This is a genomic window from Bacillus sp. REN10, from assembly GCF_016820555.1.
Lineage (GTDB): Bacteria > Bacillota > Bacilli > Bacillales > Domibacillaceae > Bacillus_CE.
Map to the genome: position 1 here is coordinate 1 of NZ_JADHDW010000001.1, position 57,671 is coordinate 57,671.

52 protein-coding genes, 13 tRNA genes, 1 riboswitch and 1 other annotated feature (1 of these 67 running past the window's edge) are annotated in these 57,671 nt (G+C 42.2%); of the genes, 49 read left to right on the forward strand and 16 right to left on the reverse strand.

Annotated features, from left to right (window positions below; translation table 11 throughout):
- The first annotated feature begins 89 nt into the window (after positions 1 to 89).
- The 18 genes from IRB43_RS00005 to IRB43_RS00090 all read left to right on the forward strand — a co-directional run bounded on the left by IRB43_RS00005 (position 90) and on the right by IRB43_RS00090 (position 9,430).
- Positions 90 to 166, forward strand: a tRNA-Pro gene (locus IRB43_RS00005).
- 13 nt (positions 167 to 179) lie between these two features.
- Positions 180 to 255, forward strand: a tRNA-Ala gene (locus tag IRB43_RS00010).
- A 19-nt stretch (positions 256 to 274) separates the two neighbouring features.
- Positions 275 to 348, forward strand: a tRNA-Met gene (locus IRB43_RS00015).
- Positions 349 to 355: 7 nt separating this feature from the next.
- Positions 356 to 432 (forward strand) — tRNA-Ile (locus IRB43_RS00020).
- Positions 433 to 447: 15 nt separating this feature from the next.
- Positions 448 to 540, forward strand: a tRNA-Ser gene (locus tag IRB43_RS00025).
- 22 nt (positions 541 to 562) lie between these two features.
- Positions 563 to 636: transfer RNA gene (locus IRB43_RS00030), tRNA-Met, on the forward strand.
- A gap of 5 nt (positions 637 to 641) precedes the next feature.
- A tRNA-Asp gene (locus IRB43_RS00035) sits at positions 642 to 718 on the forward strand.
- Between the two features lie 18 nt (positions 719 to 736).
- Positions 737 to 812 (forward strand) — tRNA-Phe (locus IRB43_RS00040).
- Between the two features lie 9 nt (positions 813 to 821).
- Positions 822 to 895 (forward strand) — tRNA-Gly (locus tag IRB43_RS00045).
- Between the two features lie 12 nt (positions 896 to 907).
- Positions 908 to 981, forward strand: a tRNA-Ile gene (locus tag IRB43_RS00050).
- Between the two features lie 6 nt (positions 982 to 987).
- Positions 988 to 1,062: transfer RNA gene (locus IRB43_RS00055), tRNA-Asn, on the forward strand.
- Between the two features lie 7 nt (positions 1,063 to 1,069).
- Positions 1,070 to 1,160: transfer RNA gene (locus tag IRB43_RS00060), tRNA-Ser, on the forward strand.
- Positions 1,161 to 1,164: 4 nt separating this feature from the next.
- Positions 1,165 to 1,236, forward strand: a tRNA-Glu gene (locus IRB43_RS00065).
- A gap of 265 nt (positions 1,237 to 1,501) precedes the next feature.
- A complete protein-coding gene (gene glgB, locus IRB43_RS00070; protein ID WP_203361398.1) occupies positions 1,502 to 3,358 on the forward strand; it encodes a 1,4-alpha-glucan branching enzyme in 1,857 nt (618 codons plus the stop codon).
- 18 nt (positions 3,359 to 3,376) lie between these two features.
- Entirely contained in the window at positions 3,377 to 4,525 is a 1,149-nt protein-coding gene (locus tag IRB43_RS00075; protein WP_203361399.1) for a glucose-1-phosphate adenylyltransferase, read from the forward strand.
- Between the two features lie 24 nt (positions 4,526 to 4,549).
- Positions 4,550 to 5,578 (forward strand): GlgC family sugar phosphate nucleotidyltransferase, encoded by a 1,029-nt coding sequence (locus tag IRB43_RS00080; protein ID WP_203361400.1) that lies wholly within the window; start codon positions 4,550 to 4,552, stop codon positions 5,576 to 5,578.
- Entirely contained in the window at positions 5,575 to 7,023 is a 1,449-nt protein-coding gene (glgA, locus tag IRB43_RS00085) for a glycogen synthase GlgA (RefSeq protein ID WP_203361401.1), read from the forward strand. The genes IRB43_RS00080 and glgA overlap by 4 nt, the downstream gene beginning before the upstream one ends.
- Positions 7,013 to 9,430 (forward strand): glycogen/starch/alpha-glucan phosphorylase, encoded by a 2,418-nt coding sequence (locus IRB43_RS00090; RefSeq protein ID WP_203361402.1) that lies wholly within the window; start codon positions 7,013 to 7,015, stop codon positions 9,428 to 9,430. The genes glgA and IRB43_RS00090 overlap by 11 nt, the downstream gene beginning before the upstream one ends.
- 82 nt (positions 9,431 to 9,512) lie before the next feature.
- Here the strand turns inward: IRB43_RS00090 and IRB43_RS00095 are convergent, their stop codons facing one another.
- On the reverse strand, positions 9,513 to 10,436 hold the full coding sequence (locus IRB43_RS00095; RefSeq protein WP_203361403.1) for a 1,4-dihydroxy-2-naphthoate polyprenyltransferase: 924 nt from the start codon (positions 10,434 to 10,436) through the stop codon (positions 9,513 to 9,515).
- Between the two features lie 308 nt (positions 10,437 to 10,744).
- On the opposite strand from IRB43_RS00095, the gene IRB43_RS00100 reads away from it, so the two are divergent.
- The 6 genes from IRB43_RS00100 (at position 10,745) to menC (ending at position 18,501) form a co-directional block, all read left to right on the forward strand.
- The gene (locus IRB43_RS00100; protein ID WP_238941723.1) at positions 10,745 to 12,154 is read left to right on the forward strand and encodes an isochorismate synthase; all 1,410 of its coding nucleotides are present in this window, start codon (positions 10,745 to 10,747) and stop codon (positions 12,152 to 12,154) included.
- Positions 12,147 to 13,913, forward strand: coding sequence for a 2-succinyl-5-enolpyruvyl-6-hydroxy-3-cyclohexene-1-carboxylic-acid synthase (menD, locus tag IRB43_RS00105; RefSeq protein ID WP_203361404.1), 1,767 nt, complete (start codon positions 12,147 to 12,149; stop codon positions 13,911 to 13,913). Before IRB43_RS00100 ends, menD begins: the two co-directional genes overlap by 8 nt.
- Positions 13,901 to 14,710: a 2-succinyl-6-hydroxy-2,4-cyclohexadiene-1-carboxylate synthase gene (gene menH / locus IRB43_RS00110; RefSeq protein ID WP_203361405.1), complete on the forward strand. Its 810-nt coding sequence runs from the start codon at positions 13,901 to 13,903 to the stop codon at positions 14,708 to 14,710. The genes menD and menH overlap by 13 nt, the downstream gene beginning before the upstream one ends.
- Before the next feature lie 14 nt (positions 14,711 to 14,724).
- Entirely contained in the window at positions 14,725 to 15,543 is an 819-nt protein-coding gene (gene menB / locus IRB43_RS00115; RefSeq protein WP_203361406.1) for a 1,4-dihydroxy-2-naphthoyl-CoA synthase, read from the forward strand.
- Between the two features lie 409 nt (positions 15,544 to 15,952).
- Positions 15,953 to 17,398: an o-succinylbenzoate--CoA ligase gene (locus IRB43_RS00120; RefSeq protein WP_203361407.1), complete on the forward strand. Its 1,446-nt coding sequence runs from the start codon at positions 15,953 to 15,955 to the stop codon at positions 17,396 to 17,398.
- Entirely contained in the window at positions 17,395 to 18,501 is a 1,107-nt protein-coding gene (menC, locus tag IRB43_RS00125; protein WP_203361408.1) for an o-succinylbenzoate synthase, read from the forward strand. The genes IRB43_RS00120 and menC overlap by 4 nt, the downstream gene beginning before the upstream one ends.
- Positions 18,502 to 18,505: 4 nt before the next feature.
- Here menC and yidD read toward each other — a convergent pair whose 3' ends face one another.
- Together yidD and ytzI are read right to left on the reverse strand one after the other, a co-directional pair.
- Positions 18,506 to 18,745 carry a membrane protein insertion efficiency factor YidD gene (gene yidD / locus IRB43_RS00130; protein ID WP_203361964.1) on the reverse strand — a complete coding sequence of 80 codons (240 nt, stop codon included), beginning with the start codon at positions 18,743 to 18,745 and terminating at the stop codon, positions 18,506 to 18,508.
- 6 nt (positions 18,746 to 18,751) lie between these two features.
- A complete protein-coding gene (gene ytzI / locus IRB43_RS00135; protein WP_203361409.1) occupies positions 18,752 to 18,910 on the reverse strand; it encodes a YtzI protein in 159 nt (52 codons plus the stop codon).
- A gap of 154 nt (positions 18,911 to 19,064) precedes the next feature.
- Between ytzI and IRB43_RS00140 the strand changes: the two genes are divergently transcribed.
- On the forward strand, positions 19,065 to 19,505 hold the full coding sequence (locus tag IRB43_RS00140; protein WP_203361410.1) for a Dps family protein: 441 nt from the start codon (positions 19,065 to 19,067) through the stop codon (positions 19,503 to 19,505).
- Between the two features lie 33 nt (positions 19,506 to 19,538).
- The gene (locus tag IRB43_RS00145) at positions 19,539 to 19,721 is read left to right on the forward strand and encodes a putative motility protein (RefSeq protein ID WP_203361411.1); all 183 of its coding nucleotides are present in this window, start codon (positions 19,539 to 19,541) and stop codon (positions 19,719 to 19,721) included.
- Positions 19,722 to 19,781: 60 nt separating this feature from the next.
- On the opposite strand, the gene IRB43_RS00150 is transcribed toward IRB43_RS00145, so the two are convergent.
- A complete protein-coding gene (locus IRB43_RS00150; RefSeq protein ID WP_203361412.1) occupies positions 19,782 to 20,030 on the reverse strand; it encodes a DUF6154 family protein in 249 nt (82 codons plus the stop codon).
- Between the two features lie 212 nt (positions 20,031 to 20,242).
- Between IRB43_RS00150 and IRB43_RS00155 the strand changes: the two genes are divergently transcribed.
- The 4 genes from IRB43_RS00155 to IRB43_RS00170 all read left to right on the forward strand — a co-directional run bounded on the left by IRB43_RS00155 (position 20,243) and on the right by IRB43_RS00170 (position 22,107).
- Positions 20,243 to 20,503, forward strand: coding sequence for a type 1 periplasmic-binding domain-containing protein (locus IRB43_RS00155; RefSeq protein WP_203361965.1), 261 nt, complete (start codon positions 20,243 to 20,245; stop codon positions 20,501 to 20,503).
- A gap of 87 nt (positions 20,504 to 20,590) precedes the next feature.
- Positions 20,591 to 21,061 carry an RNA deprotection pyrophosphohydrolase gene (gene ytkD / locus IRB43_RS00160; RefSeq protein WP_203361413.1) on the forward strand — a complete coding sequence of 157 codons (471 nt, stop codon included), beginning with the start codon at positions 20,591 to 20,593 and terminating at the stop codon, positions 21,059 to 21,061.
- Positions 21,058 to 21,837 (forward strand): alpha/beta hydrolase family protein, encoded by a 780-nt coding sequence (locus IRB43_RS00165; RefSeq protein ID WP_203361414.1) that lies wholly within the window; start codon positions 21,058 to 21,060, stop codon positions 21,835 to 21,837. Before ytkD ends, IRB43_RS00165 begins: the two co-directional genes overlap by 4 nt.
- Before the next feature lie 27 nt (positions 21,838 to 21,864).
- Positions 21,865 to 22,107 (forward strand): DUF2584 domain-containing protein, encoded by a 243-nt coding sequence (locus IRB43_RS00170; RefSeq protein ID WP_203361415.1) that lies wholly within the window; start codon positions 21,865 to 21,867, stop codon positions 22,105 to 22,107.
- A gap of 40 nt (positions 22,108 to 22,147) precedes the next feature.
- Here the strand turns inward: IRB43_RS00170 and pckA are convergent, their stop codons facing one another.
- Positions 22,148 to 23,734, reverse strand: a complete 1,587-nt coding sequence (gene pckA, locus IRB43_RS00175; protein WP_203361416.1) for a phosphoenolpyruvate carboxykinase (ATP) — start codon at positions 23,732 to 23,734, stop codon at positions 22,148 to 22,150.
- 321 nt (positions 23,735 to 24,055) lie between these two features.
- Positions 24,056 to 24,181, forward strand: a riboswitch (SAM riboswitch).
- 140 nt (positions 24,182 to 24,321) lie between these two features.
- On the opposite strand from pckA, the gene metK reads away from it, so the two are divergent.
- A complete protein-coding gene (gene metK, locus IRB43_RS00180; RefSeq protein WP_203361417.1) occupies positions 24,322 to 25,521 on the forward strand; it encodes a methionine adenosyltransferase in 1,200 nt (399 codons plus the stop codon).
- Between the two features lie 34 nt (positions 25,522 to 25,555).
- Here metK and IRB43_RS00185 read toward each other — a convergent pair whose 3' ends face one another.
- Entirely contained in the window at positions 25,556 to 26,071 is a 516-nt protein-coding gene (locus IRB43_RS00185) for a gamma carbonic anhydrase (protein ID WP_203361418.1), read from the reverse strand.
- Between the two features lie 131 nt (positions 26,072 to 26,202).
- Here IRB43_RS00185 and IRB43_RS00190 point away from each other — a divergent pair, with 131 nt between their 5' ends.
- From IRB43_RS00190 to IRB43_RS00200, 3 genes are all read left to right on the forward strand, one after another.
- The gene (locus tag IRB43_RS00190) at positions 26,203 to 27,012 is read left to right on the forward strand and encodes an alpha/beta fold hydrolase (RefSeq protein WP_203361419.1); all 810 of its coding nucleotides are present in this window, start codon (positions 26,203 to 26,205) and stop codon (positions 27,010 to 27,012) included.
- A 9-nt stretch (positions 27,013 to 27,021) separates the two neighbouring features.
- The gene (locus IRB43_RS00195; protein WP_203361420.1) at positions 27,022 to 28,110 is read left to right on the forward strand and encodes a tetraprenyl-beta-curcumene synthase family protein; all 1,089 of its coding nucleotides are present in this window, start codon (positions 27,022 to 27,024) and stop codon (positions 28,108 to 28,110) included.
- Positions 28,111 to 28,183: 73 nt separating this feature from the next.
- Positions 28,184 to 29,188: an LLM class flavin-dependent oxidoreductase gene (locus IRB43_RS00200; protein ID WP_203361421.1), complete on the forward strand. Its 1,005-nt coding sequence runs from the start codon at positions 28,184 to 28,186 to the stop codon at positions 29,186 to 29,188.
- Between the two features lie 57 nt (positions 29,189 to 29,245).
- Here the strand turns inward: IRB43_RS00200 and mnmM are convergent, their stop codons facing one another.
- The gene (gene mnmM / locus IRB43_RS00205; protein ID WP_203361422.1) at positions 29,246 to 29,818 is read right to left on the reverse strand and encodes a tRNA 5-(aminomethyl)-2-thiouridylate-methyltransferase MnmM; all 573 of its coding nucleotides are present in this window, start codon (positions 29,816 to 29,818) and stop codon (positions 29,246 to 29,248) included.
- 161 nt (positions 29,819 to 29,979) lie between these two features.
- On the opposite strand from mnmM, the gene IRB43_RS00210 reads away from it, so the two are divergent.
- Both IRB43_RS00210 and IRB43_RS00215 read left to right on the forward strand, forming a co-directional pair.
- Entirely contained in the window at positions 29,980 to 33,930 is a 3,951-nt protein-coding gene (locus tag IRB43_RS00210; RefSeq protein ID WP_203361423.1) for a C39 family peptidase, read from the forward strand.
- A 29-nt stretch (positions 33,931 to 33,959) separates the two neighbouring features.
- Entirely contained in the window at positions 33,960 to 34,565 is a 606-nt protein-coding gene (locus IRB43_RS00215; protein ID WP_203361424.1) for a DUF4241 domain-containing protein, read from the forward strand.
- Between the two features lie 31 nt (positions 34,566 to 34,596).
- On the opposite strand, the gene mnmL is transcribed toward IRB43_RS00215, so the two are convergent.
- Positions 34,597 to 35,556 carry a tRNA modification radical SAM protein MnmL/YtqA gene (mnmL, locus tag IRB43_RS00220; RefSeq protein ID WP_203361425.1) on the reverse strand — a complete coding sequence of 320 codons (960 nt, stop codon included), beginning with the start codon at positions 35,554 to 35,556 and terminating at the stop codon, positions 34,597 to 34,599.
- A 170-nt stretch (positions 35,557 to 35,726) separates the two neighbouring features.
- Between mnmL and IRB43_RS00225 the strand changes: the two genes are divergently transcribed.
- The 5 genes from IRB43_RS00225 to IRB43_RS00245 all read left to right on the forward strand — a co-directional run bounded on the left by IRB43_RS00225 (position 35,727) and on the right by IRB43_RS00245 (position 40,401).
- Positions 35,727 to 36,917, forward strand: a complete 1,191-nt coding sequence (locus IRB43_RS00225) for an MDR family MFS transporter (RefSeq protein ID WP_203361426.1) — start codon at positions 35,727 to 35,729, stop codon at positions 36,915 to 36,917.
- A 53-nt stretch (positions 36,918 to 36,970) separates the two neighbouring features.
- Positions 36,971 to 37,187 (forward strand) — a binding site (T-box leader).
- Between the two features lie 56 nt (positions 37,188 to 37,243).
- Positions 37,244 to 39,655, forward strand: a complete 2,412-nt coding sequence (leuS, locus tag IRB43_RS00230; protein ID WP_203361427.1) for a leucine--tRNA ligase — start codon at positions 37,244 to 37,246, stop codon at positions 39,653 to 39,655.
- Positions 39,656 to 39,671: 16 nt separating this feature from the next.
- Complete coding sequence (locus IRB43_RS00235) at positions 39,672 to 39,977, forward strand: rhodanese-like domain-containing protein (RefSeq protein WP_203361428.1); 306 nt, start codon at positions 39,672 to 39,674, stop codon at positions 39,975 to 39,977.
- 48 nt (positions 39,978 to 40,025) lie between these two features.
- Positions 40,026 to 40,241, forward strand: coding sequence for a hypothetical protein (locus tag IRB43_RS00240; RefSeq protein WP_203361429.1), 216 nt, complete (start codon positions 40,026 to 40,028; stop codon positions 40,239 to 40,241).
- A gap of 4 nt (positions 40,242 to 40,245) precedes the next feature.
- The gene (locus IRB43_RS00245; RefSeq protein WP_203361430.1) at positions 40,246 to 40,401 is read left to right on the forward strand and encodes a YpzG family protein; all 156 of its coding nucleotides are present in this window, start codon (positions 40,246 to 40,248) and stop codon (positions 40,399 to 40,401) included.
- Positions 40,402 to 40,447: 46 nt separating this feature from the next.
- Here the strand turns inward: IRB43_RS00245 and IRB43_RS00250 are convergent, their stop codons facing one another.
- The 6 genes from IRB43_RS00250 to IRB43_RS00275 form a co-directional block, all read right to left on the reverse strand.
- Positions 40,448 to 41,701 (reverse strand): BaiN/RdsA family NAD(P)/FAD-dependent oxidoreductase, encoded by a 1,254-nt coding sequence (locus IRB43_RS00250; protein ID WP_203361431.1) that lies wholly within the window; start codon positions 41,699 to 41,701, stop codon positions 40,448 to 40,450.
- A 68-nt stretch (positions 41,702 to 41,769) separates the two neighbouring features.
- Positions 41,770 to 43,473 carry a protein-tyrosine phosphatase family protein gene (locus IRB43_RS00255; protein WP_203361432.1) on the reverse strand — a complete coding sequence of 568 codons (1,704 nt, stop codon included), beginning with the start codon at positions 43,471 to 43,473 and terminating at the stop codon, positions 41,770 to 41,772.
- A complete protein-coding gene (locus IRB43_RS00260) occupies positions 43,470 to 44,543 on the reverse strand; it encodes a hypothetical protein (protein WP_203361433.1) in 1,074 nt (357 codons plus the stop codon). The genes IRB43_RS00255 and IRB43_RS00260 overlap by 4 nt, the downstream gene beginning before the upstream one ends.
- 46 nt (positions 44,544 to 44,589) lie before the next feature.
- Positions 44,590 to 46,002 carry a glycosyltransferase family 2 protein gene (locus IRB43_RS00265; RefSeq protein ID WP_481748100.1) on the reverse strand — a complete coding sequence of 471 codons (1,413 nt, stop codon included), beginning with the start codon at positions 46,000 to 46,002 and terminating at the stop codon, positions 44,590 to 44,592.
- Positions 46,003 to 46,010: 8 nt separating this feature from the next.
- Positions 46,011 to 47,057 (reverse strand): HEAT repeat domain-containing protein, encoded by a 1,047-nt coding sequence (locus IRB43_RS00270; RefSeq protein WP_203361435.1) that lies wholly within the window; start codon positions 47,055 to 47,057, stop codon positions 46,011 to 46,013.
- Positions 47,058 to 47,059: 2 nt separating this feature from the next.
- The gene (locus IRB43_RS00275) at positions 47,060 to 48,316 is read right to left on the reverse strand and encodes a response regulator (protein ID WP_203361436.1); all 1,257 of its coding nucleotides are present in this window, start codon (positions 48,314 to 48,316) and stop codon (positions 47,060 to 47,062) included.
- A 243-nt stretch (positions 48,317 to 48,559) separates the two neighbouring features.
- Between IRB43_RS00275 and IRB43_RS00280 the strand changes: the two genes are divergently transcribed.
- The 3 genes from IRB43_RS00280 to IRB43_RS00290 all read left to right on the forward strand — a co-directional run bounded on the left by IRB43_RS00280 (position 48,560) and on the right by IRB43_RS00290 (position 51,903).
- Positions 48,560 to 50,179: a putative polysaccharide biosynthesis protein gene (locus tag IRB43_RS00280; protein WP_203361437.1), complete on the forward strand. Its 1,620-nt coding sequence runs from the start codon at positions 48,560 to 48,562 to the stop codon at positions 50,177 to 50,179.
- A gap of 73 nt (positions 50,180 to 50,252) precedes the next feature.
- On the forward strand, positions 50,253 to 51,146 hold the full coding sequence (locus IRB43_RS00285) for a DMT family transporter (protein ID WP_203361438.1): 894 nt from the start codon (positions 50,253 to 50,255) through the stop codon (positions 51,144 to 51,146).
- 46 nt (positions 51,147 to 51,192) lie between these two features.
- Positions 51,193 to 51,903, forward strand: a complete 711-nt coding sequence (locus IRB43_RS00290; protein WP_203361439.1) for a pseudouridine synthase — start codon at positions 51,193 to 51,195, stop codon at positions 51,901 to 51,903.
- A 100-nt stretch (positions 51,904 to 52,003) separates the two neighbouring features.
- On the opposite strand, the gene IRB43_RS00295 is transcribed toward IRB43_RS00290, so the two are convergent.
- The gene (locus IRB43_RS00295; RefSeq protein ID WP_094834295.1) at positions 52,004 to 52,225 is read right to left on the reverse strand and encodes a DeoR family transcriptional regulator; all 222 of its coding nucleotides are present in this window, start codon (positions 52,223 to 52,225) and stop codon (positions 52,004 to 52,006) included.
- Positions 52,226 to 52,653: 428 nt separating this feature from the next.
- On the opposite strand from IRB43_RS00295, the gene IRB43_RS17740 reads away from it, so the two are divergent.
- From IRB43_RS17740 to pepV, 3 genes are all read left to right on the forward strand, one after another.
- The gene (locus IRB43_RS17740) at positions 52,654 to 52,890 is read left to right on the forward strand and encodes a hypothetical protein (protein WP_238941724.1); all 237 of its coding nucleotides are present in this window, start codon (positions 52,654 to 52,656) and stop codon (positions 52,888 to 52,890) included.
- A 36-nt stretch (positions 52,891 to 52,926) separates the two neighbouring features.
- Entirely contained in the window at positions 52,927 to 53,844 is a 918-nt protein-coding gene (locus IRB43_RS00300; RefSeq protein WP_343070784.1) for an RNA-guided endonuclease InsQ/TnpB family protein, read from the forward strand.
- 386 nt (positions 53,845 to 54,230) lie between these two features.
- Positions 54,231 to 55,655: a dipeptidase PepV gene (gene pepV, locus IRB43_RS00305; RefSeq protein ID WP_203361440.1), complete on the forward strand. Its 1,425-nt coding sequence runs from the start codon at positions 54,231 to 54,233 to the stop codon at positions 55,653 to 55,655.
- 53 nt (positions 55,656 to 55,708) lie between these two features.
- Here pepV and cysK read toward each other — a convergent pair whose 3' ends face one another.
- Positions 55,709 to 56,635, reverse strand: a complete 927-nt coding sequence (gene cysK / locus IRB43_RS00310) for a cysteine synthase A (protein WP_203361441.1) — start codon at positions 56,633 to 56,635, stop codon at positions 55,709 to 55,711.
- Between the two features lie 182 nt (positions 56,636 to 56,817).
- Between cysK and thpR the strand changes: the two genes are divergently transcribed.
- Both thpR and IRB43_RS00320 read left to right on the forward strand, forming a co-directional pair.
- Complete coding sequence (gene thpR / locus IRB43_RS00315; RefSeq protein ID WP_238941725.1) at positions 56,818 to 57,354, forward strand: RNA 2',3'-cyclic phosphodiesterase; 537 nt, start codon at positions 56,818 to 56,820, stop codon at positions 57,352 to 57,354.
- Positions 57,355 to 57,369: 15 nt separating this feature from the next.
- Positions 57,370 to 57,671 carry the 5' portion of an NERD domain-containing protein gene (locus IRB43_RS00320; RefSeq protein WP_203361443.1) on the forward strand. It continues 676 nt past the right edge of the window, so only the first 302 of its 978 coding nucleotides appear in the window; its start codon is at positions 57,370 to 57,372; its stop codon lies off the right edge, out of view.

Consider the following 57,671-nt stretch of genomic DNA (forward strand, 5'->3'; position numbering starts at 1 on the left):
CGTAGCTCAATTGGATAGAGCGTTTGACTACGGATCAAAAGGTTAGGGGTTCGACTCCTCTCGGGCGCGCCATTATACATACATTTTTGCGGGAAGTAGCTCAGCTTGGTAGAGCACTTGGTTTGGGACCAAGGGGTCGCAGGTTCGAATCCTGTCTTCCCGACCATTTAAAAACATATGGGGCCTTAGCTCAGCTGGGAGAGCGCCTGCTTTGCACGCAGGAGGTCAGCGGTTCGATCCCGCTAGGCTCCACCAATTAAATGATATAAACCATGGCGGTGTAGCTCAGCTGGCTAGAGCGTACGGTTCATACCCGTGAGGTCGGGGGTTCGATCCCCTCCGCCGCTATTTAAAAGGACCTTTAGCTCAGTTGGTTAGAGCAGACGGCTCATAACCGTCCGGTCGCAGGTTCGAGTCCTGCAAGGTCCACCACTTGCATAAAAATATGGAGGAATACCCAAGTCTGGCTGAAGGGATCGGTCTTGAAAACCGACAGGCGGGTTAAACCGCGCGGGGGTTCGAATCCCTCTTCCTCCGCCATATTATACAATCTTCTTATCGTCGCGGGGTGGAGCAGTCTGGTAGCTCGTCGGGCTCATAACCCGAAGGTCGCAGGTTCAAATCCTGTCCCCGCAATAATTGGTCCGGTAGTTCAGTTGGTTAGAATGCCTGCCTGTCACGCAGGAGGTCGCGGGTTCGAGTCCCGTCCGGACCGCCATTTATGTATTATCTTATTGGCTCAGTAGCTCAGTTGGTAGAGCAATGGACTGAAAATCCATGTGTCGGCGGTTCGATTCCGTCCTGAGCCACCACTTATGAATGCGGGTGTAGTTTAATGGTAAAACCTCAGCCTTCCAAGCTGATGTCGTGGGTTCGATTCCCATCACCCGCTCCAAATTTTAATAATGGGCCTGTAGCTCAGCTGGTTAGAGCGCACGCCTGATAAGCGTGAGGTCGATGGTTCAAGTCCATTCAGGCCCATTTTATTCCGCAGTAGCTCAGTGGTAGAGCTATCGGCTGTTAACCGATCGGTCGCAAGTTCGAATCTTGCCTGCGGAGCCATACATTTGGGGAAGTACTCAAGAGGCTGAAGAGGCGCCCCTGCTAAGGGTGTAGGTCGGGTAACCGGCGCGAGGGTTCAAATCCCTCCTTCTCCGCCATATTGGCCCGTTGGTCAAGCGGTTAAGACACCGCCCTTTCACGGCGGTAACACGGGTTCGAATCCCGTACGGGTCATTCTTATATACAAACAAAAAAAGCAGAAAACTATTTGTTTTATAACAATTAGTCTTCTGCTTTTTTGCTTTCTCATGAATTGTTAAATTATCGTAAAGAATTGTCGATAAATTAACAATTCTTTAAGGAGGATTTATTTTCAAGATACAGAATCTTATAAACTATAAGAAGATTTGTTTTTCGAAAAATGCTCCACTACATAGCTCTTCTACTAAGCCTCATATGATGATTTCTCTATTTTATTTCAATTTAAAGGATGGGAATTATGACAGCAGCATATCCAACCGATTTTGATATTCATTTATTCCATGAAGGAAATCTATTTCGAGCTTATGAGTTATTCGGTGCTCATCTGTTTAAGATTGACGAACATATTTACACATCTTTTTGTGTATGGGCGCCTCATGCGAAGAAAGTTCGACTTGTTGGCAGCTTTAACAATTGGAATGGGGAAGGCTATTCCTTACAAAAAGTCAATGAGGAAGGAATTTGGTATATACGGATCAGAAAAAACCTAGAGGGTGAGCTCTATAAATATGAAATGGTGACCGAATCAGACGAGGTATATTTAAAGGCTGATCCTTATGCATTTTTTGCAGAGGAGAGGCCAGGAACAGCTAGTATTATCTATTCACTTTGTGGATATGAATGGAATGATCAATTGTGGCAAAAAAATAAAAAACGGGTTTCTGTTTATGAACAGCCTGTCTCCATTTATGAACTTCATTTAGGCACTTGGAAAAGAAAAGAAGATGGTACTCTTTACTCTTATCGAGAATTGGCTGATCAAGTCATTCCTTATGTAAAAGAACTAGGGTTTACTCATATTGAGGTGATGCCTGTAACGGAGCATCCTTATGATCGCTCGTGGGGATATCAAGGCACAGGATATTTCGCTGCGACGAGTCGCTACGGAGAACCGAAAGACTTTATGTACTTTGTCGATCAATGTCATCAGCATGAGCTTGGTGTGATTTTAGATTGGGTTCCAGGTCATTTTTGCAAAGATGCTCATGGACTTCACCGACTAGATGGAGGCTATAGTTATGAATATGAGAACAGCTGGGATCGAGAAAATTACATTTGGGGCACAGCGAACTTTGATTTAGGAAAAACAGAGGTGCAAAGCTTTCTTATCTCTAATGCGGTGTTTTGGCTTGATTATTTTCATATTGATGGATTTCGAGTGGATGCGGTAGCAAATATTATTTATTGGCCGAATCGAGATCAGCTAGAGGTCAATCCTTTTGGGCTGCAGTTTTTGAAAAAGCTGAATCAAGCGGTGTTTCAATTTGATCCTGATGTATTAATGATTGCAGAAGATTCGACCGATTGGCCGCAAGTGACTGCACCGGTGCATGTAGGAGGGCTTGGTTTTAATTATAAATGGAATATGGGATGGATGAACGATGTGTTGAATTATATGGAAACTCATTGGCATCAACGTTCTGACCATCATCATTTAATTTCTTTCTCCTTAATGTATGCGTACTCAGAGAATTTCATTTTACCATTCTCACATGATGAGGTCGTGCATGGGAAGAAATCATTATTAAATAAAATGCCGGGGGATTATTGGCAGAAGTTCGCCCAGCTTCGGTTATTAATGGGCTTTTTAATCGCTCATCCAGGAAAAAAACTTTTATTTATGGGAAGCGAATTAGCTCCCTTTTCGGAATGGAAGGACCTTGAAGAGATGGATTGGCATTTAACTGAGTATGAGATGCATCGGAAATTTCGGGAATATTTTATTCACCTTCTTCATTTATATAAGAGTGCTGAACCTTTATTTGAGCTAGATCATGATCCTCGTGGTTTTCAATGGATTGACGTTCATAATACGAAGCAAAATATTTACTCATTTATTCGCAGAAGTAAAGAAGGCTCTCCTTTGATTGTCATTTGTAATTTTGGAGAGTATGGCTATGAGAACTATCGAATAGGAGTTCCTGATATTGGCTTATATGAGGAGGTTTTAAACAGTGATCAAAAGGAATATGGGGGATCCGGTCAAATTAATCCGGCGCCTTTAAAAGCGACAAAAGATCATTTTCATGGGCAACCGGCGTCTGTACATATGACTATACCGCCTTTTGGTGTTGTGTATATTCAGCCTAAATGATAAATAGGAGGGAATGGAATGGTTAAAGAAAAGTGCGTTGCAATGCTATTAGCAGGTGGGCAAGGAAGTAGATTAAAAGAACTAACGACAGGGTTAGCGAAGCCAGCTGTTCCGTATGGAGGGAAATATCGTATTATTGACTTTCCGCTGAGTAATTGTGCGAATTCGGGCATTCATACGGTCGGTGTGTTGACTCAATATCAACCGCTTGTGCTTAATTCTTACATTGGAATTGGCAGCGCATGGGATTTAGACCGAAAAACCGGTGGAGTGACGGTGCTACCGCCTTATTCAGAAACAGAAGGAGTAAAGTGGTATTCAGGCACGGCGAATGCCATTTATCAAAATTTAAATTATTTAAAACAGTACGACCCAGAACATGTCCTGATCTTATCAGGAGATCATATTTATAAAATGAATTATGCCAAGATGCTAAATTTCCATATCGAGAAAGAGGCGGATGTGACCATCTCTGTGATTGAGGTTCCTTGGAATGAGGCGAGCCGCTTTGGCATTATGAGTACGAATCAGCGCATGGAAATTACAGACTTTGAAGAAAAGCCGAAGAAGCCTACTAGTAATCTTGCCTCCATGGGGATTTATATTTTTAAATGGTCGGTATTAAAGGAATATTTGGAGATTGATGAGGGGAATCCGAAATCAACGAATGATTTTGGAAAAGATGTCATTCCGTTAATGCTGCGGGAGAAGCTAAAGCTGTTTGCCTACCCTTTCAGCGGCTATTGGAAGGACGTTGGAACAATTCAAAGCTTATGGGAAGCTAATATGGATCTTTTAGATCAAGAAGAAGAGTTAGATTTGCTAGACCATTCATGGCGCATTTATTCAGTGAACCCTAATCAACCGCCGCAATTTATTGGTGAACATGCGATTGTTAAAAATTCGTTAGTCAATGAGGGGTGCGTCATTGAGGGAGAAGTAATTCATTCTGTTCTCTTCCAAGGGGTGCAAGTAGAGGAGAAGACGGTGATTAAAGATGCAGTCATTATGCCAAATGCCCGTATAGGAAGAAATTGTGTGATTGAACGAGCGATTGTCATTAGCAACTTAGAAATTCCTGATAACGTCGAAATCTATAATCATACAGAAAACATTTTATTAATCACAGAAGAATATCTTGCACAATTAATAGAACAAAAGCAATAACTTTGTTGAAATGGAGGAAATGGAATGAATAGATCTATGCTTGGTATCATTGATGCGACAACACATCCGGACTCAATGGAAGACTTATTGCTTCACCGTTCATTAGCGGCCGTTCCTTTTGCTGGCCGTTATCGACTGATTGACTTTATTTTATCCAATATGGTGAATTCAGGAATTCAAAGTGTAGCCATTTTTCCAAAGTATCAGTATCGCTCATTAATGGACCACTTAGGATCAGGGAAAGACTGGGATTTAAATCGGAAACGAGATGGTTTATTTTTTTTCCCATCTCCTAATGTAAAGGGAGAAGAAGATAAAGTCGGGCTGTTTTGTCATTTTGCTCAACATATCGATTATTTCAAGCGGAGCACGCAAAAGTATGCATTAATTAGCAATTGTTATACCGTATTTAATATGGATTTTTCTCCAATTTTAAAGAAATTAAAAGAGGATAGCTGCGATATTTTACAAATTTATAATCAAGGCCGCCCGATTGAGCTTTACGTTGTGCCTGTTCCATTGCTGATTCAGCTCATTGAGAAGAGGAAGGAAACCGGATATACATGTATGCAAGATATTGTGAATGGTCATAATCATGACTATCACATTTGTAAATACGAAATGGATGGGTATTGTGAGCAAATTCAATCGATCCGTGATTTCTATACGGTCAGTATGGAACTGTTACAAAAAGAGAACTGGAGCCAGCTTTTTAACAAGTTTCAACCGATTTATACGAAGGTAAAGGATGAGCCGCCAACAAAGTACACGGAGACGTCTCTTGTTAAAAATTCCATGATTGCTAACGGGGCGGTGATTGAAGGAGAAATCGAGCAAAGTGTGATTTCCCGTGCCGTGTTTATCGGCAAAAATACAACTGTTAAAAATTGCATTATTATGCAAAAGAGCAAGATTGGCGAAGATTGTGAGTTAGCCCATGTCATTATTGATAAAGATGCGGTAATAGGTGATGGAATTAAAATCATAGGTACACCAGAGGAGCCAATTGTGATTCGTAAAGGGTCAGTACAAGGAGTGGTGATGAATTCGTGAAATTACTATTTGTTGTCTCAGAATGTGTACCTTTTGTGAAATCAGGAGGGCTGGCTGATGTGGCTGGCTCTTTGCCGAAAGAGTTAAAAAAGCAGGGAATCGATGTGCGGGTGATGTTGCCTAAATACGGAACGATTCCTTTAGAATATCGGGAACAAATGAAGAAAGTGACGGAATATACTGTGCCTGTTGGTTGGAGAAATCAATATTGCGGGATCGAACAGCTCGAGAAAGATGGCATTGTGTATTACTTTATCGATAACGAGTATTATTTTTACCGAGAGCAAATGTATGGCTTTGGAGATGATGGCGAAAGATTTTCTTATTTCACTAGAGCAGCGTTAGACAGCTTGCCACATCTCGGCTTTTATCCAGATATGATTCATTGTCATGATTGGCATACGGCGATGATTCCTTTCATGTTGAGAGTCGAGCATCAGCATCGTCCGGGTTATGAATTGATTCGAACGGTTTTTACGATTCATAATTTATTGTATCAGGGCATTTTTCCGCAAAGTGTACTGACGGATTTATTAAATTTACATAGTCAGTATTTCAATAGTCGTCAGTTAGAATTTTATGATTGTATGAATTTTATGAAAGGTGGACTTGTTGCTGCCGATGCGATCACAACAGTCAGTCCTACATATAGGAATGAGATTTTAACTGCTTATTTTGGGGAACGGTTAGACGGTGTGTTACAAGAAAGGCAAGATGATTTGATCGGCATATTAAATGGGATTGACGATTCCATTTACCATCCGGCCATAGATCCGTTGATTGTCCCTTTTGATCGTGATCATTTGGATGGAAAGAAAGAGAATAAACAGCTGCTTCAGCGAATGTTTGGGTTAGCGGAGAAAGCCGATGTACCCATTGTTTCGATCGTTTCTCGCTTTACAAGGCAAAAAGGGTTAGAGCTCGTGACGCGAGTGTTTCATGAAATGATGGAGGAAGATGTTCAATTCATTGTTCTCGGTACGGGAGAGGATGAGTTTGAATGGTTTTTTAAAGAGATGGAGTGGAGATATCCACAAAAAGTGCGATCATATATTGGTTTTGATGAAGAGCTGGCGCATAAAATTTATGCAGGGTCTGATTTGTTTTTGATGCCTTCAAAGTTTGAGCCGTGCGGACTTGGGCAGATGATCGCGATGAAATATGGAGCGCTGCCACTTGTGCGTGAAACAGGAGGATTGAATGATTCCGTTCTTTCCTATAACGAACAAACCGGTGAAGGGAATGGGTTTTCTTTCACGAACTTTAATGCCCATGATTTATTGTTTACTTTTAGACGAGCGATTCATATGTATGAGGATAAGAGCGTTTGGGAGAAGCTGATGAAGCAGGCGATGACTTGTGATTATAGCTGGTCGCAGTCTGCCAAAAAGTATAGTGAATTATATTCGGACTTATCGTCTAGGAGGGAAAGTCATGTTTTCTAATAAAGAAGCATTTAAAACGGCTTTTTTAAAGCGGATTGAAAGAACGTATGGGAAAAGCTTTCAAGATTCGACCTTGTCTGATCAATTTCAAACGTTAGGAAACATGGTAAGGGAATATATTAGCTCTAATTGGATTCAAACGAATGAGGAATACAGTAAAAAAAAGCAAAAGAAAGTGTATTATTTATCGATTGAGTTTTTACTTGGCCGGCTGTTAGGCCAAAACTTATTAAATCTGGGTATTTATGATGTGGTGAAGGAAGGGCTAAGCGACTTATATATTTCATTAGAAGAGCTCGAAGAAGTGGAATATGATGCGGCTTTAGGAAATGGTGGGCTCGGTCGATTGGCTGCGTGTTTTCTTGATTCATTAGCTTCATTAAACTTGCCAGGACACGGCTGCGGTATTCGCTATAAACATGGTTTATTTGAGCAAAGAATGGTGGATGGCTTTCAGTTGGAATTGCCTGAGCATTGGTTGCGTTACGGCCATGTATGGGAAGTAAGAAAGATTGATTTGGCTGTAGAGGTGCCCTTTTGGGGGAGAGTGGAGACGTATGAAAAGGATGGAGGACTCACATTCCGACATGTCGATGCTGAATATGTGAGCGCAGTTCCTTATGATATGCCGGTGATTGGCTATGAAACGACTACGGTCAATACGCTCAGACTTTGGAGTGCAGAACCGTCCCGGTATATGCCGAATCAAGATGTGCTAAAGTATAAAAAAGAGACAGAAGCCATTTCCGAATTTTTATATCCGGATGATACGAACGATGAGGGGAAAATTTTACGGTTAAAGCAACAATATTTTCTTGTGTCCGCAAGTATCCGTTCGATTATTCAAGATTACTTAGAGCAGTATAAAAATTTGCATGAGTTTCATGAGCATGTCTCGATCCATATCAATGATACGCATCCCGTTCTTGCAATTCCGGAATTTATGCGGGTATTGCTAGATGACCATTGCCTCAGTTGGGAAGAAGCTTGGCAAATTACGACCAATACATTTGCTTATACGAATCATACGACTTTGTCAGAAGCGTTGGAGCAGTGGCCCATTCGGATTTTTAAGCCACTTCTGCCAAGAATCTTTATGATTGTGGATGAGATTAATGAGCGCTTCTGCAGAAGTTTATGGGAGCTTTATCCGGGAGAATGGGGGCGCATTGAACGAATGGCGATTGTGGCGCATGGGCAAGTGAAGATGGCTCATTTAGCGATTGTTGGTAGCCATAGCGTCAATGGAGTAGCCAAAATCCATACAGAGATTTTAAAAAATCGGGAAATGAACTTATTTTATCAATTTCAGCCGGAGAAATTTAATAATAAAACGAATGGAATTACGCATCGCCGCTGGTTAATTAAAGCCAATCCGCAACTGACACATTTAATTACAGAAACGATTGGTGAACAGTGGATGAAGCAGCCGGAAAAGCTCGCTCTTCTTCAACCTTATGAACAGGATGCTTCCTTTTTAAGGAGCTTAGAGAAAGTGAAGCAACAGCGCAAAGAAATTTTGGCGAAGTTGATTTTTGAACAAAATGAGATCACTGTGGACCCGCAATCGATCTTTGATATTCAAGTGAAAAGATTGCATGCGTATAAGCGACAGCTATTAAATGTGCTACATATTATGTATTTGTATAATCGCATGAGGGAAGATGCTTCTTTTGATATGTATCCACGGACATTTGTGTTCGGGGCAAAAGCGTCGCCAGGTTATTATTATGCGAAGAAAATTATTAAGCTGATTCATTCTGTAGCAGACATGGTCAACAATGATCCGATTGTAAAAGATCGAATGAAAGTAGTCTTTTTAGAAAATTATCGCGTGTCTTTAGCAGAAGATATTATTCCCGCAGCCGATATTAGCGAACAAATTTCCACAGCCAGCAAAGAAGCATCAGGGACAGGGAATATGAAGTTTATGATGAACGGTGCTTTAACAATGGGGACACTTGATGGGGCGAATGTTGAAATATTAGAGCAAGTAGGCAAAGACAATATTTTTATTTTCGGTTTGAAAGCAGAAGAAGTGATGAAGTTTGAACGTGAAGGCGGCTATCGTTCCATGGATTATTATCATCACGATGATCATATCCAGCAAGTGATGGATCAATTAGTGAACGGCTTTTTTGAAGAAGAGAATCAATTTGATATGATTTATGATTCGTTGCTGATGGAAAATGATCAATATTTTGTTTTGAAAGATTTTGCCGCTTATCGCGATAAGCAACAAGAAGCGGGGCATTTATATGAAAAAGACCGCAATCGCTGGCTGCAAATGACGGCGCGCAATATTAGTCAATCGGGCTACTTCTCAAGCGACCGGACGATTCGCGAGTATGCCTCAGAAATTTGGGACGTCCATAGCCGCGGCAGTCAAGTGCTGATGAAGCGATAATTCATTTTTGCTCCGTGATTTTAACAGAATGAAAAGAAAAAACGGTGAGTATCCAGCTTAAGTGGATACTCACCGTTTTGCCCTATAGAAGATAACCTAAGCAAATGCCGATCGACAGCAAAAAGCCGAAAATCGTATTGGTTTGCGCGGTTGCTTTCATGGCAGGCATCATTTGAATCGGCAGTGTTTTACCGATAAAGCCTTTTGTTGCTTTCACGGCCTTCGGAATACTTAAAAAAGTGAGAAGAAGCCATGGTGATCCAATCCCAAACACCACAAGAGCAGCTACCCAAATAAAGGACATGATGAACATGCCAGCGAGCACTTGAATGGCGCGCTTGCGTCCGACTAAAATCGCCAGCGTTTTTCGCCCATTTTCTTTGTCGCCATCTAAATCACGAATGTTGTTCGCTAATAAAATCGAACCAACCAAAATGGAGATGGGAACAGAAACCAGTATGCTGGAGCTAGAAATAAAACCTGTTTGAATATAAAAAGACAGCAAAATAATGACAAATCCCATAAAAAAGCCGGCTGTCAATTCACCAAACGGCGTGTAAGCAATCGGAAGCGGTCCGCCTGTATAAAAATACCCCGCTGCCATACAGATGATCCCAATGACAGCGATCCACCATGTCGTATTGGCACAAATATAAATACCAAGCAGCAAAGCAATACCAAAAAAGGCAAATCCCATCGTCAGCACTGTGCGCGGCTGAACGCCATTTCGGACAATGGCGCCTCCGATCCCAACAGAGTGTTCGGTATCGAGTCCCCTAACGTAATCGAAATACTCATTGAACATATTTGTAGCTGCCTGAATTAATAAACAGGCCATGAGCATCGCTAAAAACAAATCAATTTGAAGCGACGTATATGCGACAGCCAAAGCCGTTCCGAGAAACACGGGAACAAAGGCGGCTGTTAACGTGTGCGGCCTCATAAGCTGCCACCAAACTTTCCAGCCTTTGTCTGGCTTAATGAAAGGGGCTGTATTGACTTCCATCGTTTATTCTCTCCCTTTAGTTAATAACGAACATCATATTTAAATATCTCTTCTTCTGTTCGTCATTATAAGTGTAGAAAAGGAAGGGATGAGTGTCAATCACTTTTCATGTGTCAAAGCAGGTTCATTTCCCCATCTGACGCATTGAAAACAAACAAATAATAGGAACGATTGACGCAAAGCATTATAATAAGGGTAGAATAAGACAAAACGTGGTGGAATCGTTGACATAAGGAGTTCAAGAGGTGTATCTTTAAATAAGTTTGACAACGATTCATACTGCTGTATGTGCAATGGAGGAGATTTCATTGTCTACTATAAAAAGCCATCCGATAAAAGAAATATTTACGCAGGCGATTCATCATAAACTGCCTCATGTTCCGTCTGTGCTTTTTAGCTATGTAGAGAAGGTGGATTCGGTCGATCCATTAGCTTTTTATCAAAATGGACGAGCCGCTTATGCTGGGGAACGATTTTTCTGGAAAGATCGAGATGGAGAATTGACAATTGTTGGGTTAGGTAATATTCATACGATTCGCAGTGAGAAGACAAATGAACTGCGTTATAAAGAGGTCGAGCAGAAGTGGGATAACATGACAGAATGTGCATCGATTCACAACCCCTTCGATGCTTATGGAACAGGTCCGCTTCTATTTGGTGGTTTTTCCTTTGATCCTGAACGGGTACAGGAAAAAGAATGGGCTAATTTTTCACCTGCTTTCTTTTACGTCCCAGAATTTATGCTCACGACTTATAATGGAGAAAGTTATTTAACGACGAATATGATGTGTACGTCGTACGATTCTGATGAACTGATCGATAAAATGGAGCGAAAGAAAATACATTTATTTCATGCAGCGATTCCTGCTTTAGAAAGAAATGTTCAGCTTGTCGAGATAGAAGAACATCAGCCGGAAGAATGGAAGCGATCCGTTCATCAAGCAGTCCACAGTATTTCTGCTGATCCTGAATTAAAAAAAGTGGTATTAGCCAGAAAGCTGACCGCTCATTTTCAGCCGGAGATCACATCGGATCTTGTACTAGAACGATTGCTCAATCAACAGCCGGACAGCTTCATTTTCTCGTTAGAAGCGATGGAAAGCTGTTTCTTAGGCGCATCTCCGGAACGCTTAGTGCGCAAACGTGATCAAGTAGCGCTATCTACTTGTTTAGCGGGATCGATTAAGCGAGGTCGAGACGAAGCAGAGGATCACAAGCTAGGAGACGATCTGTTGAATGATGGAAAGAATCGAATTGAGCATGATTATGTTGTGCAAATGATTCGAACAGAAATGTCTCATTTATGTCTCGAAGTGGATGTTCCAACTAAGCCAACCTTAATGAAAGTACGAGATATTCAACATTTATATACACCGGTGACTGGTTATACCGATCAACCATCCATTCTTCCGTTTGTGGAAAGGCTTCACCCGACGCCAGCCCTCGGCGGATTGCCAAATGATAAGGCGCTAAGGGAAATTCGCCTATTAGAGACGATGGACCGCGGCTTTTATGGAGCGCCTGTTGGCTGGATGGATTACCGCAAAAACGGCGAATTTGCGGTAGCGATTCGCTCTGGCTTGTTAAATAAACAACAAGCCGTACTTTATGCAGGCTGCGGTGTTGTTGCTGATTCACAAGCGGAAAGTGAATTCATTGAAACAGGTATTAAGTTCCGGCCGATGCTGCGCGCAATAGGAGGGACGGCTGATGAGTAATCATCAACAAGATGTAACATTGTATAATGCCCACTTTATTGATGGGCTAGTAAAAGCAGGAGTAGACAGCGCCGTGATTAGTCCGGGTTCGCGGTCTACTCCTATGGCACTTTTAATGGCTGAGCATCCTGATATAAAGGTTTATATTCAAATTGATGAGCGTTCGGCTGCTTTCTTTGCTTTAGGGCTAGCGAAGGCCTCTAACAAACCAGTCGCTTTACTTTGTACATCAGGTACCGCCGCAGCCAATTATTATCCGGCTGTGGTAGAAGCGAAAAATGCGCGCGTTCCGTTAATTGTATTAACATCGGATCGTCCGCATGAGTTAAGAGATGTAGGAGCTCCGCAAGCGATTGATCAAAACCAGCTGTATGGCACAAATGTCAAATGGTTTTCAGAGATGGCTTTACCGGATGCGGATGAGAATATGCTGCGCTATGTTCGCTCGACAGCAGCGAAATCGGTGCATGTCGCTTCGCAAGCTCCCGCTGGTCCGGTTCATTTAAACTTTCCGTTTCGGGAACCATTAATCCCGCTTTATGATGGGATTTTCACCCAAGAGGAGTTTAGCCAAAGCCAACCTCTTCGGCTAACGGAAGGGAAGCGAACGCTGTCTCAAGAAAGCATCGATCAGCTTGCTCAGTTGTTACGAGAAAAAGAAAAGGGAATCATCGTTTGCGGGGAGTTAGCCACAGAAGGATTTCAAGAAGCGGTCATCGCTCTTGCTGAAGCAGTAGGCTATCCTATTTTGGCGGACCCATTATCCGGTCTTCGTAGTGGCCAGTCTGCTGAATCCGTCGTGATCGACAGCTACGATGCCTTTTTGCGAAGTGATGAATGGAAAAAGAAAGCTGCTTTTGACGTGGTGCTCCGTTTTGGAGCGATGCCGGTTTCAAAGGCATTGACTCAATATTTGAAAATGCATGTGCACAAGGAGCAACTTGTGATCGATGGCGGCGGCGGTTGGAGAGATCCGATTACAGCGTCCTCTCATATGATTGCTTGTGATGAAGCAGATTTTTGTTTAAAGCTAAGTCATGCTGTAAAGAAGAACGAAACAAAGACAGCTTGGTTAATGACATGGATGCAAATGAACGAGCTTGCCAAAGGAAAAATGAAAGAAGTACAGCAACATGACGAGCTTGATGAAGGCAAACTCTTTCATCAAATATTGCAGCATGTACCGGATGGCTCCTCACTATTTGTGGGCAATAGCATGCCGATTCGTGATTTAGATTCGTTCTTTTTTGCTCAATCAAAAAATATTCGTTTATACGCGAACCGCGGGGCGAATGGGATTGATGGGCTTGTTTCTAGCGCGCTTGGAGCGGCAGTGGTTCATCCTCCCTTGTATTTAGTGTTAGGAGACTTGTCCTTTTTCCATGATTTGAATGGCTTGTTAGCAGCTAAGCTCAATGGCATTAAGATGACGGTTATCGTGATCAATAATAACGGCGGGGGAATTTTCTCTTACTTGCCGCAAGCAGCGGAGCCGAAGCATTTTGAACAGCTATTTGGCACACCAGCGGATCTTGATTTCACTCATGCAGCCAAGCTATATGGCGGTGGTTATTTCAAAGTGACGGAGATCGATCAGCTACATGAGGCGATGAAAGCAGCGGAAGAAGCGGATGGTCTATTCATTATTGAAGCAGTGACGGATCGGCAAAAAAATGTGGTTGCTCATCGAAAGCTATGGGAAAACGTTTCCCGGGAAATAAGTGAACGATCTCTTGGTGATGGGTCATGGAACGAATGATTCATGGCTGTCGTTATCATTATGGAAGGACCGGAAGTGGAGAGCCCATTTTATTGTTGCATGGTTTCACTGGTGACTGTACGACATGGAATGAGACGATCGCTTCGTTAACCGATCGGTATCAATGCGTGGCAGTGGATCTTTTAGGACATGGAAAAAGCAGCTGCCCTGTTGATGCCGCAAGATACGATATTCAACTACTCGCTCGGGATTTGAAGGAATTGATGCATGAGCTTTCATTTGAACGATTTCATGTGTTAGGATATTCGATGGGGGGCCGTCTCGCTTTAACGATGGCTGTTCTTTATCCGGATGTTGTAAAAAGTCTGATAATAGAAAGTGCCTCGCCCGGATTAAAAACGGAAGAGGAGCGAGCGGCGCGCCGAGCGGCTGATGAGAAGTTGGCGACGAAAATTGAAGCAGAAGGAATGGAGCCGTTTATCGATTTCTGGACAAACATTCCCCTATTTGCCACGCAAAAAAGGTTGCCGTTTGCGAAACAGGAAGCGATTCGCCGTCAGCGGCTGCAAAATCATGTGGTGGGGCTTTCCGGCTCATTAAAAGGAATGGGTACAGGTTCGCAGCCATCTTGGTGGACCGAGCTTTCCGCATTGACCATGCCGGTTTTGCTTGTTACGGGTACGTTGGATGAAAAATTTACGGATATCGCTAATGAAATGAAGAAACAGCTTCCGCAAGCCGTTTGGAAAGAAGTAAGCGGAAAAGGTCATGCAATTCATGTGGAAGATTCCGCAGAATTTGGTACAATAATAAGAGAATTTTTGCTTTATACATAAAGGAGGCAATTTTAATGGCTTTTGAATGGATTAGTGAACGCCAATATGAAGATATTTTATACGAAACGTATAATGGAATTGCAAAAATTACGATTAACCGTCCGGAAGTGCACAACGCGTTCCGTCCGAAAACGGTAATGGAATTAATCGATGCTTTTGCTTATGCACGCGATGATGAAAAAATCGGTGTCATCGTATTAACAGGAGCGGGAGAAAAAGCATTCTGCTCTGGTGGAGATCAAAAAGTTCGCGGTCATGGTGGATACGTGGGCGACGATCAAATTCCTCGTTTAAACGTATTGGATTTACAGCGCTTAATTCGCGTCATTCCGAAACCTGTGATTGCGATGGTTGCAGGTTATGCAATTGGCGGTGGTCACGTGCTTCATGTCGTATGTGATTTAACAATTGCGGCAGATAACGCGGTGTTTGGACAAACTGGTCCGAAAGTAGGAAGCTTCGATGCTGGCTATGGTTCCGGTTATTTAGCTCGCCTTGTTGGACATAAAAAAGCGAGAGAAATTTGGTACCTATGCCGTCAATACAATGCGCAAGAAGCATTAGATATGGGCTTAGTGAATACGGTTGTACCGTTAGAAAAATTAGAAGAAGAAACCGTTCAATGGGCGCAAGAAATGCTTGAGAAGAGCCCGACAGCTCTTCGCTTCATCAAAGCAGCGATGAACGCCGATACAGACGGCCTTGCTGGTTTGCAACAACTAGCAGGTGACGCAACGCTTCTATACTACACAACAGACGAAGCAAAAGAAGGAAGAGACGCCTTCAAAGAAAAACGCCAACCAGACTTCGGTCAATTCCCAAGATTCCCTTAATGAAGAAAAGCGGAAAGCGCCGTTTAGCGGCGTATGGACTGGAGCGATCCGCATGAGATAAAGGAAACACGATGAACGCTAGTGAATCGATGTTGACTTATCGTAAGGAGGAACGTGGAAGTCCACTAGCCGTTGGTGCTTGAAGCTGGACAAAGAAAAGCGGAGCCGACTGACCAGACACGACAAGCAAATGCTAGAATGACGAAATGGCGTTCTTCAGCCATGCAGTCAGGCTGGCATTTGACTCGAGTGTCTAGGAGGCGGAGCTGGACAAAGAAAAGCGGAAAGCCTCAAATAAAACAAATATAGCCCTCCGGCTTGCGGATGCGGCAAAGTCCGAAAGCTTGATGGTATACCATCAAGCTTTTTTGTCCGCCAGCAGAGGAAAGAAAGGAAGCGGGAAGCGCGAATGTCACAAAGCATGCCGAATTGGCTGAAACAGAGAGCTTTTTTGACGCCTGATCGTCCAGCTCTCTATTTTGGTGAAAACAGCTGGACCTTTTCACAATTGTATGAGGCTGTTCAATTAGAAGTTGCTTTTTTAGAGAAGCAGCATATTAAGCACGGTGATTATGTGGGGGTGCTTGTCAGAAATACAGAACGAGCGGTCTTTTTCATTCATGCCCTCCAGCAAATAGGAGCCATTGCTGTTTTGTTGAATCATCGTCTAACAAGTATGGAATTATTATGGCAGCTTGAAGATGCACAAGCAAAGTATGTTGTGTATGACCCTATGTTTCAACCGCTCATTGAATCATTTAAAGGGGTACATACGATTCCAATGACCGATCATGAGCATATGATGAGCAGGTCAGGCCGAGAAACGTTTGTTTTGGAGGAAGTCTGTTCTGTCATGTATACATCAGGAACGACAGGCAGACCTAAAGGAGTGCTGCAGACGTACGGGAATCATTGGTGGAGTGCGACAGGATCGGCGTTAAATTTAGGCATTCATGAACAAGATTGCTGGCTATGTGCGGTGCCTCTTTTTCATATTAGCGGCTATTCAATTGTGATTCGCAGCGTTGTCTATGGGATCGCTGTTCGATTGTATGAGCAGTTTGACGAACAGATGATCAATCAAGCACTGCAACGAGGAGAAGGGACGATTATTTCTGTTGTCTCCGCTATGCTGAAGCGAATGCTCGATCAATTAACAGGGGCCTATCACCCTTCTTTTCGCTGTATGTTACTAGGTGGAGGACCTGCTCCCAAACCTTTACTGGAAACATGTGCAGCGAATGAGATTCCTGTGTATCAAACGTATGGTATGACAGAAACCGCTTCACAAATTGTCACTCTCCCGCCAGAGTACAGTCTGACGAAACTCGGCTCTGCTGGTAAGCCGCTTTTTCCTTGCCAGCTGAAAATAGCGGATGGGAAACAAGAAGGCGAAATTCTCGTGAAAGGGCCGAATGTGACGAGTGGGTATTTGCGGCGCGAAGAAGCGAATCGTGAATCCTTTTCCGATGGTTGGTTCTATACAGGAGACATTGGTTATTTGGATGAAGAAGGCTTTCTATATGTATTAGATCGTCGCTCGGACTTAATCATTTCTGGCGGAGAGAATGTGTATCCAGCGGAAATTGAATCCGTACTTCTTGCCCACCCTGCGATTGTGGATGCCGGTGTGATTGGTGTAGCTGATGATCAATGGGGACAAGTGCCTGTGGCTTTTATTGTTGTAAAGGAACCGCTTAGTGAGGTGGACGTCCAAGCCTTTTGCAGTGAACGACTAGCGAAATATAAATGTCCATCTACTATTTTTGTTGTTGAACAATTGCCGAGAAATGCAGCGAAAAAATTAATGCGGCGTGAGTTAAAAACGGAATATGAAAAGAGGAAAAATCAATGAAGACCGAGCGATTGAATCTGCATGTCATTGAAATGGAATTAAAGTCGCCGTTCGTCACGCATTTAGAGACCGTTCATAAACGGCGCAGTATTATTGTAGAGGCGATAGATACGGATGGAGCTGTCGGTTATGGAGAGGTGGTGGCTTTTTCAACTCCATGGTATACAGAGGAAACGGTGCAAACAAGTTATCATATCATTAAAGATGTATTAGCGCCGCTTGTTCTTGGCCAAGAAATCAATCATCCGTCTGACATCCATCCGTGGTTTGAAACGGTGCGCGGCAATCAAATGGCGAAAGCGGGAGTGGAAACGGCCATTTGGGATTTACATAGTAAGCGTCAAGGGCGACCGCTTGCCGCGTTGTTAGGCGGGATAAGAGAAGAGGTATGTGCAGGGGCAGTAGCTGCAGGCGCAACGATCACAGAAACGCTTCAGCGCATCGACCATCTTCTGACACAAGGCTATGAGCGAATTAAAGTGAAAATTAGTCCGCAAAATGATCGAGAGCTGTTGCGCAACATTCGTCATGAGTTTCCGTCGGTTCCGCTAATGGCGGATGCGAATTCTGCTTATTCACTGACGGATGCCGAGCGGTTAAAAGCGTTGGATGAGTTTCAACTTCTAATGATTGAACAGCCGTTAGCGGTGGATGATCTCGTGCAGCATGCTAAGTTGCAAAAAATAATCGATACGCCGATTTGTCTCGATGAAAGCATTCGTTCCATTCGCGATGCCGAAAATGCTTTGGAACTTGGCAGCTGCGGAGTGATCAATATTAAAATTGGACGGGTTGGCGGACTAGAAGAAGCGAAGAAAATCCATGATTTATGTCAGGCAAAAGGCGTGCCAGTTTGGGCGGGCGGCATGATTGAATTTGGTGTGTCTCGCGCTCATAATGTGGCTCTTGCTTCACTAGAAGGTTTTTCGATTCCTGGAGATTTGTCTTCTTCTCATCATTATTGGCATCAAGATATCATTGAGCCGGCAATTGAAGTGGTAAACGGGCGCATTACTTTATCTCATGAACCGGGTATTGGCTATCGAATCAATCAAAAACGGTTAACAGAAGTGACAATACGAAAAGAAGAACTGAGCCGATAAGGTGTCAGTTCTTCTTTTTACGATCCTTCCATGTTTCCGGAACGAAATCAAAGCCTCCCGGATGAAAAGGATGACATTTTAAAATGCGAATAATTGTTAAATAGCCGCCTTTAAGCGCACCGAAGCGTTGAACAGCTTCTAAGCCATAATGGGAGCATGTCGGATAAAAGCGGCAAGTCGGCGGCTTTAACGGTGAAATAAATGTTTGATAAAAGCGGATGACGCCCATAAATAGTTTTTTCATCATGCCTTATTCCTTGCGCTCTTTTGCTTCATCTTGCTGCAAGTTCGGATTATTTTCAATCGGATCAATCGTATGTTTATATTGATAGCCTTTCGTGATCGAGATAATGGTGAAAATAAGTACGGCAATCACGATAACAATCGAGATAATTAATACAGTGGTCATTTGCCATCCCTCCTGCACTTATTTTACCATGTTTTATTGCTATCAGGCGGTTCCTTGTTTGTGTCGATTTTTTGGACAAGTTAAAAAGGATGTTTTAAAATAAAAAAGAACGGGAATAGGTAAAAGGAATTAAAATTGAGGAGGAGATGATTTTATGTCAGAGAAATTAGTTCAAAGTGTGAATCAGCAAATTGCGAACTGGACGGTGCTTTACACAAAATTACATAACTACCATTGGTTTGTGAAGGGGCCGCAATTCTTTGCTTTGCATGACAAATTTGAAGAACTATATACAGAAGCCTCTCTTCATATTGATGAGCTAGCTGAACGCTTATTAGCTCTTGGCGGCGAGCCGGTTGCAACGTTAAAAGAATCGTTGGAAATGGCGACTGTCAGCGAAGCAGAAGGAAAAGAAAGCGCTGAAGAAATGGTGCAATCTGTTGTTAATGACTTTTCAACGATCATTGCTGAACTAAAAGAAGCAATGGACTTAGCTGGTGAAGTGAATGATGAGACGACAGGCGATATGCTTCTTGCGATTCATCAAGGATTAGAAAAACATGTATGGATGCTGAAATCTTTCTTAGGAAAGTAAGAGAAAATCAGCATTTCATTAGGAGGAAAAGCAATGGAGTTATCTTCCATCATGGGCAAGCAAGTGGCTGAACTGCAACAAACATTAAGCTTGAATTTATTAAAAAGCCAAATGGCTACACAAACGGCTCAAGCGATTCAAATGATGGATACGCTTCCTAACGTTCCATCAGCGCCTCACCCGCATAAAGGAACCATGATCGATATAAAAGGCTGAAAAAAAGGATGTCCGCTGTTTAGGACATCCTTTTTCTGTGCTACATATAAGCGGTATGTATTAGTGATAAAGATGTTTCGCTTGCCAATCTCCATCCATCCCGTCATTGTTAAACTTTTCCTTCAACGCTTCGAATAAGTAAAGACGAAAGAAAGAGTGTAATTCATCCTCGCTCATTTCGTTAATAATCGAGAAGATTTCATTATTCGATAGCTGTTCCACGACAGCAAACGTAATCATATCAAGATCTTCATCAGAGCCCTGGAGTCTCCCACGGTAAATTTCATACAGTTCATCGACTAGCTTCATGTACACCCGCTCCTTTGTTTTATGATAATGTCCCTTGATCCCCTTATCTCTTTTATACCCTAACTGAAGTAAATAAACCAGCCTATTTCAATATCCTAGAGATTTTTTTGTCATCATGATTTATTACAGGAAGGGCATGATAACAATAGGAGGTGACAACTGTGCAAGAGGAAAAAAAAGCTTATTACATCCAATTGGCCAATGGAGAAATTATGAGCACGTCCACAGCGTCTCCGTGGAACTTTAGAATTTATGCTACAGATGAGGAAATTACTCAGTTAAGAGAATTGTTTGATGCGAACTATGCGGTAGAATGGGAAGGGTTTTTTCGAGCGCATGTGCCGTATGTCCAATACCATTTTGACCGGCCGAATGATCGCTATGATAATAACTTGAAAAAGATATACGAAAAGATATACGAACTTGGTGATGAGGAAGCGAAGGCGCATATAAAAGATATGTGGGGAATGTGAAATGCGCTATAATAAAAAGAAAAGACTCCATGCATGGCTGCGGTTATCGGTTTAATGCATGGAAGTGGATAGAGGCAGGGGAGAAGGATGTTCGAATTCACCGATCAAAACGGCTGTCAGGTGATGCTTTCTTTTCAATCTGGCAGCTTTTCGTTATACCCTCAGCATGTGTTAGTGTTTTGTCGATACAAGGGACAGTGGCTGTTGACGCAACACAGCTCCCGAGGGTTGGAGTTTCCTGGGGGGAAAGTAGAAGAGGGAGAAACGTTAGAAGAAGCCGCTAAGAGAGAAGTGTATGAAGAAACAGGAGGGATCGTTGAAGAAATGACATTCGTTGGAGAATATTATGTTCAGCATCCCAAAAAGCCTTTTGTCAAGGCGATTTTTTTCGCGCAAATTGGGTATATAGAGAGTAAGCATGATTATATGGAAACAGCCGGACCCGTGCTGTTTGATCAAGACTTACGTCAGGCGCGGATGAACAGTGAATTTAGCTTTTTAATGAAGGATGAAGTAGTCGAGCGAACGCTGGACTATATACACGCGGTAATGCCATGACCACCATCATCGAGAAGGTCCGTTTTCCTTCCCCGCATCCGCATGTGTATGTATCCGTTGTTACGTATATGTCACAAGGATTGAAAGTAAAGGGATTGTTAGCAGAACCGAAGGCAGCAGGCAGCTTTGATGGCTTTCTTTACTTGCGCGGCGGTATCAAAAATGTCGGCATGGTTCGACCAGCACGAATTACTCAATTTGCTTCCGAGGGTTTTATTGTATTTGCCCCTTTTTATCGCGGAAATCGCGGAGGAGAGGGAAACGAAGACTTTGCTGGAGAAGATCGTGAAGATGCCTTTTCAGCTTTTGATTTATTGCAAGCTCATCCTCGCGTAACAGACAATGTTCATCTGTTTGGCTTTTCACGAGGCGGTGCAATGGCGTTATTGACAGCCATTGAAAAAGAAGCAACATCGATTGTGACATGGGGCGGCGTATCCGATATGACTCTCACATACGAGGAAAGAAAAGATTTGCGCCGCATGATGAAGCGGGTAATTGGCGGCAGCCCTTACCAGCAGGAAGAACGTTATCAATGGCGCACCCCTTTGTACCAATTAGAAAAAATAAACGCACCTGTCTTAATTATTCATGGGAAGAAAGATCAAAATGTTACCATTCAGCACGCCTATCAATTAGAAAAAGGGTTAAAACGGCTGGAAAACCCAGTAGAAACATGGTATTTTGATCAATATAATCATTATTTTCCGCCGGTGACTAACCGGCAAATCGTCAAAGATCTTTGCGCATGGATGAAACAGCAGGGAGGATCATGATGATTCATTTGGAGGAGGAGAAAAAATATGGGTATGCCAATGGAATTAAATACAATGATCGTTACAAAAGGAAAAGAGGAGCGCCTAGAGGAAAATTATTTTACACTAAAGAAATCGGGATACCGCTTATATCCAATCGATATCCCGATTCATGTCCATAAAACAAAGGACAGCGATATTAGTGGAACCGCTATCATTGAAAAGGTCGAGTGGCAACAAGAAAGCACCATTCTTACATACAAACTAATCTCACTAAACTCAACAAACTAAAGTGAAAAAAGGAAGACCGCTGAGGCCTTCCTTTTTGCTATTAAATTTGTGGTCCGCCAAGCTCTGAGATTTCGCTCGGAACGTTAGAGAACTTTTTGAAGTTTTCACGGAACTTCGCAGCTAGTTCAGCCGCTTTTTCCATAAATTCATCTTCGTTTGCCCATGCTTTACGTGGGATGAGTACGTCATCAGGTACACCAGGAACATGAAGAGGAATTTGTAAACCGAATGTTTTCGTTGTGTATGTTTCCACATTGTTTAATTCGCCTTCAAGCGCTGCCTGCACCATTGCACGCGTGTAAGCAAGTTTCATACGGCTTCCAACGCCGTATTCGCCACCAGTCCAGCCAGTGTTCACTAAGAATACTTGAACGTTGTGCTCGTCGATTTTCTTACCTAGCATTTCAGCATAGCGAGTCGCTTCTAACGGTAAGAATGGAGAACCGAAGCATGTTGAGAACGTTGCTTGCGGTGAAGTGATTCCGCGCTCTGTTCCTGCAAGCTTAGATGTGTAACCGCTTAGGAAGTGGTACATTGCTTGCTCTTTTGTTAATTTGCTGATTGGAGGTAAAATACCGAAAGCATCAGCTGTTAAGAAAATAATTGTATTCGGATGGCCTGCTACACTTGGATCAACGATATTATCGATCGCTTGGATTGGGTAAGCGGCACGTGTGTTTTCTGTTAAAGAGTTATCATTGTAATCAGGAATACGGCTATCTTCGTCTAATACAACATTCTCTAATACAGAACCGAAACGGATTGCATCAAAGATTTGCGGCTCTTTTTCACGAGAAAGACCGATACATTTCGCATAGCATCCGCCCTCGATGTTAAAGACGCCATTTGAAGACCAGCCATGCTCGTCATCACCGATTAAGCGGCGATTTGGATCAGCGGATAATGTTGTTTTACCTGTTCCGGAAAGACCGAAGAATAAAGCAACATCGCCTTCGTAGCCAACATTTGCTGAGCAGTGCATAGAAAACACATCATTTTCAGGAAGAAGGTAGTTCATAATGGAGAAGATCGATTTCTTCATTTCACCTGCATATTCCGTTCCACCGATTAACACGATGCGGCGCTCGAACGAAACGATGATGAACGTTTCAGATTTCGTGCCGTCTACGGCAGGGTCTGCTTTAAAGTTCGGAGCGGAAACGATCGTGAAGCCCGCTTGATGATCCTTTAACTCTTCAGCTGTTGGACGGATGAATAACTGATGAGCAAATAAGTTATGCCAAGCGTATTCATTGATGACTTGGATTGGTAAGCGGTGAGTTAGATCCGCTCCTGCAAATCCTTTAAAAACAAAAAGTTCATCTTTTTGCTTTAAATAGTCAATCACTTTTGTGTATAATTTATCAAAGACTTCTTCGGAAATTGGTTGGTTAACCGTACCCCAGTCGATCTTATCTTTTACAGATGCTTCTTCAACGATAAATTTATCTTTAGGAGAACGTCCTGTATATTTGCCTGTTTCAGCACGTACAGCACCTGACGCTGTTAAAACTCCTTCTTTGCGAGTAAGTACTTTTTCGACAAGTTGAGGTACAGAAGGCTGCATTGTTATATTTGAACCATTCAGAAGTTCAACAATCTGGCTTGAAACGCTCACAGAGTTCATAAATTAATAACCATCCTTTATAAAAATTTGAAATTTATTTTATATACTGTTTTACTCAAAAAATAGTATAGCACATTCAAATCAATAGTCTATACTATATATTTAATTTTTAGTGAATTTTATTTTTATTTTTGCCATAATTTTTGATCACTATTTTGTCTTTAACGGTCATTGAACATCATGACTTTGCTTGAATAAGTGAAAGCATTTTCTTTGACCACTTATATAAATATGAAAGAAGAAGCCGGGAACAGATAACTGGATAAAAAATATGATTGACATTGGACGCTGAATTTCGTAAGATTTAACCTTGAACGGATACTCTTATCCTGAGCTGGCAGAGGGACAGGCCCGATGAAGCCCAGCAACCTGCTTAGATGGGGAAACTACCCTATTTAAGACAAAGGTGCTTAAACCTGTGCAAGGTCCAACCTTGGACGATAAGAGTGAAAGGCCTATGTTGAATCAATTAACCTTTCCTCTCTTTTATGAATTGGAGAGGTTTTTTATTTTTTTAATGGATAAACTTAGGGAAATGAGTACCGTGAAAATAAAGATCAGTTTGATCAATTTAAGGAGGAAGTTTCATGACAAAAAAGCGTCGTCTTTTTACTTCAGAGTCAGTAACTGAAGGCCATCCAGATAAGATTTGTGATCAGATTTCTGATGCGATTCTGGATGAGATTTTATCAAAGGATCCTAATGCTCGTGTAGCGGCGGAAACTTCTGTGACAACCGGCCTTGTATTAGTAGCGGGAGAAATCACAACATCTTCTTATGTAGATATTAACAAAATCGTTCGCGAAACAGTGAGAGAAATTGGTTACAACCGTGCGAAATACGGTTTCGATGCGGAAACGTGCGGCGTATTAACTTCGATTGATGAGCAATCGGCGGATATCGCTGCTGGTGTAGACCAAGCGCTTGAAGCACGTGAAGGTCAAATGAGCGAAGAAGAGCTTGAAGCGATCGGTGCAGGTGACCAAGGATTAATGTTTGGATTTGCTTGTAATGAAACGGAAGAATTAATGCCGCTTCCGATCTCTGTAGCGCATAAATTATCTCGCCGTTTAACGGAAGTGCGTAAAAACGAAACACTTGATTACTTGCGTCCCGACGGAAAAACACAAGTAACAGTAGAATACGATGAAAACGACAAACCTGTTCGTATTGATACAATCGTTATCTCTACGCAGCATCATCCAGAAGTGACATTAGAGCAAATTCAGCGCGACATTCGCGAGCAAGTGATTAACCCGGTTGTTCCAACTGAGTTAATTGATGAGGAAACGAAATTCTTCATTAATCCGACTGGCCGTTTCGTGATCGGTGGTCCTCAAGGCGACGCTGGATTAACAGGACGCAAAATTATCGTTGATACGTATGGCGGATATGCTCGTCACGGCGGTGGTGCGTTCTCTGGTAAGGATCCGACAAAAGTAGACCGCTCTGCGGCATATGCGGCTCGCTACGTAGCAAAAAACATTGTGGCGTCCGGTCTTGCTGATAAATGTGAAGTACAGCTTGCTTATGCTATTGGTGTAGCTCAGCCTGTTTCAATCGCTGTGGATACATTCGGTACAGGTAAAGTATCTGAAGATGTGCTTGTAGAGCTAGTTCGCTCTAACTTCGATCTTCGCCCAGCTGGCATTATTAAAATGCTGGATCTTCGCCGTCCAATTTACAAACAAACAGCTGCTTACGGTCATTTTGGCCGCACGGATGTTGAGCTTCCTTGGGAGCAAACAGATAAAGCAGAAACTTTAAAACAACAAGCGAATAACTAATAAAACAAGCCTTCCGTTATGAGGAAGGCTTGTTTTATTTATTTTGCAGACCTTTATAGTACTGAGCTTTCTCCGCGTATTCACGCACAATTCGCTCCATATCTGCACGGTCGACATCGTTAATTTCTCTAACAACTTTAGCTGGTCGTCCAAAGGCCATGGAATTCGGCGGAATGACTTTTCCGGGTGGCACAAGACTGCCTGCACCGATGAAAGCCCCTTCCCCAATTTCAGCATTATCTAAAATGATAGAACCCATGCCGATGAGCGCTTTTTTTCTAATTTTACAGCTGTGAAGAATGACTTGATGCCCGATTGTGACTTCGTCTTCGATAATGAGCGGGTTATTAGGACTTTGATGCAAAACGGAGTTGTCCTGAATATTGGTTTTGTTTCCAATGATCGTTGGAGCTACATCGCCGCGGATGACCGTATTAAACCACACGCTAGATTCTTCACCGATCGTTACATCCCCTGTAACCGTTGCATAATCGGCAATATAAGCGGAATCTGCGATCTTAGGCGTTTTTTCTTTATATGGATAAATCATAATGACAAACCCCTTTCTGACTATTAGCAAATTTAAAATACTTTGTTTTCATTTTAACTAAAACGAAAACATTTGTATAATAAAGAAAAAGAATGTTTTGTTGTCAGAAGGGTAAGTCGGAGGTGGCACGTATGTGGAAGTGGGAAACAGAACAACAGCCTAGAGGGGTCATTGTTATCGTTCAAGGAGCGTTAGAGCATCATAGCCGATATGGCTGGTTAATTGAGATGTGGCGCAAGGCTGGATTTCATGTAGTGATGGGTGATCTTCCGGGGCAAGGAATGACGTCACGAACTCAACGGGGGCATATTTCAACATTTAATGATTATTTAACAGCCGTGAAAGATTGGGTGGAAGCAGCGTATCAATTTGATCTTCCATTGTTCCTGCTTGGTCATGGGATAGGAGGCTTAATTACGATTCGCCTTTTGCAAGAATTGGATTTTGAAGTGGCGGGTGTGATCATTTCTTCTCCTTACTTAGGTATGGTTCATACTCCTCCAAAAATGACGAACGTGATGTCACATAGTTTGAACTCATTCACCCCTTCTTTTAAATTTGCTTATGGTGTCACACCGGAAATGGCGACTCGAAATGAACAGGTGATTGAAGCAGATAAAGAAGATTCGCTATTGATTAATAAAGTGTCTGTACGCTGGTATCATGAATTGCTTCAAGCGATTAAAGCGGCTTCGTTAAAGGTAACTGATATGCCAGATGTTCCGCTGCTTCTCATGCAAGCAGGAGCCGATCGGATTGTCGATCAAAAAGCGGTAAGAAAATGGTTTCACCAAATCGATCTGTCTGATATGCATTATAAAGAATGGCCTGGATTGTATCATGAGATTTTTAATGAGCCGGAACGGGAAGATGTATTTTTTTATGCCAAAGGATTTGTCGAAAATCAGCTACGCCGTTTAGGATATGTTGTTGATAAATGAGGTGAAGAAATGGCCATACCTGTGACACCACTAAGATTAATGCATAGCATTTATAAAGAAGTATTTCCGATTGTGCATGAACAGCTGAATTTCTGGAGAACGCAAGCAGAAAATATTCCAAATAGTGAATTGCGGCAGCAAGCGCTCGCTAGCATTGAACATAAAACGTTTCATTGCGAAGGCGGAGCCGTGCTGGCATTGTTAGCAGGTGAGAAAAAAGCAGAAGCCGTACGCTTTATTGTCGCTTATCAAACGATTAGCGATTACTTAGATAATCTTTGCGACCGAAGCACGTCACTAGATGCTCAAGATTTCGCCGCTCTGCATGAAGCGATGGAAGACTCTCTCTCGATAGATGCGCCGATGCGAGACTATTATCGGTTTCGGGAAGATCGCGAGGATGGCGGCTACTTATGGCGGCTTGTCCAAACATGTCAATCCGTTCTCTCCACAATCGCGGTCTACCAAGAGATTGTTCCGTATTTTCAAGAGTTATGCCGTTATTATTGCGACTTGCAAATACATAAACATGTGCGAAAAGAGGAGAGAGAAGAGCGGTTGAAAACATGGTTTGCCCAGCACCAAGCCTCCTTGCCAGACATGGAGTGGTATGAGTTTTCCGCTTGTGCGGGATCGACGCTTGGGATTTTTTGTTTACTTTCCTACAGTCTGAACGAGGAATTTCAGCCAGAGCAAGCACAGCTTGTCAGAGACAGTTACTTTCCTTATATTCAAGGTCTCCATATTTTATTAGATTATTTAATTGATCAGGCGGAAGATCAAGAAGGCGGCGATTTGAACTTCTGTTTTTATTATCCCGATGAACAGCGATTGTTGGAGCGAATGATTTATTTTGTAGAAGAGGCGGACAAACAAGCTCGCAAACTTCCGCATACTCGCTTTCATCAGCTAGTCAATCGGGGACTACTGGGCGTCTATTTATCGGATGATAAAGCGTTTCAGCAAAAGAAGCTTCGCGCGCTGTCGAAAAAAATGATTCGAAAAAGCGGTGGGACTAGCTTTTTCTTTTATTTAAATGGCCGAACCTACCGGAGAGTGCAACGAGCTTTTCCGCAGTTATTTACAAAAAAGAAGTGAAGCAACTAAATAGACATTCTTCGGGTTCCGAAATAAAATGAAGGAACATAAAAAATAAAAGGGGATGTCATCATTGGCTTTAAAATTAAGTGTACTCGATCAGTCACCAATTTCTGAAGGAATGACAGCAGAGTTAGCTTTAAAACAAACAATTGAACTCTCTCAGCATGTGGAAAAGCTCGGCTATGAGCGTTTTTGGGTATCGGAGCATCATGATTCTGCCAGTCTTGCTGGTTCCTCGCCAGAAGTGTTAATCTCTTATATTGCCGCAAAGACAGAAAAGATTCGGGTAGGCTCTGGTGGTGTGATGCTGCCGCATTATAGTGCATATAAAGTAGCTGAGAATTTTCGTTTGTTAGAAGGGTTAGCACCGGGAAGAATTGACCTTGGACTTGGAAGAGCTCCTGGAGGCATGCCTGCTGCAACGATGGCTCTTCAAGGAGGAAGCCGAAACCGTTCGGTTGCTGATTATCCCGATCAAATTAATGAATTACTCGGCTATTTAGCGGATGATGTGGCAAACAATCCATATGGTGGTTTAAAAGCTTCTCCACTTATCCAAACGATGCCTGAAATGTGGCTGCTTGGTTCAAGTCCTTCAAGTGCGCTGCTCGCTGCGTCGAAAGGGCTACCTTATACATTTGCCCAGTTTATTAACGGAGATGGTGGTCCACAATATATGGAGGCATACCGTAATAACTTTCAGCCCTCCGCTTATTTAAGTGAACCGAAAAGTATGTTTGCGGTGTTTATTGCTTGTGCAGAAACGAATGAAGAGGCAGAAAGAATCGCTTCTAGTTTAGATTTGGCACTTGTCATGCTTGAGCAGGGCATGCGTTCCAACGGTACACCAAGCCCTGAAACAGCTGCCGCTTATCAATATAGTCCTTTTGAGCGGGCTCGTGTTCGGGAAAATCGCAAGCGGATGGTTGTTGGAAGCCTTGAAAGTGTTCGCGACCAATTGAATCGTTTAAGTGAACAATATCAAACAGAAAATATAATGGCTGTATCAATTATGTATGATTTTAAAGATAAACTGCGTTCCTTTGAATTATTAGCGGAGGCAGTAAGGTCTTAAATAGGAAGAGGTCCTAAAAATTAGTTGACGACAACTTTTCTCTTAGGACCTCTTTATTTATCTTTTTTCAATGGCGATAATAAACGGCGGTTGATTCGCTTGGTTAATAAATTGATATTGCAACACATGAGCCTTTTGCTGATCAAGATCGGCCACATACTTCAGTAAGGCTTCTTTTTCGACCGCTCCTTCTTCATGTCCATGGTAGATAACAAGAACGATGATTCCCCCAGGATGTAGCATCGAGAATATTTGCTCAATTGCTGAGATCGTTGTCTCAGGTTTTGTCACAATCGCTTTATCTCCTTTTGGCAAATAACCAAGGTTAAAAACCGCTCCGCTAATATGGCCATGCCACTTTTCTGGAATAGAAGCGGCTGCTTGTTCATGCCCGCAGTTAAAAAGGGTGGCGCGGTCATGTAATTGATGTTCTTCTAATCGAGTCTTCGTATTAGTGACAGCTAGTTCCTGTACATCAAAGCCATACACATGCCCGTTGTCGCCGACAAGTTTGGCAAGAAATAGTGTGTCATGCCCGTTGCCAAGAGTGGCATCAATCGCGATGCTGCCATCTGTGATGGTTTTTTCTAATAGCTTTCTCACAAATGGCAAGATTCCATCAAGATTCATAGTAAACCTCCTCATTGTTAATCAATCATCTTTGCTGATTATATCGATACATCCACTAATTGAAAACTATTTCATCCAGCAAAATCGTTCGTTGCTGTGTTCAGTCGTTCATAACTTGATTATAATGGGAGAAACAATGAGATAGAAAAGGAAGTGTTCGTTTGCATACAGGAGTCATTCATCCATCACAAATTAAACAAGTTCCTCAACTGATTGAAGCGATTCGACAATTATGGGACTTGAGATCCTATAGAGCTTTAAAAAACTGGCTTGCCCAAATGGAAACAGAAGAGGAGTACTATCGATTAATTCGGCTGGCAGATGCCGGGGCAATGTATCAGTATAGCGGATTTTTAGCAGCGTTGGCTAATAAGCGTTTTCGATCCGTCCGCACGCTTGCTTGGTACGGCTACAACTTGTTAGAGCAAGGGAAAAGCATGGAAGCGGAAACGAAAATGAAGCAGCGGTTATTTGAGGAAGAGGTGGAATCATTGACCGTTTCGGAGCGTACATCTGCTTATCTCTTGTTAGTAAGAGCGCTTTGCCAGCTGCATCGTTATCAAGAAGCGGAACAATATATGAAGCGGATTCAAGCAGAAGGCGGTACGCTATCCCCAGATCAGCTGGCTGGTTTTTATTTGGATAAAAATGATTGGGCTCGCGCGGAACAAGAAGTACAAAAAGGGCTTGATTTGCCATTCGAGCAGCGAGGGGATATATGCTGGCTCATTTATGCCGATCTTTTATCGAAGCAAGGACGGCAGGAGGAAGCACTTGCTGCACTGCAAAAAGGGGCCGAGCTTTTTCCGGAGTATCCGGTTTTTCAAATGGCTCAATACCGTTATTTCCGCATCCTCGGGAACTACCCAGCTATTGTGAAGGCATTCGATTCACTAGTGGAAGAGAATCCATTTCACGCGAATGCAGCCTATTTTATTTATGTAAAGGCGGAAGCTTTATATAAATTAGAAAAGTGGGAAGAACTGCAGCATTGGATCGACAGCCATCAATCCGTCTTTAAAAAGACTGTATTTGCCGAAAAAACGATTCAGCCGAATGCCGCTCATAAAGAATTAACCATTCAGCCAATCGAACAAAAGCTCAATTATTGTGTACCTGCTACGTTATCGATGCTATTGCAAACCGCTGGATCGGAAAAAACACAGGATGAAATTGCAGAGCATGTATTCGAAGCAACAGGTTCTAAACTGCGCAAAGCAATGGATTACATGGCTTCTCTCGGTTTTTCATCCAAATTTTTTAAAGGGACAGTGGAGTTATATAAACCGCTGATTGATGCGGGTTATCCCATCATGCTCGATATGATGATTGAAAACACTTCGCATGTTCAGTTGGTGATTGGGTACGATGATCGTTTAGGTGTGCTTCTTGTACAAGATCCGAATGAACTTGAGACTATGCTCGTCTCTTATGAGGAGGCAGCCAAAGATTATCGATTAAAGGATCAGTTATCCCTGGCATTTGTCCGGCATGAACAACAAGAATTATTGATGCAGTTAAATGAAACAGATCATCAGTTTTTTCAACAAATGTATGAGCATTTAGATCAGCTAGATGAAGGGGGAGAGTCGGCTGTTGATGAGCTGTTAGTCTATTTAACGAATCATGAGCATGAAATTTTCTCTTCTGTGATTGGATTGACGATGATTCAAGATCCAAAAGCGAAACCGTTTTTGGAAAAGTGGGTCGAGCATATGAAGGAACGTTTAGGAGAAGAGGATGAAGAAGTCCAACTATTAATCGCTCACGCTTATTATATGCACCATTTAACAGATGAAAAATTTCAACAGGCAATGAGTCATGTGAAGCAAAAAAGGGCTTACGGTCATTTTCTTCAAGGAATCGTTGATTATCAAAAAGATCGCACGGAACAGGCGATTTTTCACTTGAAGCGCTCGCTTGAAAAAGATTCTTTTCAACCGAATGCTTATGCTTATTTAGCGCGTTGTTATGCTGATTTTTCCCAATTTTCATTGGCGCAGCAATGGGCAGAAGTGGCATTGGAACTAGATGAAACGGATGAATTTATTCGATTAACGTATGCACTTGTTTTATTTGAGTCGGGGGGAGTGCAAGGGGCGTTAAAGCAGTTTGAGCAATTAGCTAAAGATTATCCGAATGATGATTATTATGTGTATGAAATTGGCCGTTGTTATATGGAAATGGAAGATAAGCAAGCGGTGAAGTGGTTTAAGAAAGCGATTGATATGAATCCAGAGATTGCCTATCCTTATTTGCGCATGGCGGAAATGTTAATGGCTGAGGAAAAATGGGAACAGGCCGAAATGAGTTTACGAACGGGAGCAGAAAAGTTTGTGCCCGAAGAAGAGACCGGAATTCTTTGGCTATATATTGGCCATACGCGCATGAGCCGAGAGTTGTATGAATTGGCGGAAGAAGCATATCATCGGGCGGCGCAGCTGGATGAAGATGGGGACTTATTGGCACTTGTTTATGAAGCGCAAGCGATCATTCAACAGGGAGATTGGGAGCGGGCTCAACGGACCATTCAACAAAGGGTCACTCCGTTAGAATATCCGGAAATGTATGTGCGAGCTGGTGGAATGATGCTGGAAGAAGGAAAAAGCGAAGCGGAGCAGCTGATTGGTCTTGATTTCATGGAAGCCGGATTAATCGCAGGCGACGATTGGCGAAAGCATATTTCACTTTATATCGAGTATGTGGAAGAATCCCCATTTATTCATCGGGCATTAGCCTTTTTGCAAAAGCTTCGTGCTAAGCATCCAGTGAGTGAGCTCTATTGTTTTGAAGCAATTTTACATGAACAACTCGACAATCCGCTTCTCGCTGAAAGATTATTACTAGAAGCGGTGGATCTCGATCCTTCAAGCACGTTCCCACATTATCGTCTCGGCAAGCTGTACTTAGCACTCGAACAGTACGAAGAGGCAGAGACACACTTGCAGGCTTGTCTTGTGATTGATAATGAATTTATCGCCGCTTATGAAGAATTAGTTGATTTATATGAAGAACTGGAGCAAATAGACAAAGCGAAAAAATATTTATTTTATCTATTTGAACAGATGCCGCAAGCTTGTGATATGAAGAGATTAATAGAATGGATGTCGACGGAAAAAGAGAAGGAGACTTTATTTACTCATTTGAAACAGTTAGAGGGAAAAGTCGATGAGGACTGGCGTTTGCATGCATTAAGTGATGTGCTTCCACTAGAAGAAGCCATTCGCCTGTTGGAAAAAGAAGAATCTCTTGCATTAAAAGCCCAGCTTGCCACTTTATATATTCGCAACGGTCAAGAAAAACAAGCCTTTGCATTGTTACAAGAGCTCATACAAGAAGAGCCTGAGAATGAAGAGTTATATGAGCCATGGATCGCCGTACTTTCCAAGTTGAAGAAGTTGTTGAAGCTAGAAAAAATCATAAAAAAAATGAATCTATCTTCAGAGGAAATGGCCCTTGTGTACCGAAATAGTGCCGATGCCTTGATTCCGTTTGTCCATGAAGAAATGGAAAAAGAGCAGCACGGCATTTTTAGAAAACTGACGGGCGGCATGAAATTTGTTTCTCTATTTGGAGCAGTAGTTGCTTACTATAAGCAAGCGATCAAGGTAGAGCCGGATGATCCAGAAGGGTATAGTCAGTTGGCTACTTTTTATACAGAACATGATCTAGCAGACGATGCGTATAAAGTGTTAAAGAGCTACTTAGGACGTCAAGATGATGACTCATTCCGATTTAGAGCCGCTGCCTCTGCGCTCAGCTACGCTTATGAAACAGGAAAGCAAAACTACGCAAAAGCAGCGCAAGAACAGCTTTTCTTATTGAAGGAGCGACGTTCCACCGATCCAGCTGTGCGCGAAATGCTCGCCGATACATTTTTACTTCTCGATCAACCAGAGCAAGCGATCGTTGAGTACCAAGCACTCGTTCGAATGGCGCCTTATCATATCGCGGGATATATTGGCTTGCTGATGATCTATCTTGATCTCGATCAAGTGCAAGAGGCGAAAAAGTATGTAAAAGCGATACCAGATTCTGTTCGTCAAGGTGTATTAGAACAATTAGCAGAGATGGTCGAGGAACAGCCGCTCATTGAAGAATTATTGAAGTAATTATTCTTAAAATGAAAGGAAGGTCAAGGATGTCAAAAGTATTGCAGGAATTATCTAAAATGAATGAGACATTGCTTCGTTCAGAAGTCTTGGAACTGTTAAAGGTTGTTTCTGGAAAGATCGTAGCCTGTGAGCCAGGTGTGTTTGATCATCAGGCGTTTGAACGAAAGATTCAGCCAGGTTCTTATCCTGTTGTTATTTGGCGGCATGAAGACACGCAGCTGATTGCTGCCGCTGAACTGAAACTAGCTGAAGGTGTACCGGTTCGTTGGGAGATGGCAACAAAACCTGGACAAAACATAGATGAGCTAGAAGAGGGACATATATTTGGTTATCCTGTGGATACAGGGCTAGGGTGTTTTGCCGATCAGGAAGCTATTTGTCAAATGTCAGAAATAGAAGCCAGATTGGTAAGGGAACTTGGAGAAGATTTTATTAGCTTCTATGATGATGCCCTGGACGATGTATTGATGGAACATGACGATGAATGGGGCAACTTCATCGTGTCTAAGGAGAATGGCTTAAACGCCATTTTGTTCCGCACTGGTTATGGCGATGGATTTTATGCTTCTTATTGGGGATTTGATGAGGATGGACAACTCGTTTCGCTTGTCACCGATTTTCATGTATTGTAACGGATAATGGAAGAGTCTTTCATAGTGTTCACTATGAAAGACTCTTTTCGATTTCAAAAAATTTCCCCTGCCAGCTATCTCGCCGCTTTAATTCCGCATCAATCGCATTCAATACCGCCCACTTATTCACACTCCACATCGGACCCACCATTAAATCAATCGGGCCATCACCTGTAATTCGATGAATAATCATTTCCGGCGGTAAAATTTCTAACTGGTCACACACAAGCTGGACGTAATCCTCGAATGATAAAAACTGCAATAATCCTTTTTCATATTGCTTCACCATGGGCGTGCCTTTTAATAAATGAAGTAAATGAATTTTAATCCCTTGCACATCGAGCTGGCTGACGACTTTCGCTGTCTCCATCATCATCTCTGGCGTTTCTAGCGGCAATCCGTTAATGATGTGAGAACAGATGCGAATGTTATGTTTTCTTAGTTTTTCAACGCCTTTTACATACGTATCAAAATCATGGGCGCGATTAATGATTTGGGCTGTTTTTTCATGAACGGTTTGCAAGCCGAGCTCGACCCATAAATAGGTGCGTTCATTGAGCTCTGCTAAGTATTCAACGACATCATCCGGCAAACAATCTGGTCGCGTCGCAATCGATAAAGCAACGACTCCTTCTTGTTTGAGCACCGTTTCATATTTCTCTCGCAGGACATCCAAAGGCGCGTGGGTGTTTGTGTACGCTTGAAAATAGGCCATATATTTGCCGTCTTTCCATTTATGATGCATTTTTTCTTTAATGTCATGAAATTGTTTTTCGAGATCATCGGCACGGTTTCCGGCAAAGTCACCGGAGCCGGCCGCACTGCAAAAGGTGCAGCCGCCAAAGGCGACCGTGCCATCTCGGTTAGGGCAGTCGAATCCCCCATCTAGAGCGACCTTAAACACTTTATGACCGAATGTATGTCGTAAATGGTAATTCCATGTATGGTATCGCTTGTTGTCACTTGCATAAGAAAATGGGTTGACAGTCATCTTCGTTTTCCTCCTCTATGTAACAAAAGTCTATCATTAAATACAAGGAGAAAAAACAGCGAAAATAAGTCAGAATTTTAAGTTCAGCAAAGATATTGAAAGAGGAAAATAAAACCTCTAAAATAACTTAGGTACACGAAATAGTTTGTCAAATGAAAGGGGGAGCAAAAATGCCAAAAGCTGTTTGGTTGTTAGTTATTGGGATGGTGATCAACGTGACAGGTGCGTCTTTTTTATGGCCGTTGAATACCATCTATATTCATGAGCATCTTGGGAAATCATTGTCGGTCGCGGGGATTGTGTTAATGTTAAATGCCGGAGCTTCAGTCGTTGGAAATCTTCTTGGCGGTACGCTTTTTGATCGGTTTGGTGGTTATCGTTCGATTTTGTTAGGGACTTTTATTAATGTAGTTGCCCTTGTAGGAATGACATTCTGGCATGGATGGCCGCATTACGTCATTTTTTTAACGATGGTCGGTCTTGGTTCAGGGATCATTTTTCCGGCGGTATATGCACTAGCGGGTGCGGTCTGGCCGGAAGGTGGACGACGCGCATTTAATGCGGTGTATGTATCGCAAAATGCGGGAGTAGCGATCGGATCAGCTCTTGGCGGATTGGTTGCTTCCTATTCGTTTAATTATATTTTTATCGCTAATCTTGCGATGTTTGCGGTCTTTTTCTTGTTAGCGGCCTTTGGCTATCGCAACATGATCTCAGTCCAAGGAGCGCAGACGAATGTCATAGCTGAGCATGGTCAAGTCAAAAGTCACAGTAAGCTGACCGCATTGATTATTCTTTGCGTTGCTTATATGCTTTGCTGGGTCGGGTATGTGCAATGGCAATCCACCATTGCTAGCTACACCCAAGAAATCAATATTAGCTTAAAACAATATAGCTTCTTATGGACGATCAACGGAGCTTTAATCGTATTCGGTCAACCGCTCGTGAATTATGTGCTTCGACCATTACAAGACAATATGAAAAAGCAAATTGTTGTGGGAATCATCATCTTTATGGCATCCTTTGGCGTGACCGCTTTCGCTCAAGATTTTAAAGGCTTTATAGCGGCAATGCTCATCTTAACGATCGGGGAAATGCTCGTCTGGCCGGCTGTACCAACGATTGCGAATCAGCTTTCACCAAAAGGGAGAGAAGGCTTTTACCAAGGGGTCGTCAACAGTATGGCGACGGCGGGTCGGATGTTTGGACCGGTTCTTGGTGGGGTGCTTGTCGATGTATACGGCATGACGGCTTTGTTTATGCTATTAATCGCTTTATTAATATTCGCTTTCGTATTGGCGCTTGTATATGATCGACCGCTAAAAAAAGAGCTGCCATCTGTCTCTATCTCTTCTCATTAAGCTTGCAACTGTCAGAATTTTTGTCTAGAATAGATGGTGACTAACCGCATATATGAAAGACGATGAGAAGGAGTAGTAGTGGGGTTCTTCTGAATGAAGAGAGCTAGCGGGTGGTGAAAGCTAGCCAGAAGGTCCATGAACTCGCCTTTTGAGTCGCAGATGTGAAAGGATAGTAGCGTCTGCCGCTGATCTGCGTTATGGACATAAGCCGAGTGCCAAAGTAGGCACTAATCTGGGTGGTACCGCGGGAACTATACTCTCGTCCCAATTTTAGGGGCGGGAGTTTTTTTAATTAGTATAAAGTTTCAACAGGGAGGATGTTACAGATGAGTTTTGATCATCAGCTTATTGAGAAGAAATGGCAAAAGGTTTGGGAAGAAAATAAAACATTTAAAACAACAGAAGATAAAGAGAAGCCGAAGTTTTATGCGCTAGATATGTTTCCTTATCCATCAGGAGCCGGCTTGCACGTTGGACATCCGGAAGGCTATACAGCAACGGATATTTTATCACGCTATAAGCGCATGAACGGCTACAATGTGCTTCATCCAATGGGATGGGATGCCTTTGGTTTACCAGCTGAGCAGTATGCGCTCGATACAGGAAATGATCCAGCGGAATTTACAGAGCAAAATATTAATAACTTCCGTCGTCAAATTAAGTCATTAGGCTTTTCTTACGATTGGGACCGCGAAATTAATACAACGGATCCCGAATACTACAAATGGACGCAATGGATTTTCTTGCAGCTGTATAAAAAAGGATTAGCGTACGTCGATGAAGTGGCTGTGAACTGGTGTCCAGCTCTTGGAACGGTATTGGCGAACGAAGAAGTGATTGACGGCAAAAGCGAGCGCGGGGGACATCCAGTTGAACGCCGCCCAATGAAGCAATGGATCTTAAAGATTACCGAGTATGCGGATCGCTTACTAGAAGACTTAGAAGAACTGGACTGGCCGGAAAGCATTAAAGATATGCAGCGTAACTGGATCGGCCGTTCAGAGGGAGCGGAAGTGACGTTTTCGATTGAAGGTCATGAAGAAACGTTTACGGTGTTCACAACACGTCCTGATACGCTTTTCGGTGCTACATATGCCGTGCTTGCTCCTGAACATCCATTCGTACAAAACATTACAACAGCCGAGCAACAGCAAGCCGTCACGAATTATATCGATGAAATTAAATCGAAAAGTGATTTAGAGCGTACTGATTTAGCGAAGCACAAAACAGGTGTATTCACAGGAGCGTATGCGATTAATCCAGCCAACGGAGAAAAAATGCCGATCTGGATTGCTGATTACGTGTTAATGAGCTACGGAACAGGTGCGATTATGGCGGTTCCTGCTCATGATGAGCGCGATTATGAATTTGCGAAAAAATTCGAGTTGCCGATCAAAGCGGTTGTCGCTGGAGGAGACATTGAGACAGAAGCTTACACAGGTGATGGCGAGCATATCAACTCTGACTTTTTAAATGGATTGAATAAAGAAGAGGCCATTGCGAAAATGATCGCTTGGTTAGAGGAAAAAGACCTTGGTACGAAAAAAGTCACGTATCGTCTGCGCGACTGGTTATTCAGCCGTCAGCGTTATTGGGGCGAGCCAATTCCAATCATCCATTGGGAAGATGGCACAATGAGCGCGGTTCCTGAAGAAGAGCTTCCGCTTGTCTTACCGGTAACGACAGAAATTAAACCGAGCGGCACAGGAGAATCGCCATTAGCGAACATTGATGATTGGGTGAATGTCGTTGATCCGGTCACAGGCAAAAAAGGCCGCCGCGAAACAAATACAATGCCACAATGGGCAGGAAGCTGCTGGTACTATTTACGCTTTATCGATCCAAACAACAGTGAAGCCTTAGCTGATCCGGAAAAACTAAAAGAGTGGATGCCAGTCGATATTTATATTGGCGGAGCGGAGCATGCCGTCCTTCACTTATTATATGCTCGCTTCTGGCATAAAGTATTGTATGATTTAGGTGTCGTTCATACGAAAGAGCCATTCCAAAAGCTATTTAACCAAGGAATGATCTTAGGTGAAAATAATGAAAAAATGAGTAAATCTAAAGGAAATGTCGTTAATCCTGACGAAATCGTGGGTAGTCATGGTGCGGACACGTTGCGTTTATACGAAATGTTCATGGGGCCGTTAGATGCATCGATCGCTTGGTCGACAACAGGTGTCGATGGGGCTCGTCGCTTCCTTGATCGCGTATGGCGTTTAATCGTTCAAGAAAATGGCGAATTAAGCGAGAAAATCACGGATGGCGGCACAGAATTAGAGAAAGTGTACCACCAAACTGTGAAGAAGGTTACAGAAGATTATGAGCACCTTCGCTTTAACACAGCGATTTCACAAATGATGGTATTTGTCAATGAGGCGTATAAAGCAGACACATTGCCAAAACCATTTATTGAAGGTTTAGTCCAATTGCTTTCTCCAATTGCGCCGCATATGACAGAAGAGTTATGGGAAAAGCTAGGTCATAATGAAACCATTAGCTATCAGCCTTGGCCAACATTTGATGAGACGAAACTAGTGGATGATGAAGTAGAAATCGTTGTTCAAGTGAACGGTAAATTAAAAACAAAACTAATGATTTCAAAAGAAGCCACTCGCGAGGAAATGGAACAAATCGCGCTTAACGATGAAAAAGTAAAAGAACAAATCGAAGGCAAAACCGTTCGTAAAGTCATTGCTGTACCAGGCAAGCTCGTCAATATCGTAGCTAACTAAAGAAAGGATGTTTCACATGGAACCGATTGAAATCATTACCCCAGAAGAACTGAAACAAAGATTAGAAAATGGGGAACAGCTAGAGATCATCGATGTTCGTGAAGATGAAGAAGTCGCTGCTGGTATGATTCCTGAAGCGAAGCACATCGTGATGGGAACAATTCCTGAGCGCCTCGATGAATTGGATAAAGAGAAAGAATACATTTTCGTCTGCCGTTCTGGACGCCGCAGCGAAAATGTGTGCTACTACTTGCGCGACCAAGGCTTTAAAGTGCGCAACATGGTCGGCGGTATGCTGGAATGGACAGGCAAAACAAAATAATTAAGCGGAAACAGCCTCCAGGGAATACTTAGGAGGCTGTTTTTTTGCTTGGAAGTAGCTGATCAGTCACGAATTGGTTGCAATCGGTCAGGATCAGTCGATAATCAGTCGCGAATCCATAGCAATCGGTCGGCGATGCAAGCGAATCAGTCGCGAATCCACCATAATCAGTCGGCGCACGAAACGAAGTATACTCACACATCATTTGATGCATCCTATAAAAGATATTCATTTGAATATCGCCAATCCATTCCTTTGAGGTGAGGTTATGAGTTATAAAGATGAGTTAGATCCGCACTCACAATTGTTTCATCATAACTGGACGAGACCAAAACGAGCGAAATCGCAGGTCAATGGTCATACGGAAGAATCGCAAAAGACGATTATTTTAAAGCGAATGGTCAAAGCTCACCGATTTTCTTAACACAAAAAAGCAGGAAAGAGAATGCTCTCTTTCCTGCTTTTTCACTTCATGACTCTTGTCCCGCATTCATCCCGGCAAGTCTGCCCGTCACGAGAGCGGATGTAATGTTGTAGCCGCCTGTGTATCCATGAATGTCCAACACTTCACCGCAAAAATAAAGACCCGGCATTCTTTTTGATGCCATTGTTTTCGGCTCAATTTCTTTAATGGATACACCGCCCCCGGTGACAAATGCTTTTTCTAGTGGAAGGGTTCCGTTGACGGTAAAGCGGAAGTCTTTACAAAGATGAGCGAACTGCCGCATTTTCTCTGTTGCTACTCCATTGCAAGACATTTCTTCGTCAATTTCCGCTTGTTTCAGTAAAAATAGTAAATATCGTTCAGGAATGATGCCTTTTAAGCAGTTTTTGACCGATTTTTTCGGATGTTCTTTCATCAAACGTTGTATTTCTTGAAACAGCTGTTCTTCATTCGTATTCGGTAAGCTATCGATCGTCATTACGACAGTAGGTGCTTTTTTCAGTGCTTTCACAACGTATTGACTGCAGCGCAAGACAGCTGGACCTGACACGCCAAAATGGGTAAAGATCATATCCATTTGATGGGTGATGATCGCTTTTCCTTTTGGATTGAGCACGCTTAATGCAACATTTCTTAAAGATAGGCCTTGCAAGACTTTCTCCTTAATAAAGGCTTCTTCTGATGTGACAGGTACTTCTGTCGGATACAGCTCGGTAATCGTATGTCCCACTTGTTCTGCCCAAGGATAAGCATCACCCGTTGAACCCGTGTGAGGCACGGAACAGCCACCTGTGGCTACAACAACCGCTTTGCTTAAGATTTTTTGTCCGTCTCTTAGCTCTACGCCTGCTGTCCGTCCATCTTCATACAAAAGATTAGCTACCGCTGTATTCACCCGAACCGTGACATTCAGTTCATCAATTCGGCGGAGTAAGGCATCAACGACCGATTGCGCTTTATCGGTGACGGGAAACATCCGTCCATGATCTTCCTCTTTTAATTCAATACCGAGATCTTCAAAAAAGCGGATAATATCTTCATTGTTAAAAATCGAAAAGGCACTATATAAAAAACGTCCATTCCCAGGGATGTGTTTAATGATTTCATCGACTGGTAATCGATTCGTGACATTGCAACGACCGCCTCCAGAAATGGCGAGCTTTTTCCCTAGCTTGCTGCCTTTATCTAATAACAGCACACGCGCACCCTGTTCCCCAGAGGCAATTGCAGCCATTAAACCAGAGGGACCTCCTCCAATGACAATTACATCATAATGCATGTTTTCACCTTCTTCTTCATCGAGCCATTCTTTTCATAGTAGTGTCTCATGTTCTGCCTGTCAATCTTTTAAAAATGATCGAGGAATTCATTCACATGTGGAATGAGTTCTGGAGCTGTCATGATATAGTTCAAGCCGTTTTCTTTATTCAATGCAGGAATCAGTTTTTCTTCATACCCTGGATACATGGGGATAATATCGAGTGCAATCCCATATTGTTTGGTGAGATTGGTCACTTCTTTCATCTCTGATTCAGACGTAATACTCGGTGAATAAAGAAAAATGAGCCGGCTGACTCCGTTAGTTAAAGCGAAAGATTCATACTCTTCTTTCATAAGCATAGGCCCTATAACCATATTTCGATCTAAAAAAATGGTCTTTCCATTGGTTAAAGTCAATTCTCTCAAATTTGAATTCCCATTAGCAGAACCTAACAAAAGTCCTGTTATTATTTTGTCTAGGCGATTCATCGTTATTTCGTCAGGCACAGCCATATAAGTTAGTTTTTTCGTTTGAATGACGTTTAATGCCTGTTGATACAGGTTAGACGTGCTCATGTTCGACTGAATCGAAATGAATGATTCCACACCGTTTGTTGCTAGTCTATTTTGTTCGCTAGCACTTGGAGAATAGCCAATCATGATACGGGCCCCAATCGTTCGAACACTTGCATTCTGTTCAATGAAAGGGAGAAATTTGCCCCAGCTGACATAGGCATGTAATTGATCAATCGGTACAGGATCATTAAAGTTATGTACAAACACTTTTTCTTTCCGCGATAAAAGGTAATCTCCCACTTTTTTGATCTCATCTATGGATGGATGTTGAGAGAGTGGAAAATGAGAAAATTGAATTTGCATTTCTTTTGTAACTTGTTTCTCCTGATCGAGCCATTTAGAGTGATTGGCGCGCAGCAAAGAGACCACTTCTTTCACTTCTGCCCGTTTAATACGCGTAAACCATTCTTCATCCGTCGGGAAGGGGCCTAGCAAGATGTTTTGATGGCGGGCGTGATACAAATTTCCGCGCTCAAACGTAGTCGGCTGCATAAAATGCACTTTATAAGTTTGATCTAATTCTTGATTAATGACTTGCTTAATGACATCGACACGGTGCCGGCCTAAATAACAATGAACGTAGTATTGTTTATCATCTTGCTTAATTAATGTTTTCGCTTCTTTGATTGAATCGCTATTATTGCCTACCCATGGAAGCATGGGGATAGAATGAAGCTCAATTCCGATTTCTTTCGCGTTCTTCTTTTCCTTATCCAGCAATGGTTTTTCGATCGGCAGAGTAGGGTTTAATAAAGTAATAATTCCGTCATACCCTTCCTCTTTTAATGCTTTCATATCGTTCTTTTCTGGATAAGGGCCAAAGGTAAAGCGTTCGCCTTTTTCGATTTCCCCTTGGGAGCTTTGAATCACTCCAGTACCTGTATTCATAAAGTAATAAAGGGCCATGCCACATAAAAGGATGGAACTTCCCAGCAATGTATAGGCCCATTTATATCGTTTCATTTTTACGATGTAGCGGTAGTAAAGAAAAGAAACGATAAAACCGAACATCACCCAGCCGATCACGTAATATTTCATAATATGATCAATTTTATATTGGGACCAACCGCGGTCCGCGTACATTTGTTCAATCGGAACGACCGCGAATAATAAGAACAGAATCCCGCCGCCGACACCAAACGTGCTTAATAAAATGAACCACATCGAAAAATGAAGATATTTCTGTTTGTTTGTTTCTTTTTTTGTTTCCCTCACTGAATTTTCTCCTCTGCAATCTCCGTTAAAATTTGCCGCATTAATGGTACATAAGAATGCCAGTAAAATTCGCTTTCATCATCAGAAAGCAACCAAAAAAGGTAGGAAGAACCACGCCATTTCGCTAGCGGCTGTTTTGGAAAGTCCGCATAGTCTCCAGCAAAGTAGTATGTTTTTTCTTGTTGATGATGAGTAATCGCCGGAAACGTTGTGGGGATTTTTGCTTTTTTTAGCTGCTCTTTCTCTTTTTGAGATAAATGAAGGTCATATTCAGCTTCTACAATTGCCCCGTTTTTTGGCTTAATAATGTCAAACCAATACATATAGTGGGAACTGCCTACATGCGGATAATGCCTTTTCCCTTCTTTTGTTAATTGAAATTGAACAAAAGGTCGCTCTTTTTGGTTGCCAAGCACTACCACTTGATCGGATAAGTGCACGAAAGCGATACCTGGCCCGTTAAATACCCATTTCTTTTTGTATTGTTTTTCATAGTTGCGAATAAGCCATGGCGGAATTTCCTCGCTGTTTAAATCGGAGAAAAATCGCCCAGTCCAACCGGTCCACTCCACATTGATGTTTTTCTCCATCACCGAACGAGTGACCGAATCCGTAGGAGCCGCAAATGAATTAAACTCCGCAATCAGAGTAGATTCAGAATCGCGGCTATTCATCATTTGATTCCACTCCAATAAATCCATTCCGCCATATACTAGCTTAGAACGCTCGCCATCAGGCTTTTCCTTTAAATCATTGCTATAGACACCATATGTATCAGCGATATAAATCAGATCAAAAGGCCCCCGTTCATCAAAAGGGGGGAATGGTTTTTGATCATATGGATCGTATCCAAAGTAATCTCGTCCAATATCGTATGTCTCGTCCCGGTTGTTAACAATTTTTTCATTTTCTAACGCCCAAAACAAGCCATGATGTTCTCGATAATCGGTTTTAGGGACGGTTTTATCAATAATTGCTATATCTAAATCAGTAGCAGGATGTATTCCCCAAAGAATACGCGGCGAGAAAATGAGTAATAGGAGAGCGATCAACCCAAGAATTCGTTTCATCGTCTCGCCTCCTTATAGGTTAATAAATGAATCAATAATCGGGTGTTCATGATTGTGACACTCCTTTTCGTTTCATATCCCCCCAAGCTTTTTTCTTAAAAATGATTTGAAAGAAGCCTTCGACACGGAAGAAAGTGATCAATGGTCGATACCAAAAGGATTCAAACAAACTTGAAAGAAATAAGTGAATAAAGTCCTCTAACTTCTCGTACCGGCGAAAACTCCATTCTTCCAATAAAATAGAAAACATTGACAATAGAGAGCCCAATAATAACACACAGAAAAAGAGGGCCAGTGAGTACTCGATGTGCATGCCCCCCAACAGAGGGCCGAGTAAAATAATCATATATCCCATCATTTCAACAAGTGGTCCTAGAAGCTCAATAAATAAATAATAAGGAAAACTAATCAAACCAATTTTTCCATAGCGGGGGTTGAACAACATTCGCTTGTTATGCCAAAGACTTTCAAATAATCCGCGATACCAGCGATTTCGCTGTCTGCGCAAAACAGACAACGTTTCAGGAGCCTCTGTCCAGCAAACGGGCTCCGGTATATAAGCAATTTTCTTATTTAATTGATTCTCTTTGATATATCGATGAAGACGAACCACTAAATCCATGTCTTCACCCACTGTATTTGTACGATAACCGCCGATTTTGATGCAATCTTCTTTAGAGAAAACCCCAAATGCCCCGGAAACAATTAATAACAGATTGCGAGATCCGAAGCCGATGCGACCAAATAAGAAATCCCGTAAATATTCAATCACTTGATGAACCACGACCCTATTTTTACTCAATGCCACGCTTTTTAATTCCCCGCGTTCAATGACACAGTCGTTAGCAATTCGTACGCTTCCACCGCTAGCGATAATGTCATCCCCTGAATCAATAATTGGTTTCATAATTTTAACAAAAGCCGTCCGTTCAATAATGGAATCCGCATCTAAGGAACAGAAGAAAGGATATTGTGCCAAATTCATTCCGGCATTCAAGGCATCTGCTTTCCCGCCCGACTCTTTATCCATTAAAAATAAATGGGGATAAATTTTGGATTGATAAATTTGTTTCACGGGCTTAGAGTCTAAGCGCTTTCTGTAATAACTAGTGACTGGCTGCAGTTCAAATGCATCGATCATCGTTGGCAATGTCGAATCAGTGGACCCATCATTGATCACAATGATTTCAAATTCTGGATAGTCAACCGTGAGCAAGGATCGTACCGTATCGACAATCCCTGTTTCTTCGTTCTTTCCAGGTACTAAAATAGAAATGGGTTTCGTGAATTCAGAACGCAAATGCTCATCATAAGGCTCTTCAAAATCTAACAGATGGGTTTGCCGGATTTGTTTGATCGAAAAGAAAAACAACAGCATCATAATCAAAATAATGGCGATGGTATAAAAGAAGATCACCTGTGAAAACAGATCTACGATTATGCGCAACCATTCTAACATCCTATACATTAAAAACTAATCCCCCTTTCTAATCGTTCTTTTGCGGCATCTCTTGCAAAAGCATCTTCACTGAATTGAGCAATTTGTTTTAATTCAGCTTCCCCTGTTGGGTAGCTGAGTAAAGCATTGGCAGCCGCCCGGCGAACATACCATGATGAATCCGTTAGCCACTTCTTCAAATAAGGAATACATGCCTCGTGATGATGGAGCATACTTAACTTAGCTAACCACATTTTTTTAGGCCATTGGTCGGTTTCAAAATGAGGGAGCAACGGTGTCATATCCGATAAATAGTGAAGCTGATAAAGAGCTTTCATGGCTCGAATATTGATTTCCTTATCATTATAGTCTAGAAGTTTTATTAATAAAGGCTCATATTCACTCCAACCTTGCAGACCAATATACTCAATAGCGACATATTGGAGGGGAGTAGTTAAGCTTGGATAATTCTCGATTACTTTTTCAATAATTATTTCATGAGAGAGCCTTTTTAAAATATCAAAATAATAAAAATGAGGGTACTGTGCTTCTTCTTTGTTCAACAGGTCAATGACGCGCTCATCCTGAAAAGTAGACAAAATTTGCAAAATCAGGATGTTTTCCTCGTTTGTTGCTTTTGGTGACGAGTAATACTCATGTAAAAATGGTTGAAAGCTAGTACATTGAAACTTTTCAATTCGATAGAGTGTATTTAATCGAATAGCCATGGAACGACTAGTTAATTGCTTACGATATCTTTCAGCGAAGTAAGTTTCTGTCCATTCTTGAATGTGGCGTTCAGCGTTGGGATCATGAACGGTTTTTAAAAAGTTTAAAAAGAATTGCTCAATTGCTTCGTAAATGAACTTCTTTGATAAATTGGCTCGTATCTCCCACTTTCCGGTAGACAAGAGGGTAAATAAATATTTTTCATGTTCCTTGAGCCAATGGGCTTGTTTTTTCGCTGTTTTCAAGCGTTGTTTCTTCATATAAACAAGAGAGCTAAAAAAAGTAAAGAGTGAGAATAACAGGATCACAATGATATAAAACAAGATATCGATGGGGATAGACACCATAATCAACGTTCTCCTTCAATGATTCTTTTTAATTTCGTCAACAGCTCATCGATCGAGAAAGGTTTCATAATATGGTCAGAAAGATCGTAGGCGAGCAATTCAATTAACTCTGAATCATTGCTTCGATTCGTTAATGAAAAAACTGAATATTGATGTTTCGGATAGGATGCTCTTAGTTTTTTCATAAATTCCACTGCACCGATTTGGGCTGTTTTTGTATCAATAATGAGCAAGTAAGGATCATAGCTGCGACTCCAAGCAGAAGAGAAGAACTCTTGTCCATTATTAAACGATTGAATCTCAAATGTATACCTTCTGCTTGTTAAGCGTTCTGCGTATTTCATCAGTAATTTTTTTGTAAAGGCATCATTTTGAAGAATGGCTATTCTATATGTTTCTTTTTCCTCTTCATTTAATACGTGGACAAATGGAGAAAAGGTAAGTGCTCGTTCCTTGCTTACGGCTATGTTTGACAGCTCCAACTGTAGTTTCTCGATGAATGAGTCGAGTGTATGCGCGGGTAAAAACATTTCGGCTCCGACGATTCTTGCTGAAAATTCTTGTTGATAAGATGTTTGGATTCGATCAAATACACTCGCTAGCATCTCTTGTTTCATATTAAATAAAATGAGAATAAATTGTCCATGACTCCAGCGGATGATTAAATCTTTGCGGCGCAATTTCTGCTGAAAAAATTGAACAAATGCTTGTTCCCCCTCTCTTGTTGTCTCGTCGATTTGGCATAAAGCAACAGAGAAAAGGTAATTTTTTTGCCGCTCGTCCGATAGACATTGCTGAATAATGAACGGTAGCATGGAACGCGAATACGCTCTTGTGGTGAAATCGAACATTGGTGATTGGAAGGCCCGCCTCATGTCCAATCGCTTTTGTAACTTTTGTTTCATCAACACTGATTCATTCATCATGATGGTTGCTGTTGCACCATTCGTTAGTGCGTCCGTCTCTTCTTGGGCAGTCGAAACAAAGGCAATCACTTCTAGATTGTGCTCGTGAGCTATTTGAAATAATTCTTGATCAGATGGGATGTCCATTGGCAACGCTTGATGAGCATAGCAAATAGCCAAGGCCTGTTTGATGATTTCTGGATTATGTAATTGATTGAAGTCAATTAGGGTTACATTCTCATCCGTCCATTGAAGGGATGCCATTACTTGATGAGACAAAGGATCATTTAACCATAATATTTCTCTGGATTGCTCCATATGTACTATTGCATACAACTGAAAGGTGGTATGCAACTCCACCTCCTTACCTAAAAAGTATAAAAAGAATAGCCTATCTTTCTGTGCAAATTCTCAACAAAATCAATATAGTTCCATTTTCACAAATTATGAATGATTAACTAGAAACGGAAAATAAAAGGAGTATATTGATGTATTTAGATCATAACATTTTCATTAAAAAATTGTCAGATACTATTGAAAGAGGTAAACTTATTTTTGTGTGTACATTTTATTTGATAAATGAAGAAAGGGATTTTTATGTCTTCAAAGTTAATTAGAGGAACATTTATTTTAACACTCGGGACATTTATCTCCAAATTTCTTGGATTATTTTATGTCATCCCGTTTTATTCCATTATTGGAGAAGAGTCTGTCGCGTTGTATCAATATGGCTATGTGCCTTATACGATCTTTATTAGTATTGCAACGGCCGGTGTCCCGCTTGCGGTGTCTAAATTTATTGCGAAGTATAATTCATTAGGGGAGTATGCTGTCGGACGCAGGTTATTTAAGTCAGGGCTTTTACTGATGTCGCTCACTGGCGTTGTTGCTTTTGCGATCATGTACTTGTGTGCCCCGTTTTTCGCTAAGTTGGTCGTGTTAAATAAAGAGCAGCTATATTCATTACAAGATGTGACGTATGTGATTCGTGCGGTCAGTTTTGCCCTCATTATTGTTCCTTTTATGAGCTTGATGCGGGGCTTTTTCCAAGGGCATCAATCGATGGGGCCATCGGCTGTATCCACCGTTGTGGAACAGATTGCCCGCATTGCTTTCTTGCTTGTAGGCGCTTATGTTGTCTTGAATGTACTGAACGGCGATGTTGTTACGGCAGTTGGTGTGGCGACGTTTGCGGCCTTTATCGGCGCAGCCTTTAGTTTATTCGTGCTGTTTTGGTATTGGAGAAAGCGAAAGAAACATTTTGATGAATTGCTGAAACAAGATAAGGGAAAGGCACAAGTATCTCTTGTTCAAATTTATCAAGAAATTATTTTATATGCGATTCCATTTGTGTTTGTGGGGATTGCGATCCCTCTGTATCAATTGATTGATACAGTGACATTTAACCGTGCCATGGGCGCTGTTGGACAAGCGAAAAGCTCCGATGTATTATTCGGCATATTAAACTTCAGTGCCCAAAAAATCATGATTATTCCCGTATCTCTTGCTACCGCGTTTTCGATGTCGCTTATTCCGCATATTACGACTTCGTTTGTATCAGGAGACTTAAATCATGTGAAAAAACAACTGAATCAAACGTTTCAGATCTTATTATTTTTAACCATTCCAGCTGTTATCGGAATTATGTTGCTGGCGGACCCTTTTTATGCCGCCTTCTATGAACAAAGTAAGATCGGAGCAGACATTTTGTTTACCTATGCTCCTGTGGCAATTCTGTTCGCTATGTTTACGGTGACAGCGGCCATTTTACAAGGAATTAATGAGCAGCGTTTTACTATGTTTAGTTTACTGTTAGGTATCTTATTAAAGCTTACGTTAAATATTCCTCTTATTAAGCTATTTGAAACGGATGGAGCTATTTACGCCACCGCGATCGGATACGGCGCATCGATCATTGTCAATTTATTCGTTATTAAACATTATGCCAACTATTCGCTGCGCTCAATCTCAAGAAAAATCGCTCAAATCTTGCTGTTCAACTTGATGATGGCTTTAGCAGTCTTTAGTGTCTATTCGTTGATGTCACCTTTATTTAATATGGAAAGCAAGGTGCAAGCAACTATTTTAATTGGAATATGTGCAGTCATTGGAGCAGTTGTTTACTTTTTCTTAAGTATTCGAGCAGGACTAACTGATGTGTTATTCGGTTCGAAGTTGGATCGTTTAAAGAAAAAAATGAAACTGTCTAAAGCTTAGAAATAAGCAAAGAGGCTGACCCAGAAAGCAAACCATTTTGGGGATGCCTCTTTTTAATTGGGGAGGGAGAAGAATGATTGTTAGTTCACGGATAAAAGGTATGCTTATGGTGCTTTCTAGCGCTATTTTTTGGGGAGGATCAGGGGTTGTTGCTCAATTTCTTTTTCAACAGCAAGGAGTGAGTGTCGAGTGGCTAGTGGCGGTGAGACTCTTACTTACTGGACTTATTTTACTGGGCTTTGTTGCGATAAAAGAACGGGATTTGGTCTTTGCTGTTTGGAAGGACCGATTTAGTCGAGTGCCTCTGCTTTTATTAAGCATCTTTGGGATGATTGGCATGCAGTATACGTTCTTTGCGGCGATTGAAAGTGGAAATGCAGCCACAGCGACCGTGCTTCAATACTTGGCTCCCGTATTGGTTGTTCTCTATATGACGTTCCGCTCAAAAGCGAAACCGTCGATAAAGGAAATGGTCGCGGTTTTGTTATCGGTGTTAGGTACGTTTTTCTTAGTGACAGGCGGAAATCCGTTAGAATTGTCTATTTCAAGGAGTGCTGTGTTTTGGGGACTTAGTTCGGCTGTCGCTCTTGCTTTTTATACGGTCTATCCTATTGGACTGCTGAAAAGATGGGGAGTTCTTGTCGTGATCGGCTGGGGAATGACACTTGGAGGAATTGGTTTTAGCTTTGTGCATCCCCCATGGAAATACGAAGGGAGCTTTAGTTTAGCAACGTTTGCCGGTGTAGGGTTTGTTATTATTTTTGGCACGTTGATCGCTTTTTATTTATATTCAGAAAGTTTGCATTATTTAACAGCGTCGGAAACGAGTTTACTTGCTTGTGTGGAGCCGTTATCCGCTGTTTTTTTGTCAGTGATCATTTTAAATGTCGATTTCGGCATGGGTGAATGGATCGGAACGATTTGCATTATTGCGACCGTTCTTATGTTATCACGGTCGAAGAAGTAAGGGCTTTTTATTTATTAGGGAAAGCTAAATCAATGGAGGGATGATCATGAGGATTGATAAAATTTTGGCCAACCTTGGCTACGGCAGCCGAAAAGATGTGAAGAAAATCTTGAAATCTGGCAGTGTGACAGTGAATGGTGAGCTTGTGAAAGATGCTAAGCAACATGTGGACCCAAATCACGATCAAATCATGATTCAGGGGGAGGAAATTCATTATCGTGAATTTATTTACTTAATGATGAATAAGCCACAAGGAGTGATTTCAGCGACGGAGGATACTCGTGATGAAACGGTGATCGATTTGTTAGAACCGGAGCATATCGTATTTGAACCATTTCCTGTCGGCAGGCTAGATAAAGATACAGAAGGTCTTTTATTAATTACAAACGATGGACAGCTGGCTCATCAACTATTATCGCCGAAAAAACATGTGCCGAAAACGTATTTCGCAGTGATTGACGGCGAAGTGACGGAAAGCGACATCGAGGCCTTTCGTCGTGGGGTTACATTAGATGATGGCTATGAAACGAAACCTGGTGAATTAGTCATTTTAAAAAGCGGTCTTCGCTCGGATATTGAGCTGACGATTACAGAAGGAAAATTTCATCAAGTGAAGCGCATGTTTGAAGCGGTTGGCAAAAGGGTCGTTTATTTAAAGCGAATGTCCATGGGACCGCTTATGCTCGATGAAGAGCTAGAGTTAGGGGAATATCGAGAATTAACAGAAGAGGAAATCAAGTTATTAACGGATCGATAAAGTGAAACTTCAATTGGTGGGGGTCTAACAGCCCGTTCATGCGGGATAAAGAATCCCTCGCCTGTTTAGGCGAGGGATGGAAATATACAATCTTTAGTTTTTAAGAGCTGATTCGAACTTTCTTTTCCGTTGTTGTCCACTTGCCCCGACTCGGACTCACCACTAAGTCGTTGTAGGCTAACACATTCAAGTCACGTTGAATGGTGCGAGGAGTGATGCCAAATTCATCTACTATTTCTTGAGTTGAAACAGTCCCGTTTTCTTTAATAAACATATAGACTGATTTAATTCGATTTAGCATCCGATTTGTTGAAGGTTTCAAAAAACCACTCCCTCATCTTTTTTCCCAGAGGCAATCCAACAGACGACGGTGAACAGAGAAGTTGATGCTTCTCAAAATATATGTAATTCTTTTGCCGCAGACAGCTCCTTTGCAAAATAGTTTAAGATGTCTGACACTTACAGTTTACCTCATTTTATTCAAATTTTCTAGGAAAATGATTGATTTCATCATTATTTACATGATTTTTACCTATTTTTAACATAATCCGAGAGAAGCCCTCTTCCTCAAGGAGCGTGAAGGGCACAGCCCAGCGAGTAGGGAGAGGATGAATCGCGGTTCGGCACAGCCGAAAAGTGTTGGGTGGAGGACCTTCCGAACTTTGTCGAAAGAAAAAAGGATGACATTTTCCATTTGTTCTTGATGGGAACATACATTCGTTTTATAATGATGACAAAGGAGGGAATGGGATGTATCGCACGTTGAAAACAAGCTTTACCGCGTCAGCGTCCACGCTTCAACAGTTATTTCACCTACGTCGGATTTGCGGAACGATTTGGAATGACTGCGTGCAGCTCGCCCGGTATTATTATCGAATTCACGGCACATGGATCAACAAAAGTGACCTTCAATCGGAACTCAAAGGTTTGTATCCGCTTCACAGTCAGACGATCCAAGCGGTGTGCCACAAGTTTTTGCATGCCTGAGAAGGCGTCCGCCAAGCGCGAAAAACGAACAAGTCCATCCGCTATCCATCCAAAGAAAAATTCGTGTTCCATCCTAAATGGGTCGACAAAGCCTTCGTGTTGAAAGGACGGAAGTTGATCCTGAGCTTAGGAAGATGGCAAGGAAAACAACAGGCACCGCTCGTGTTGAAGCTTTCGTCAGTCCCCAATGGCTTAGTCAAAGAAGTAGAACTCGTCTATGACGGCCGATGGCATGCCTGTTTGTCGTATGAAGACGGCATCGAGCCCGTCCCCGTGTCAGATGGTCAGACAGCCGCGATCGATCCAGGAGAAATTCATACGATTGCCGCTGTTAGTACTCAGGGACAAGCACTGGTGATTTCGGGCAGAAAGATGCGCAGTGTTCATCAGTTGCGAAACAAAAAAGTGAGAGAACTGCAAATCCTCATGAGTCGGTGTCAAAAAGGGTCGAGGAAATGGCGTCAATACAATCGGGCGAAGAAGTACATTCTCTCCAAAAGCGAACGACAGCTAGGCGACCTCCTGCACAAGACGACCCGTGCTTTTGTGAACTGGTGCGTAGAACAAAAGATTGGTCATGTCGCTCTTGGCGATGTCGAAGGTGTTCAGCGACACACAAGCAAGCGAAACAAAAAGCGAAAACGCCTCCGTTCCAAACAAGTGAATCAGAAACTCAGCAACTGGAGTTTTGGGAAGCTGACCAAACAACTAGCCTATAAATTAGAAGCCGTTGGTGTTTCCTTATCGAAAGAAAACGAAGCCTATACAACGCAAGCATGCCCTGCTTGTGGAAAACGAAACAAAGTCCGTTCACGAAACTACCGATGTTCCTGCGGCTATGAACGGCATCGGGACATTCATGGTGCAGGGAATATCTTATCCCAGTATATACACGGAAAGTTTCGAGAAGTGATGTTGACGAACATCACGTATCTACGTCCTGTACAGGCGTAGTAGATGGGCAGAACCGCCCCAGGGGGAGTTGTTTGATTCTCCCTCTGTTGCTTACGGTGGCAGCAAGCCGTCGAGAGACTTCTTGCGTCAAGACCACTGCTTCCGTATGGGAGCGTTAGTCCCCAAGACAGACGAGGGTGTCGTATACGCCTATGGACATCGTCCAGCTTCTGATGTCTTGGGGATCGACAAGAAACCCCTACCTCAAGAGCGAAGCAATAGGTGGGGGAGGTTCATTAATGTTTATAGTAAAATTTAGTGTTGATTTGAACTCGTTAAAATAAAGCATCAAAAACATCAAAAAATTTATGGTCTCTTTCCTTTTCTTTTCGAGGGAATCAAGGGTAGAATAGGAATATATTTGTTTTTTGAAGGGAGTTTCTTGGATGACGGCGATTGATTGGATGTTGGAAGTAGAGAAGCGAAAGGATGATTTACTTCACGATTTGCAGTCGTTAATTAAAATTAAAAGCGTGCTGGATGAAGAAGGCGCAACAGCGGATGCCCCGCTTGGACAGGAAGTGAAAGAGGCGCTTGATTTTATGTTGGCGCTTGGAGAAAAGGATGGCTTCACTGGGAAAAACGTGGATAACCTTGCTGGACACTTAGAGTTCGGTGCAGGGGAAGAGTTATTGGGGATTTTATGCCATGTGGATGTCGTTCCAGAAGGTGATGACTGGACAATGGATCCGTTTGGCGGAGAAATTAGAGACGGCAAAATTTTTGGCCGCGGGGCGATTGATGACAAAGGGCCGACAATGGCTGCTTATTATGCGATGAAAATGGTGAAGGAGCTCGGCGAATCTTTCAATAAGCGAGTGCGAATGATTATTGGGACGGATGAGGAAAGCGATTGGCGCTGTGTAGATCGCTATTTTGCTACGGAAGAAATGCCAGCGATCGGTTTTGCTCCAGATGCAGATTTTCCAATTATTTTTGCAGAAAAAGGGATTGCGGATTTCGATATGGTGTTCTCACCTGTCCCGGTAGCTGCTAAACCGTCGGTAGATGTCATTGTTCATTCTTTTGAGTCGGGCCGACGTTACAATATGGTGCCAGACTACGCAAAAGCCATTGTAACGGTCAATGGCGGGCAAACGGAGTTATTGCAAAGTTATACTGATTTTGCGAAAGACAATGGTTTAGAAGGGCAGTATTATATTGACGGCGGCTTGCTTGTGTTAGAAATGAAAGGGGTATCCGCTCATGGAATGGAGCCGGATCTTGGAAAAAGTGCCGGTTTGTATTTAGCACAATTTTTAGCGAACCGAGAATTAGATGAAAAATCTGCTCCTTTCTTTCAGAAGACGAGCCGCTTTTTCTTCCAAGACTCTCGCGGAAGGGCATTAGGTATCCATTATCGAGATGACATTACAGGCGACTTAACCATCAATGTTGGAAAATTATTTTATAGTGAAGAAACAGGTGGACGTTTAGGATTAAATATGCGCTATCCTGTGACGTTTCCGCTAGCAGAGAAAAAGGCTGAACTAATAAACCGCCTAGAACAAGAGCAAATAAAGATCGACAATTTTTCCATTAGTGAGCCTCATCACGTGGAACAGGATCATCCGTTTATTCAAACATTGGCAAAAGTCTATGAAGAACAAACGGGGGAAAAGGCCGAGTTATTATCAATCGGTGGAGGTACGTATGCGCGATCATTAAAAACAGGTGTGGCGTACGGTGCGCTATTCCCAGGTCGAGCGGATGTCGCCCATCAAAAAGATGAACATATGTTTATCGAAGATTTACTAAAAGCGACAGCGATTTATGCGCAAGCCATTTGGGAGCTGGCTGTGGAAAAATAAAAAAAGCATGCAGGGGATCTCTGCATGCTTTTTTTGGAAATAAGCCGTGATTTCTATTGAAAAAGATCGCTCGACAAATAGCGTTCCCCCGTGTCACAAGCGATGCAAATCACAATATCGTCTTTTGTTAATGTTTTGGCTGTTTGAATCGCGGCATAACAAGCGGCACCTGAGGATGGCCCGACGAGAATCCCTTCCTCTCGAGCAAGTCGGCGCGTGAGATCGTAAGCATCTTCGTCTTCTATTCGATAAATATAGTCATACACCTGTTGATTTAATGTGTTAGGGATAAATCCAGGACTTGTACCGACAAGTTTATGTTTACCCGGTTTTCCGCCAGAGAGAACGGGAGAGCCTGCTGGTTCCACCACATGCACTAGCAAATTTGGGTAATGAGCTTTTAACACTTCCCCTGTGCCGGTAATTGTGCCGCCCGTGCCAGCGGTGGCGACGAATGCACCGAAATTCTTGCCAATTTGCTGGACACTTTCGATGATTTCCAGTGCCGTCGTTTTTCGATGAGCGTTTGGGTTGGCGGCATTATCAAATTGCATCGGGATAAAGCTATTCGGAATTTGCTTTGCTAGTTCTTCTGCTTTCTTAATCGACCCAGGCATCTTTTCACTTCCCGGGGTCAGTACGACTTCTGCCCCATATGCTTTCAGTAAATTAATCCGCTCTTTTGTCATTGTATCCGGCATTACAAGAATCGCTTTATACCCTCTCGCTGCCGCATTCATTGCTAGACCAATTCCGGTATTTCCGCTTGTTGGTTCAATAATGGTCGCACCTGGCTTTAATAGCCCTGCTTTTTCTGCTTCGATGATCATATTGAAGGCTGCTCTGTCTTTCACGCTTTTACTCGGATTAAAAAATTCTAGCTTCATATACACATCAGCTCCGTTTTCCGGATTTAGCCGATTTAATTTCACTAGTGGAGTATGTCCAATTAATTGTGCGATATTGTCAACAGTTTTCATGAAGGCTCTTCCTTTCTGCAATCGTTTATCTTTATTAATACCATATAAATCAGATAAATCCAATTTGTTTTTATTGTATTAGTGGAATGCTTGATGAATACACCGAATCTTTTGCATCATTTGTCGTAACTGTCTGTCCTTTGATAAAATATGAGTACATTGTACGATAAAGGAGGATGTATATGGGGCATCATTATTTTTTTGCACTCGCTTTACCGAAGCAGATTAAGAAGCAATTGCATCAAATGTTTCTTGATAGAAACCTGCCATTTGCCCGTGCGGTTCATGAGCAGGACTTGCATTTGACATTAGCTTTTTTAGGAGAGGCAGAAGAAGATAAGCTAGTAAAGGCCAAACAAGGTATGACTGAAGCACTAGATTCGTTTTCTTCTTTTGCTTTGACGATCGATTCCTTTGGTACATTTGGTCAGAAAGAGCAGCCGCGTATTTTTTGGGCAGGAGTGAAGCACGAACCGAAGCTTTATGAGCTGCAGCAGGTGGTAAGCGCCGCTTGCCGTGAAGCTGGTTTTCAGCTAGAGAGCCGGCCATTTCGGCCCCATATTACACTGGCAAGAAAATGGCGTGGAGAAGAGGCTTATCTTCCTCTAGCAGCGTTCTCTCCCATTTCATTTGCGATTGAAAAGGTAGTGCTATACAAAACGCATCTCGATCGCAGTCCTAAATATGAAGAAACCGATATCTTTTTAGTTAATGAATGAAAGGAATCATGATAAATGGCGCAGTTAATAAAGTTACAAGATTATATTTCGAGATATGAAATTGATTTATATAAGTATCCTTCCCACTTTGTCCGCTTAAAAAAACAACATTGGGAAAAGACGAAAGAACAATGGGAGCTAAATCGCTTGGATACTATAGAGGAGGATACACTGGAAGAATTGGACGAAGATTTTGTCCAAGAAGGGGTGTTACATAAAATCAAATCGATACTAAAGCGTTCCAAAGAGGAAGACGTAGAAGAGGAACTTGATATGAAAGAGCAGGAAGAAGATTCCTTATTTAATGTGGAGAATCT

Excerpts from the sequence above, each read along its gene's own strand:
- IRB43_RS00260 (WP_203361433.1), bottom strand. The coding sequence starts at position 44,543 with ATGAAACGAATTCTTGGGTTGATCGCTCTCCTATTACTCATTTTCTCG.
- glgB (WP_203361398.1), top strand. The coding sequence starts at position 1,502 with ATGACAGCAGCATATCCAACCGATTTTGATATTCATTTATTCCATGAA.
- mnmM (WP_203361422.1), bottom strand. The coding sequence starts at position 29,818 with ATGAATCTTGATGGAATCTTGCCATTTGTGAGAAAGCTATTAGAAAAA.
- menH (WP_203361405.1), top strand. The coding sequence starts at position 13,901 with ATGGAACGAATGATTCATGGCTGTCGTTATCATTATGGAAGGACCGGA.
- IRB43_RS00080 (WP_203361400.1), top strand. The coding sequence starts at position 4,550 with ATGAATAGATCTATGCTTGGTATCATTGATGCGACAACACATCCGGAC.
- mnmL (WP_203361425.1), bottom strand. The coding sequence starts at position 35,556 with ATGACTGTCAACCCATTTTCTTATGCAAGTGACAACAAGCGATACCAT.
- IRB43_RS00075 (WP_203361399.1), top strand. The coding sequence starts at position 3,377 with ATGGTTAAAGAAAAGTGCGTTGCAATGCTATTAGCAGGTGGGCAAGGA.
- pepV (WP_203361440.1), top strand. The coding sequence starts at position 54,231 with ATGACGGCGATTGATTGGATGTTGGAAGTAGAGAAGCGAAAGGATGAT.
- IRB43_RS00185 (WP_203361418.1), bottom strand. The coding sequence starts at position 26,071 with ATGATTTATCCATATAAAGAAAAAACGCCTAAGATCGCAGATTCCGCT.
- pckA (WP_203361416.1), bottom strand. The coding sequence starts at position 23,734 with ATGAACTCTGTGAGCGTTTCAAGCCAGATTGTTGAACTTCTGAATGGT.
- metK (WP_203361417.1), top strand. The coding sequence starts at position 24,322 with ATGACAAAAAAGCGTCGTCTTTTTACTTCAGAGTCAGTAACTGAAGGC.
- IRB43_RS00140 (WP_203361410.1), top strand. The coding sequence starts at position 19,065 with ATGTCAGAGAAATTAGTTCAAAGTGTGAATCAGCAAATTGCGAACTGG.
- IRB43_RS00285 (WP_203361438.1), top strand. The coding sequence starts at position 50,253 with ATGATTGTTAGTTCACGGATAAAAGGTATGCTTATGGTGCTTTCTAGC.
- IRB43_RS00290 (WP_203361439.1), top strand. The coding sequence starts at position 51,193 with ATGAGGATTGATAAAATTTTGGCCAACCTTGGCTACGGCAGCCGAAAA.
- IRB43_RS00280 (WP_203361437.1), top strand. The coding sequence starts at position 48,560 with ATGTCTTCAAAGTTAATTAGAGGAACATTTATTTTAACACTCGGGACA.
- ytkD (WP_203361413.1), top strand. The coding sequence starts at position 20,591 with ATGTTCGAATTCACCGATCAAAACGGCTGTCAGGTGATGCTTTCTTTT.
- menB (WP_203361406.1), top strand. The coding sequence starts at position 14,725 with ATGGCTTTTGAATGGATTAGTGAACGCCAATATGAAGATATTTTATAC.
- IRB43_RS00170 (WP_203361415.1), top strand. The coding sequence starts at position 21,865 with ATGGGTATGCCAATGGAATTAAATACAATGATCGTTACAAAAGGAAAA.
- IRB43_RS00245 (WP_203361430.1), top strand. The coding sequence starts at position 40,246 with ATGAGTTATAAAGATGAGTTAGATCCGCACTCACAATTGTTTCATCAT.
- IRB43_RS00120 (WP_203361407.1), top strand. The coding sequence starts at position 15,953 with ATGTCACAAAGCATGCCGAATTGGCTGAAACAGAGAGCTTTTTTGACG.
- leuS (WP_203361427.1), top strand. The coding sequence starts at position 37,244 with ATGAGTTTTGATCATCAGCTTATTGAGAAGAAATGGCAAAAGGTTTGG.
- IRB43_RS00145 (WP_203361411.1), top strand. The coding sequence starts at position 19,539 with ATGGAGTTATCTTCCATCATGGGCAAGCAAGTGGCTGAACTGCAACAA.
- IRB43_RS00270 (WP_203361435.1), bottom strand. The coding sequence starts at position 47,057 with ATGGTGTCTATCCCCATCGATATCTTGTTTTATATCATTGTGATCCTG.
- thpR (WP_238941725.1), top strand. The coding sequence starts at position 56,818 with ATGGGGCATCATTATTTTTTTGCACTCGCTTTACCGAAGCAGATTAAG.
- IRB43_RS00195 (WP_203361420.1), top strand. The coding sequence starts at position 27,022 with ATGGCCATACCTGTGACACCACTAAGATTAATGCATAGCATTTATAAA.
- IRB43_RS00215 (WP_203361424.1), top strand. The coding sequence starts at position 33,960 with ATGTCAAAAGTATTGCAGGAATTATCTAAAATGAATGAGACATTGCTT.
- IRB43_RS00165 (WP_203361414.1), top strand. The coding sequence starts at position 21,058 with ATGACCACCATCATCGAGAAGGTCCGTTTTCCTTCCCCGCATCCGCAT.
- IRB43_RS00235 (WP_203361428.1), top strand. The coding sequence starts at position 39,672 with ATGGAACCGATTGAAATCATTACCCCAGAAGAACTGAAACAAAGATTA.
- yidD (WP_203361964.1), bottom strand. The coding sequence starts at position 18,745 with ATGAAAAAACTATTTATGGGCGTCATCCGCTTTTATCAAACATTTATT.
- menD (WP_203361404.1), top strand. The coding sequence starts at position 12,147 with ATGAGTAATCATCAACAAGATGTAACATTGTATAATGCCCACTTTATT.
- IRB43_RS00225 (WP_203361426.1), top strand. The coding sequence starts at position 35,727 with ATGCCAAAAGCTGTTTGGTTGTTAGTTATTGGGATGGTGATCAACGTG.
- IRB43_RS00265 (WP_481748100.1), bottom strand. The coding sequence starts at position 46,002 with ATGTTAGAATGGTTGCGCATAATCGTAGATCTGTTTTCACAGGTGATC.
- menC (WP_203361408.1), top strand. The coding sequence starts at position 17,395 with ATGAAGACCGAGCGATTGAATCTGCATGTCATTGAAATGGAATTAAAG.
- IRB43_RS00150 (WP_203361412.1), bottom strand. The coding sequence starts at position 20,030 with ATGAAGCTAGTCGATGAACTGTATGAAATTTACCGTGGGAGACTCCAG.
- IRB43_RS00090 (WP_203361402.1), top strand. The coding sequence starts at position 7,013 with ATGTTTTCTAATAAAGAAGCATTTAAAACGGCTTTTTTAAAGCGGATT.
- IRB43_RS00250 (WP_203361431.1), bottom strand. The coding sequence starts at position 41,701 with ATGCATTATGATGTAATTGTCATTGGAGGAGGTCCCTCTGGTTTAATG.
- IRB43_RS00155 (WP_203361965.1), top strand. The coding sequence starts at position 20,243 with ATGAGCACGTCCACAGCGTCTCCGTGGAACTTTAGAATTTATGCTACA.
- IRB43_RS17740 (WP_238941724.1), top strand. The coding sequence starts at position 52,654 with ATGTATCGCACGTTGAAAACAAGCTTTACCGCGTCAGCGTCCACGCTT.
- cysK (WP_203361441.1), bottom strand. The coding sequence starts at position 56,635 with ATGAAAACTGTTGACAATATCGCACAATTAATTGGACATACTCCACTA.
- IRB43_RS00190 (WP_203361419.1), top strand. The coding sequence starts at position 26,203 with ATGTGGAAGTGGGAAACAGAACAACAGCCTAGAGGGGTCATTGTTATC.
- ytzI (WP_203361409.1), bottom strand. The coding sequence starts at position 18,910 with ATGACCACTGTATTAATTATCTCGATTGTTATCGTGATTGCCGTACTT.
- IRB43_RS00095 (WP_203361403.1), bottom strand. The coding sequence starts at position 10,436 with ATGGAAGTCAATACAGCCCCTTTCATTAAGCCAGACAAAGGCTGGAAA.